This window comes from Pseudomonas sp. PH1b (assembly GCF_000633395.1).
In the GTDB taxonomy this organism is placed as follows: domain Bacteria; phylum Pseudomonadota; class Gammaproteobacteria; order Pseudomonadales; family Pseudomonadaceae; genus Aquipseudomonas.
This window is the reverse complement of the sequence record NZ_AYMU01000024.1, coordinates 56,356-107,204: the sequence shown is the minus strand read 5'-3', so window position 1 is coordinate 107,204 and position 50,849 is coordinate 56,356. Positions and strand designations below refer to the sequence as shown.

42 protein-coding genes and 2 pseudogenes (1 of these 44 running past the window's edge) are annotated in these 50,849 nt (G+C 64.5%); 25 read left to right on the top strand and 19 right to left on the bottom strand.

Annotated features, from left to right (window positions below; genetic code table 11):
* The coding region (locus tag U873_RS35535) for a transposase domain-containing protein (RefSeq protein WP_157838130.1) at positions 1-158 on the top strand (158 nt) is incomplete at its 5' end.
* A gap of 28 nt (positions 159-186) precedes the next feature.
* On the opposite strand, the pseudogene U873_RS35530 reads toward U873_RS35535, so the two are convergent.
* A pseudogene (locus U873_RS35530) lies at positions 187-692 on the bottom strand (helix-turn-helix domain-containing protein); the annotation flags it as partial.
* Positions 693-992: 300 nt separating this feature from the next.
* Here U873_RS35530 and U873_RS0129090 point away from each other — a divergent pair.
* Positions 993-9,290, top strand: a complete 8,298-nt coding sequence (locus U873_RS0129090) for an autotransporter-associated beta strand repeat-containing protein (protein WP_025131594.1) — start codon at positions 993-995, stop codon at positions 9,288-9,290.
* 150 nt (positions 9,291-9,440) lie between these two features.
* Positions 9,441-9,839 carry a hypothetical protein gene (locus U873_RS0129085; RefSeq protein WP_256245147.1) on the top strand — a complete coding sequence of 133 codons (399 nt, stop codon included), beginning with the start codon at positions 9,441-9,443 and terminating at the stop codon, positions 9,837-9,839.
* Between the two features lie 560 nt (positions 9,840-10,399).
* On the opposite strand, the gene U873_RS0129080 is transcribed toward U873_RS0129085, so the two are convergent.
* Positions 10,400-10,786: a hypothetical protein gene (locus tag U873_RS0129080; RefSeq protein WP_025131592.1), complete on the bottom strand. Its 387-nt coding sequence runs from the start codon at positions 10,784-10,786 to the stop codon at positions 10,400-10,402.
* A 364-nt stretch (positions 10,787-11,150) separates the two neighbouring features.
* Between U873_RS0129080 and U873_RS0129075 the strand changes: the two genes are divergently transcribed.
* From U873_RS0129075 to U873_RS0129045, 7 genes and pseudogenes are all read left to right on the top strand, one after another.
* Positions 11,151-11,501, top strand: coding sequence for a hypothetical protein (locus U873_RS0129075; RefSeq protein ID WP_029978737.1), 351 nt, complete (start codon positions 11,151-11,153; stop codon positions 11,499-11,501).
* Positions 11,502-11,812: 311 nt separating this feature from the next.
* Positions 11,813-12,133, top strand: coding sequence for a hypothetical protein (locus tag U873_RS0129070; RefSeq protein WP_025131591.1), 321 nt, complete (start codon positions 11,813-11,815; stop codon positions 12,131-12,133).
* 70 nt (positions 12,134-12,203) lie between these two features.
* Positions 12,204-13,106: a LysR family transcriptional regulator gene (locus U873_RS0129065; protein ID WP_025131590.1), complete on the top strand. Its 903-nt coding sequence runs from the start codon at positions 12,204-12,206 to the stop codon at positions 13,104-13,106.
* A 126-nt stretch (positions 13,107-13,232) separates the two neighbouring features.
* Entirely contained in the window at positions 13,233-13,862 is a 630-nt protein-coding gene (locus U873_RS0129060; RefSeq protein WP_043274703.1) for a glutathione S-transferase, read from the top strand.
* A 25-nt stretch (positions 13,863-13,887) separates the two neighbouring features.
* Positions 13,888-15,932, top strand: a pseudogene (locus U873_RS34580) (pyridoxamine 5'-phosphate oxidase family protein).
* Positions 15,933-16,069: 137 nt separating this feature from the next.
* Positions 16,070-17,272, top strand: coding sequence for a DUF3142 domain-containing protein (locus U873_RS0129050; RefSeq protein WP_025131588.1), 1,203 nt, complete (start codon positions 16,070-16,072; stop codon positions 17,270-17,272).
* Positions 17,259-19,397, top strand: coding sequence for a hypothetical protein (locus U873_RS0129045; RefSeq protein WP_025131587.1), 2,139 nt, complete (start codon positions 17,259-17,261; stop codon positions 19,395-19,397). The genes U873_RS0129050 and U873_RS0129045 overlap by 14 nt, the downstream gene beginning before the upstream one ends.
* Before the next feature lie 267 nt (positions 19,398-19,664).
* Here U873_RS0129045 and U873_RS0129040 read toward each other — a convergent pair whose 3' ends face one another.
* A complete protein-coding gene (locus tag U873_RS0129040) occupies positions 19,665-20,279 on the bottom strand; it encodes a LysE family translocator (protein WP_371261362.1) in 615 nt (204 codons plus the stop codon).
* A 159-nt stretch (positions 20,280-20,438) separates the two neighbouring features.
* On the opposite strand from U873_RS0129040, the gene U873_RS0129035 reads away from it, so the two are divergent.
* Entirely contained in the window at positions 20,439-20,912 is a 474-nt protein-coding gene (locus U873_RS0129035) for an Lrp/AsnC family transcriptional regulator (RefSeq protein ID WP_025131585.1), read from the top strand.
* 33 nt (positions 20,913-20,945) lie between these two features.
* Here the strand turns inward: U873_RS0129035 and U873_RS0129030 are convergent, their stop codons facing one another.
* The 6 genes from U873_RS0129030 to U873_RS0129005 are packed head-to-tail and all read right to left on the bottom strand — an operon-like array spanning position 20,946 to position 26,695.
* The gene (locus U873_RS0129030; protein ID WP_025131584.1) at positions 20,946-21,878 is read right to left on the bottom strand and encodes a phosphatidate cytidylyltransferase; all 933 of its coding nucleotides are present in this window, start codon (positions 21,876-21,878) and stop codon (positions 20,946-20,948) included.
* 1 nt (position 21,879) lies between these two features.
* Positions 21,880-22,503: a 1-acyl-sn-glycerol-3-phosphate acyltransferase gene (locus U873_RS0129025; protein WP_025131583.1), complete on the bottom strand. Its 624-nt coding sequence runs from the start codon at positions 22,501-22,503 to the stop codon at positions 21,880-21,882.
* 9 nt (positions 22,504-22,512) lie between these two features.
* Positions 22,513-22,968, bottom strand: coding sequence for a hypothetical protein (locus U873_RS0129020; protein ID WP_025131582.1), 456 nt, complete (start codon positions 22,966-22,968; stop codon positions 22,513-22,515).
* Entirely contained in the window at positions 22,958-24,304 is a 1,347-nt protein-coding gene (locus U873_RS0129015) for a phosphatase PAP2/dual specificity phosphatase family protein (RefSeq protein WP_025131581.1), read from the bottom strand. The genes U873_RS0129020 and U873_RS0129015 overlap by 11 nt, the downstream gene beginning before the upstream one ends.
* Entirely contained in the window at positions 24,304-26,061 is a 1,758-nt protein-coding gene (locus U873_RS0129010) for a bifunctional alpha/beta hydrolase/class I SAM-dependent methyltransferase (protein ID WP_025131580.1), read from the bottom strand. Before U873_RS0129010 ends, U873_RS0129015 begins: the two co-directional genes overlap by 1 nt.
* Positions 26,062-26,071: 10 nt before the next feature.
* Entirely contained in the window at positions 26,072-26,695 is a 624-nt protein-coding gene (locus tag U873_RS0129005) for a CDP-alcohol phosphatidyltransferase family protein (protein WP_025131579.1), read from the bottom strand.
* 244 nt (positions 26,696-26,939) lie between these two features.
* Between U873_RS0129005 and hflK (U873_RS0129000) the strand changes: the two genes are divergently transcribed.
* The 8 genes from hflK (U873_RS0129000) to cfaB all read left to right on the top strand — a co-directional run bounded on the left by hflK (U873_RS0129000) (position 26,940) and on the right by cfaB (position 36,309).
* Positions 26,940-28,898, top strand: a complete 1,959-nt coding sequence (gene hflK, locus U873_RS0129000; RefSeq protein WP_025131578.1) for a protease modulator HflK — start codon at positions 26,940-26,942, stop codon at positions 28,896-28,898.
* Positions 28,895-29,950, top strand: coding sequence for a protease modulator HflC (gene hflC, locus U873_RS0128995; RefSeq protein WP_025131577.1), 1,056 nt, complete (start codon positions 28,895-28,897; stop codon positions 29,948-29,950). Before hflK (U873_RS0129000) ends, hflC begins: the two co-directional genes overlap by 4 nt.
* Positions 29,947-31,005, top strand: coding sequence for a protease modulator HflK (gene hflK / locus U873_RS0128990; protein ID WP_025131576.1), 1,059 nt, complete (start codon positions 29,947-29,949; stop codon positions 31,003-31,005). Before hflC ends, hflK (U873_RS0128990) begins: the two co-directional genes overlap by 4 nt.
* A complete protein-coding gene (locus U873_RS0128985) occupies positions 31,002-32,903 on the top strand; it encodes a heavy metal translocating P-type ATPase (protein WP_025131575.1) in 1,902 nt (633 codons plus the stop codon). The genes hflK (U873_RS0128990) and U873_RS0128985 overlap by 4 nt, the downstream gene beginning before the upstream one ends.
* A 186-nt stretch (positions 32,904-33,089) precedes the next feature.
* Positions 33,090-33,341: a membrane protein gene (locus tag U873_RS0128980; RefSeq protein WP_025131574.1), complete on the top strand. Its 252-nt coding sequence runs from the start codon at positions 33,090-33,092 to the stop codon at positions 33,339-33,341.
* 70 nt (positions 33,342-33,411) lie between these two features.
* The gene (locus U873_RS0128975) at positions 33,412-34,257 is read left to right on the top strand and encodes a DUF692 domain-containing protein (protein ID WP_025131573.1); all 846 of its coding nucleotides are present in this window, start codon (positions 33,412-33,414) and stop codon (positions 34,255-34,257) included.
* Positions 34,248-35,036: a DNA-binding domain-containing protein gene (locus tag U873_RS0128970; protein ID WP_025131572.1), complete on the top strand. Its 789-nt coding sequence runs from the start codon at positions 34,248-34,250 to the stop codon at positions 35,034-35,036. Before U873_RS0128975 ends, U873_RS0128970 begins: the two co-directional genes overlap by 10 nt.
* Positions 35,037-35,121: 85 nt before the next feature.
* Positions 35,122-36,309 (top strand): C17 cyclopropane fatty acid synthase CfaB, encoded by a 1,188-nt coding sequence (gene cfaB / locus U873_RS0128965; RefSeq protein WP_025131571.1) that lies wholly within the window; start codon positions 35,122-35,124, stop codon positions 36,307-36,309.
* Positions 36,310-36,333: 24 nt separating this feature from the next.
* On the opposite strand, the gene cls is transcribed toward cfaB, so the two are convergent.
* Entirely contained in the window at positions 36,334-37,773 is a 1,440-nt protein-coding gene (cls, locus tag U873_RS0128960; protein ID WP_025131570.1) for a cardiolipin synthase, read from the bottom strand.
* Between the two features lie 189 nt (positions 37,774-37,962).
* Here cls and U873_RS0128955 point away from each other — a divergent pair, with 189 nt between their 5' ends.
* Positions 37,963-38,487 carry a DUF3617 domain-containing protein gene (locus U873_RS0128955; protein WP_025131569.1) on the top strand — a complete coding sequence of 175 codons (525 nt, stop codon included), beginning with the start codon at positions 37,963-37,965 and terminating at the stop codon, positions 38,485-38,487.
* Between the two features lie 100 nt (positions 38,488-38,587).
* Here the strand turns inward: U873_RS0128955 and thrS are convergent, their stop codons facing one another.
* The 8 genes from thrS to folE2 are packed head-to-tail and all read right to left on the bottom strand — an operon-like array spanning position 38,588 to position 46,153.
* The gene (gene thrS / locus U873_RS0128950) at positions 38,588-40,477 is read right to left on the bottom strand and encodes a threonine--tRNA ligase (protein WP_025131568.1); all 1,890 of its coding nucleotides are present in this window, start codon (positions 40,475-40,477) and stop codon (positions 38,588-38,590) included.
* Positions 40,478-40,502: 25 nt separating this feature from the next.
* Positions 40,503-41,837, bottom strand: a complete 1,335-nt coding sequence (locus U873_RS0128945; protein WP_025131567.1) for a dihydroorotase — start codon at positions 41,835-41,837, stop codon at positions 40,503-40,505.
* A gap of 2 nt (positions 41,838-41,839) precedes the next feature.
* Positions 41,840-42,400: a carbonate dehydratase gene (locus U873_RS0128940; RefSeq protein ID WP_025131566.1), complete on the bottom strand. Its 561-nt coding sequence runs from the start codon at positions 42,398-42,400 to the stop codon at positions 41,840-41,842.
* A complete protein-coding gene (gene hisI, locus U873_RS0128935; protein WP_025131565.1) occupies positions 42,390-42,833 on the bottom strand; it encodes a phosphoribosyl-AMP cyclohydrolase in 444 nt (147 codons plus the stop codon). Before hisI ends, U873_RS0128940 begins: the two co-directional genes overlap by 11 nt.
* Positions 42,830-43,714 (bottom strand): metal ABC transporter substrate-binding protein, encoded by an 885-nt coding sequence (locus U873_RS0128930; RefSeq protein WP_025131564.1) that lies wholly within the window; start codon positions 43,712-43,714, stop codon positions 42,830-42,832. The genes hisI and U873_RS0128930 overlap by 4 nt, the downstream gene beginning before the upstream one ends.
* An 11-nt stretch (positions 43,715-43,725) precedes the next feature.
* Positions 43,726-44,592 (bottom strand): metal ABC transporter permease, encoded by an 867-nt coding sequence (locus tag U873_RS0128925; RefSeq protein ID WP_025131563.1) that lies wholly within the window; start codon positions 44,590-44,592, stop codon positions 43,726-43,728.
* Positions 44,592-45,260 (bottom strand): metal ABC transporter ATP-binding protein, encoded by a 669-nt coding sequence (locus U873_RS0128920; protein WP_025131562.1) that lies wholly within the window; start codon positions 45,258-45,260, stop codon positions 44,592-44,594. Before U873_RS0128920 ends, U873_RS0128925 begins: the two co-directional genes overlap by 1 nt.
* On the bottom strand, positions 45,260-46,153 hold the full coding sequence (gene folE2, locus U873_RS0128915; RefSeq protein WP_025131561.1) for a GTP cyclohydrolase FolE2: 894 nt from the start codon (positions 46,151-46,153) through the stop codon (positions 45,260-45,262). The genes U873_RS0128920 and folE2 overlap by 1 nt, the downstream gene beginning before the upstream one ends.
* Positions 46,154-46,283: 130 nt before the next feature.
* On the opposite strand from folE2, the gene U873_RS0128910 reads away from it, so the two are divergent.
* Entirely contained in the window at positions 46,284-47,507 is a 1,224-nt protein-coding gene (locus U873_RS0128910; protein ID WP_025131560.1) for an N-acetylmuramoyl-L-alanine amidase, read from the top strand.
* Positions 47,508-47,561: 54 nt separating this feature from the next.
* On the opposite strand, the gene U873_RS0128905 is transcribed toward U873_RS0128910, so the two are convergent.
* Positions 47,562-47,942, bottom strand: coding sequence for a hypothetical protein (locus U873_RS0128905; RefSeq protein WP_025131559.1), 381 nt, complete (start codon positions 47,940-47,942; stop codon positions 47,562-47,564).
* 120 nt (positions 47,943-48,062) lie between these two features.
* Between U873_RS0128905 and dksA the strand changes: the two genes are divergently transcribed.
* From dksA to U873_RS0128885, 4 genes are all read left to right on the top strand, one after another.
* Positions 48,063-48,467, top strand: coding sequence for an RNA polymerase-binding protein DksA (dksA, locus tag U873_RS0128900; protein WP_025131558.1), 405 nt, complete (start codon positions 48,063-48,065; stop codon positions 48,465-48,467).
* 30 nt (positions 48,468-48,497) lie between these two features.
* On the top strand, positions 48,498-49,706 hold the full coding sequence (gene zigA, locus U873_RS0128895) for a zinc metallochaperone GTPase ZigA (RefSeq protein ID WP_025131557.1): 1,209 nt from the start codon (positions 48,498-48,500) through the stop codon (positions 49,704-49,706).
* On the top strand, positions 49,706-50,413 hold the full coding sequence (locus U873_RS0128890; protein WP_043274702.1) for a DUF1826 domain-containing protein: 708 nt from the start codon (positions 49,706-49,708) through the stop codon (positions 50,411-50,413). Before zigA ends, U873_RS0128890 begins: the two co-directional genes overlap by 1 nt.
* A 334-nt stretch (positions 50,414-50,747) precedes the next feature.
* Positions 50,748-50,849 carry the start of a GTP-binding protein gene (locus U873_RS0128885; RefSeq protein ID WP_025131555.1) on the top strand. It continues 861 nt past the right edge of the window, so only the first 102 of its 963 coding nucleotides appear in the window; it begins with the start codon at positions 50,748-50,750; its stop codon lies off the right edge, out of view.

Sequence of the window (50,849 nt, the reverse complement as noted above, 5' to 3'; positions counted from 1 at the left end):
AGGAAACCCGGGGCGATTCAATCATGAGTTTCATCCAGTCGGCGCGGCTCAACGGGCATGATCCGTATGCTTATTTGAAGGATGTTCTTACTCGCCTGCCGACGCAGCGGGCGAGTGAGATTACCGAGCTGTTGCCGCACAGGTGGGGGGCCGTTTAATCACGCAAGGTGTGTTGGGCGGACGCTTACGGATATAGTCATGGGTTTGTGTGCGGATGTGGCCGATGCCCAATGGCAAGCCTGGTTGTGTGCGTTGCAGAGCTTGAACCTGGCTTTTTTCATCGCCGCAGAGCACCAACGCCTTATCCGGTGGCGCCAGGTGCAGGCCGATAACGCCCAGAATTTTTCTTCGAACTGCGGATCATTGGACAGCTTGAAGGTGCGGGTGAGGTGCGGCTTGATGTCGTTTGCAGCCCAGATCCGCTGAACGCTGGCAGGAGAAATACCAGCGACACGCGCCATGCTACGACAGCTCCAGCGTGGCTGACCGATGCGCGGTTGAGTGACCTGCTCAAGTGTTCGCTGCAAGGCTTCGGCAGGCAATGAAGGCTTGCGGCCTCGCCCCGGCAAATATACCAAACCCTGAAGACGCAGTGCTTGAAACCGCTTGCACCAGCGGGTGACGGAAACTACGGAGAGGCCTGTCAGCTCAACCTGTTCATCGTCACTGAGCACGATGTCTTGAGAATTCATCGCTCCACCCCGCGTCCTGTTTGACCAGGGAAGCGTAGCTCAAATGGAATACTTATTTTTGAGACAGAACACGAGGAAATCCAAGGCGATTCACTGCACTTCTGCCAACAGTACTTCACTTTTTTTGCGCACGAGCCGCTCTAGGACGTGCACTCACAAAAATACATAGGCTGTAGCCTCCCAAAAAGTGGCTAGGTGACATTACAAAATACTCCGTGCTGAATTATCTTGATGCTCTTCGACGCCAGCCCATTCGATTTAGATGTGTAGTCGTTTTTAAATAATAAGGAAGTGCACGCTATGAACCGAGTATTTGCGCTGGTATGGAACGCCTCGATGGGCCGCTGGACAGTGACCCACGAACACAGCAAGCGTTGCCGCAAGAACTCGCGTCACCTCGGCAAACTGGCGCTGCCGGCCCTGCTACTGGGCACCCTGGTCAGCCAATCGGCTCATGCCACCTGTTCAGGCGCCGGTAGCACAATCACATGCAGTGGCGTTCCGACTCTGCCGCTGTTCCTTAATGACTACAGCAGCGCCACCAGCGGCCTGACGGTCAACGTCACCAACGGCGCGCAGATGAACGCCACCCTGGGCGGCAAGGTCATCAACCTGACCGGGGCCAACATCAACCTGAACAACTCCGGCACGCTCGACCCGGCCTTGCTCGGTCTGGTCTCGATCCTCAGTGGCGGCGCGTTCATCGGCACCGGCGCGACCAGCACGGTGAGCATCGTCAACACCACCACCGGGCTCATTCGCGGCACCGGCATGTTGCTCGGCCTCAACCTGACCAGCATCGACGGTCTGGGAATCGCCGTGAACAACTCGGTGTCGGGCACCACGACCATCACCAACGGCGGCACGATTACCTCCACCGGGCTGTCGGTCGGCGGCATCACCCTGGCCGATACCCCGGTGGTCGGGGTGTACGGCGGTTCGCAAGTCAACATGACCAACAGTGCCAGCGGCACGATTAACGGCCGGATCGCGTTCGAAACGTCGGTGGCGGGCAACACCTTCACCAACGCCGGTAACATCACCGGCGGTGTGTCGATGGGGGCGGGCAGCACCAACACCTTCTACGCGATCACCGGTTCTAGCGTTAACGTCGGTGACGGTGTGCAAACGTCCGTCGGCCTCGGAGGCCTGATTGGTGTCAACCTGACCTTCGCCCCGACCGGCACGATCGACGGCGGTGCGGCTGGTACCAACACGCTGATCCTGCAAAACCCGATCGGCCTCGGCGGCGGCACCATCGGCACCGGCACCGCCTCCAGCGCGACCTACGTCAACTTCAACAACCTGACCCTCAACAGCGGCACTTGGACCTTGCAGGGGCCATTGGTCAGCGGTGCAACCACCCTCAATGGCGGTGTCGCGCAGTTCAACGACAACGCGACGTTCGGCAGCGGTGTGTTGACGTCCAACGGCGGGATTGTTCAGGCCAGCAATGCCGGTTTGACGCTGAGCAACCAGATCAACCTGGGCCCCGGCGGCCTGACCCTGCAGGGCATCAACGGCATGACCCTCAACGGGGTGATCTCCGGCACGGGCGGCCTGACCAAGATCGGCAGCGGCCAGATCAACCTCAACGGCATCAACACCTACACCGGGATCACCAGCCTCAGCGCCGGCACCATGCGCGTCGGCAACAACAACGCCCTTGGCACCGGCGTACTCAACACCAGCAACGGTACCAGCCTCGACAGCACCGGCAACGTGACCCTGGCCAACAACGTCGGCATCACCGGTGCGTTGAACGTGCTCGGCAGCAAGGCCCTGACCCTGGCCGGCATCGTCTCCGGAACCGGCGCGATCATCAAAAGCGGCAGCGCCAGCCTGACCCTGACCGGCAACAACACCAACAGCGGCACCACCGCGCTCAACGGCGGCAGCTTGCGCGTCGGCAGCAACACCGCCCTCGGCACCGGCGTGCTCAACGCTGGCAACAACACCACGCTGGACGCCAGCACTGCGACGAGCCTGGCCAACAACGTCAACCTCGGTGGCAACGTGACCATCGGCGGCAGCAACGCGCTGACCCTCGCGGGTGTGGTTTCCGGTGTCGGTGGCTTGACCAAAAGCGGCCCCGCCGACCTGATTCTCACCGGCGCAAACACCTACTTCGGCAACACCGCGCTGAACGTCGGCAAGTTGATTGTCAGCAGCAATACCGCGATTGGCAGCGGTTCATTAAACGCGGCGGCCGGCACCACGCTGGATACCAACACGGCCGTTACGCTGGGCAACCAGGTCAACCTGGCCGGTGCGATGAACATCGGCGGCAGTGCTGATCTGACCCTTACCGGAACCGTCGCTGGTGCCGGCAGCCTGGTGAAAAACGGCGCGGCCAATCTGAACCTCAATGGCACCAACACCTACGCCGGCGGCACCACGCTGAACGCCGGTACAGTGACCGCCGGCAACAGCTCGGCACTCGGCATCGGTGCCTTGACGGTCGGTGGCGCAGCAACCCTCGATAGCAGTTCGCCGCTGGTCGGCGTGGCCAACGCGGTCGTGCTCAATGCAGCGCTGAGCGTCGGCGGCACCCAAAACCTGACCCTCGACGGGGTGATCAGCGGTGCCGGTCAGTTGATCAAGAATGGCGCGGCCAACCTGGCCGTCAACGGCACCAACACCTTCAGCGGCGGCAGCACCCTCAATGCCGGTACGCTGACACTGGGCTCGGCCGTTGCGTTGGGCAGTGGCGGCTTGACGGTCGGCGGTGCGTCGACGCTGGATACCAGCACCGGCATGAGCGTCGGCAACAACATCACCCTCAACGCCGGCCTGACCCTGGCCGGCAGCAACACCCTGAACCTCAGCGGCGTGATCGATGGCGCCGGCAGCCTGACCAAGGACGGCTTCGGCGACCTGACGCTCAGTGGCAACAACACCTTCACCGGCGCGCTGAACATCGCCTCCGGCAGCGTCACCACTGTGAGCAGCGGGGCGCTGGGCAACACCTCCGGCGCCAACATCAGCGCCGGTGCCAATCTCTATCTCAACAGCAGCGCCAGCCTCAACGGCTTGAGCGGCAGCGGCAGTGTGCAGATCGCCGGCGGCAACACCCTGACCGTGGGCGGCGTGAACAGCACCAGCACCTTCGACGGCGACCTCGGCGGCAGCGGCGCCCTGACCAAAGTCGGTACCGGGACCCTGAACTTCACCGGCAGCAACGGCCTTACCGGCAACACCAATGTCAACGCCGGTACGCTGAATTTCACCGGTTCGCTGGCCAGCACCCAGCTCAACGTCAACAACGGCGCCACACTCACAGGTACCGGTTCGGCGCTTGGCGTCATCACCATCAACAATGGTGGTCATCTGGCGTTGTCCTCTGGCAACACCTTGTCCACCTCGTCGCTGATCCTCACCACCAACAGCAACGTCGACGCAAGCCTCGCCACGCCATCGACCACCTCGCTGATGAACGTCGGCGGCAACCTGACCCTCGACGGCAACCTGAATGTCACCGATGCCGGCGGTTTCGGTGTCGGTGTCTACCGACTGTTCAACTACGTCGGCGCGCTGACCGACAACGGCCTGACCGTGGCCGGTGTGCCGGTGGGTTATGGCCTCGGCGATATCCTCGTGCAGACCCTGGGTAACCAGGTGAACCTGGTAGTGTCGGCGCCGAACACCAACCTGCGTTTCTGGGACGGCAGCCAGACAATCCCGAACGGCATGGTGGATGGCGGCACTGGCACCTGGGATGCCGGCGGCACCAACTGGACCAATTCCAACGGCACGCTGAACCAGACCTGGGCCGGCGACTTCGCGGTGTTCCAGGGCACGGCCGGCACGGTGTCGGTCAACGGCACGCAACTGTTCACCGGGATGCAGTTCCTCACCGATGGCTACAACGTGGTCAACGGTACATCGGGTCTGCTGACCGCCGTCAACGGCAGCGGCGGCACCACCGCGATGCGGGTCGATCCGGGCGTGACCGCCACGGTCGGCGTGAACATCGACGGCAGCGGCATTCTCAACAAACTCGACGCGGGCACTCTGGTACTCAACGGCGCCAACAGCTACACCGGCGGTACGCAACTGGACGGCGGCACCCTGGTGGTCGGCAGCAACACCGCGCTGGGCTCTGGCGCGCTGATCGCCAATGCCGGCACGCAACTGGACAGCAACACCGCCGTGACCCTGGCCAACGCTGCCACGCTGAACGGCAACCTCACCGTGCTCGGCAGCAATGCCCTGACGCTCAACGGTGTGATTGGCGGCACCGGTGGACTGATCAAGAACGGTTCGGCCAGCCTGACCCTCGGCGGCAACAACGCCTTCCTCGGGCCGGTGGCACTGAACGCGGGCGGTCTGATTCTGGCGTCTAACGCGGCGCTGGGCTCGGCCACCCTGAACGCGGCCAACGGCACCACGCTCGATGCCAGTGGCGCCTTCAGCGCGAGAAACGCGATCAATCTGGCGGGCAACCTCGCTATCGTCGGCAGCAACGATCTGACCCTCAGCGGTGCCATCAACGGCGCCGGCAGCCTGACCAAGAACGGCGCGGCCAACCTGATCCTGTCCGGGGCCAACAACTTCCTCGGTGGCATCACTCTCAACGCCGGCACTCTGACCGCCGGCAGCAACGGCGCCCTCGGTCTGGGCAACCTGACCGTGGTCGGTGCCTCGGCGCTGGACAGCAACACCTCGGTGTCGCTGGGCAACAACGTGGTGCTCAACGCCAACCTGACCAACACCGGCAACAGCGATGTAGCCATCAGCGGCGTGGTCAGCGGCACCGGCGGTCTGATCAAGAACGGCACCTCGAACCTGACCCTCAACGGCATCAACACCTACAGCGGCGGCACCACGCTGAACGCCGGCACCGTGACCCTCGGCACCTCGGCGGGCCTCGGCTCCGGCGCGGTGACCGTGGCGGGCGCATCGCTCCTCGACACCACGGCGCCGCTGGTGCTGGCCAACAACCTCAACGTCAATGCCAACCTCAGCGTGGTGGGCAACAACAACCTGACCCTCGGTGGCGTGATCGCCGGGGCGGGCACCCTGACCAAGAACGGTCTGGCCGACCTGACGCTGACCGGCAACAACACCTTCAGCGGCACCTTCGACGTGCAGGCCGGCAGCCTGACCACCCTGGGCAACTCGGCACTGGGCAGCAACGCCGGGGTCAATCTCGGCGCTGCGGCGACCCTCAACCTCGGCGGCTCCGGCAGCCTCGCCAGCCTGACCGGCAGCGGTACAGCGCTGATCGGCGGTGGCAACACCCTGAGCATCGGCGGCAACAACGCCAGCAGCATTTTCGACGGTGTGCTCACTGGCACCGGCGAGCTGAGCAAACTCGGCACCGGAACGCTGACCCTGAACGGCCTCAACAGCCTGACCGGCAACACCACGGTCAACGCCGGCACCTTGAACGTCAGTGGTTCGCTGGACAGCGCCAGCGTACTGGTCAACAGCGGCGGCACCCTGACCGGCGGCGGCGGCTCGCTCGGCGGGGCGGTGACCGTGGCGGATGGCGGTCATCTGGCCGGTGCCACCGGCAGCACGCTGTTGGTGAATTCGCTGGTGTTCAACGCCAACTCCAACTTCGACGTCGGCCTTGGCGCACCGGTGTCCGGTGGCGGCAACGCGCTGGTCAACGTCGGCGGCAACCTGACCCTCGACGGCACCCTCAACGTCAGCGACATCGGCGGTTTCGGCAGCGGCGTGTACCGGCTGATCAACTACACCGGCGGCCTCACCGACAACGGCATGCTGATCGGCACCGTGCCGGGCAGCGTCACTCCTGGCGACCTGACCCTGCAAACCGCGCTGGCCAACCAGATCAACCTGCTGGTCACCGCACCGGGCGTCACCATGCAGTTCTGGGACGGCAACCAGCTCGTCGCCAACGGTTCGGTGGATGGCGGCAGCGGCACCTGGGGCACCGGCACCACCAACTGGACCGATGTCAACGGCACCACCAACAAGGCCTGGACCAACAGCTTCGCGGTGTTCCAGGGCGCGGCGGGCACCGTGACCGTCAACGGCGCGCAAACCATTACCGGCATGCAGTTCGTCACCGATGGCTACAGCCTGCAGAACGGCACGGCGGGTTCGCTGAATCTGGTCAACGGTTCGCTGGGCAATGCCACCGTGCGGGTCGATCCGAACGCTACGGCGACCATTGGCGTTGCGCTCAACGGCGCCGGCACACTGGGCAAATACGACACCGGCACTCTGGTGCTCAACGCCGCCAACGGCTACACCGGCGGCACCGCGCTCAACGGCGGCAAGATTGTGGTCGGCAACAACGCGGCCCTCGGCACTGGCGTGTTGACCGCCGCCAACGGCACGGCGCTGGACAGCAACACGGCGGTCAGCCTGGCCAACGATGTGGTGCTCAATGGTGGACTCACCGTTGCCGGCTCCAACGCCTTGACCCTCGGCGGCGCGGTCAGTGGCAGCGGCAGTATGATCAAGACCGGCGCATCCAGCCTGACCCTCAACGGTAGCAACACTTACAGTGGCGGCACCCTGCTCAAGAGTGGCACGCTGGTAGTCGGCAATAGCGCTGCTTTGGGTAGCGGCAGCCTGATTGCCGCGGCCGGCACCACGCTGGACAACAGTACAACGTTGACGCTGGGCAACGCCATCACCCTCAATGGCGAACTGACCCTTGCCGGCAGTCACGAGCTGGGCTTAAGCGGCGTGATCAGCGGTGATGGATCGTTGACCAAACAAGGCGCAAGCAACCTGGCCTTGAGCGGCGACAATACCTTCAGCGGCGCCCTTAACATCGTCGACGGCAGCCTGACCCTGAGTGGTTACAACGCCCTGGGCAACGCCAGTCTGAACGTCAGCGATGCCGCTGCCGTCAGCCTCAGCGGTATCACGGTGCTGGGCGCCTTGAGTGGCGAGGGCGACCTTGCGCTGGCCTCGGGTAGCGAGCTGCAGGTAGGCAACACCAACACCAACAGCGTCTACGCTGGCAGCCTCGACGGCGCCGGCAGTCTGGTCAAGGCAGGCACCGGCAAGATGGTGCTCAACGGCCAGTCCAGTGTCGGTGGCGGCACCCAGGTCAACGCCGGCAGCCTGATCGTCGGCGGCGCGGCCGGCAGCACGGCGAACCTGGCTAGCAACGTGCGGGTTGCCAGCGGCGCCATGCTCGGCGGCCACGGCACCATTGATGGCAACGTCGAAATCATCAGCGGTGCCACGATCAATCCGGGCAACTCCATCGGCACGCTGCACGTCAACGGCAACGTCAACCTGGCTGCGGGCTCGAACTTGGAGATCGAAGCCAAGCCGGACGGCAGCTCGGACCGACTCGTCGCCACCGGCACTGTGAGTGTTGCTGGCGCCAACCTGAAGGTACTCGCCGGTGCGGGCAATTGGGCGCCCAGCACCACCTACAACATCATTCAGGCCGCAGCGCTCAACGGCACCTTCGCCGCTGTCAGCAGCAACCTGGCCTTCCTCACGCCTGAAGTGGCCTACTTCACGACCGGCGTCGATCTGACCCTGGAGCGTAACGGCGTCAGCTTCGTCTCGGTCGGTAGCACCTTCAACCAGCGAGCGGCCGCCGCCGGTGTCGAATCGCTGGCCACGGGCACGCTGTACAACGCCATCAGCGGGCTTACCGCCGAGCAGGCCCAGGCTTCCTACGACAGCCTTTCCGGCGAGCTACATGCCAGCACCCAGGGCGCGCTGTTCGACGACAGCCGTTACGTGCGCGATGCCATCGGCAATCGCCTGCGCGCCGCCCAGGGGCAGGCGTCGACCGACGCCATCCTGCACATCGATGCCGACAGCGGTATTACGTTCTGGCTGCAGGGCTATGGCAGTTGGGGCGACACCGCTGGCAATAGAAACAGTGCGCAACTCGATCACGACAGCCGTGGCACCTTGCTGGGGATCGACATGCCGGTTGGCGACAACTGGCGCGTGGGTGTGGCAGCCGGTTACGGCAGCAGCAATCTGGATATCGATGCGCGCAATTCCTCTGGCGAGATCGACAGCACGTCGCTGAGCCTGTTCACCGCTGCCCAGTGGGATGCCGTCAACTTGCGCCTGGGCGTGTCGCACGCCTGGAGCAACATCGGCAGCAGCCGTCATGTTCAGGTCGGCGACATTGCCGATCATGACAAGGCCCACTACGATGCCAACACCACCCAGGTGTTCGGCGAGATGGGTTACGCCATCTCAGCGGGTGACTTCACTGTGGAGCCGTTCGCGGGTCTTGCCCACGTCAAGGTAGACAGCGACAGCTTCAAGGAGCGCGGCGGCGGCACAGCGCTGCGCGGCAAGGGTGAGAAGGACGAGCTGACCTACGGCACCCTTGGCCTGTACGGCTCGACGGCCCTGACCACGCTGGGTTCGGTACCGGTTGCGCTACAGGGCACGCTGGGCTGGCAGCATGCGTTCGACGACCTCGATCCGAAGCGTCAGCTGTCGTTTGCCGGTGGCGGCTCGTTCACCGTCAAGGGCGCGCCATTGGCGCAAGACACCGGCCTGGTGCAACTGGGTGTCACCGCGCAGGTCGCTACTGGCACCACGGTGGGCCTGGGTTATACCGGACAATTCGGCGATGGCTATAAGGAGAACGGCGTGCGCCTGGGGCTGAGTGTGAACTTTTAAGAGAGATCGTCGGCAAAGTTGGTGGGTGACCTCTGGTGCTCGCCCCCTTGGGCGCTTATGCGCCAGTGCGTAAGTGTTTAAGACTGCGGAGACAGGCAACTGCAGCACATAGGCAAATCGGCGCTGCAGTTGCATGGTACCGGCACCCTCGTGGTTACCGAAATTGGCTGGCAGATTGGTTGGCTCACAACTGGGATGAGCTTCAAGTTCAAACATCCCGTTTACGCGGTACTCAAAGAGGCCAGGGACACAAATCGCGACATTCCCGCCCAAATGAGAAACCACGGCACGGTTCAGTCTTCTCGCTGGACATTCAAACAAGGGAAACCCGGCGAGAAGTGGTTTGTGGTCGTAGTCAAGCAGGATCGTGACTGGAATCCCACGGCTGCAGAGAAGGAACAGTACTCGTTGGTGGTTACGGTGGCCGACCGTGACAACGAGCGGGCTCAGCTCTACACCCAAATCCAGACGCGAATAGATCAGCAGGCCGTGGTCAGGGAACAGCAAAGGGTTAAGATAACTGCTGGTCGACTCAAGAATCGAGGGTAATCAGATTTCGATGTCATTCCCTTTCAGTAGGTATCCTTTACCTGCTTGAGCCCAGAGATTTCTTCGGCACTGGTTTCCGACAGACTTTATTTAGTAGGTCGTACAGCAAAATGTTGAAAAATGGGGTCTCCGACAGACTTTATTTCTGATTAGCCCTCCGGTTAACCCCAGTGTTTGCTGGGTTCGTTCCGACAGACTTTATTTCGTAGGATCAGCTGTGATCGTAAACATTTGAGTCTGTCTCGCTTGGAGCCGCCGTGGGCTCCAAGCGACAACTTACTCTGCCACCTTTGTGCTGATGTGCAGTCCTAGATGCGCCTGGTTGCTGCTGACTATCCAAGCGCACGTCCACCCGGAAAACAGGGGGGGTGGTCCAGATGAGCAGATGGCAGATCGGCCGAATCGCGGGCCCCATCGAGAGCTCCTCCCGCTCCGGAGAGGCTCGAGTCGCTGCGCCTCGGCACGGAAATTTCCTCGGTGCTTGAACAGATCATGCTCTTGCAACAAGGCGCTCCAGATGAGCGCCTTGTTGCATGGGGCGGGTTCACATGGCCGCCGACTTAGTTGGGCGCTAGCAGTGAGCGGAAGCGTGAATCGCTGCGTGTGGGGGCCAGGGTATACAACTGTTCTTTCTTGTCGATCCAGGTGTAGAGCGCGTATTCCTTGTCGTTGTCACCAACGTGTTTGCCCAGGCCATAAACCGAGAGGTGACTGCTCGGGGTATTGCCATACGTGTAGAACATTGAGCAGGTGCGGTTACGTTGTTTATCGCGCCAGGTGTAGTGATGGACGGCTTGATTGCCGATGTACAGCGCCTCGCCATCCACCGTCAGGTTGCCACGTTCAAGGCGCTCGAAGAGGAAATTCATGGCTTCGATCTCGAAACCATCATGGTTGAATTGGTCCAGGTTGCCGACCAGCGTGATTGCAGGATTCAAAGTGGGCATATCAAGCCTCTCTCTACTGTGATGGGTTGCCAAATTGGCAGGCCCATCTCAGCGCCATGCCGCTGCCAGCATCAGCAGGAAACCATTCCGCGACAGCATTCGGGGCGATATTTCCTGCCGATGTTGGCCGCAAGGCGTTCGACCACCTCATGCCCCAGCTGAGGCCGTTCATCATGTTTTTCCGAAGCGCAAAGCCCCTCTGGCGGTGCAGTGAGACGGATTTTAAAACTCAACCTGGCAGGCTACGGAGCCCATGCCACGTGGGCCGGCGAGACAGGAACTTTCACTATCTCCTCTGCCCTGGAACTCAGGTTGCCGTCGTCATGACGACTGACTCCCTATAAAGCTTTTGTGGAGTAGCAAAGTGTTCAATGAATATCTGAATGATAAAGATCGCTACCTCGAGTTGGAGCGGAGTTTTTATGATCATTTCCGATTGAAAGTTCAGGAGAACCCGGTTGGCACTGAGGTATTTAAAGCGCCTTATTACAATACTTTTTTTTCAAATGGCTCGCCGTTCATGGATGGCAATCCAATTTTCTCGGTAAAAAATCAACTAAATGGGCAGATCCTGAGAGTGGTATTAGACGAGGATGCCCATGAACTGTGTTCATATCGCGATAAGGAGGCAGGGTGTGAGCTGGTTGTAATCGGCAACCTAGCCTTACTGGAGGAAATAAAGGAAAAGGTTTCCGCTTGGATCTGCGCTCAATAACTTTTCGAGTGTCGGGTTCACTTGCTGTCGTCCGTTGGCGGACACACTTCGATTTTTAAAACTGCATGAAAGCAAACTAGGCATTTATATGCGGAGCAGCATCAGATCGTGGATAGCGTCGCGGCTTTACCGGGTCGGGTTCGTGATCCAGCAATGTCTTGGCGATCGCAGCAGTCTGGGGTCATGCTCACCCTCTGACCGAAGACCTTGTGACCATCTTTATTGTTTTGCTACGCGAGCAATCGCGAATTGACCCTCACACTTTCGGCCTGTGCACAGGCCGGGATTTTTTATCCTGCGGTGGAAAACCGATGAACCTGCGCCTCATTCATGGATGGACGATCGCTCTGACGCTGGTGGTACTGGCGCTGGGCGGGCTGACCCCGGTGCTCTCCAACAGCTTGTTGCTGCTGATGGAGCGGGACAATTTCATTCCCGCCGAATCGTCGATCTGGAGCTTCGAGCCGACCCTGATCAATCAGGGGGCTTCTTCCTATTGGCTGTATGGAGAAGATCGGCATTACTACTTCTATTTTTCCTACACCAAGGATCAGCCCTATCGGCTGATTGCCAAGAACAACCTGTGCCCGGGGTTCGACAAGCACGATGTACAGACCTGGTGTGCACCCTGAAATCCCGGCGCTGGATTATGCTGCGAGCCTTTGGCGCCCATCGGGCAGGCGCCGCTGGTTGAGGTAGGACATGGACAGGTTTCAGGAAATGCAGGTGTTTACCTGTGTCGCCCAGGAGCAAGGTTTCGCCGCTGCCGCGCGACGCCTGAACCTGTCGGCGGCCAGCGTTACCCGGGCTGTCGCGGCCCTGGAGCAGCGCATCGGCACGCAGTTGCTGATTCGTACCACCCGCAGCGTGCACCTGAGCGAAGCCGGGCAACGCTACCTGGAAGACTGCCGGCGCATTCTTGCCGAGATCCAGGACGCCGAGGCTTCGGCCGCGGGGGTTCACGCCCAGCCCCGGGGACAGCTGACCCTGACTGCGCCGGTGCTGTTCGGCGAACTCTTCGTCACGCCGGTCCTGGTACGCTACCTGCAACGTTATCCACAGGTGAGGGTCAACGCGCTGTTGGTGGACCGGGTGGCAAGCATGGTGGAGGAGGGCATCGATGTGGCGGTGCGCACTGGCGAGCTGCCCGACAGCGGCCAGCACAGCGTCCGCGTCGGCGAGGTGCGGCGGGTGGTATGCGCCGCCCCCGGGTTTCTTGCGGCCAATGGGCGCCCGCAGCATCCCGATGATTTGCGAGAAGCGCCGGTCATTGCTCCTTCGTCCATTGGCCAGACTCGCAGTTGGCAGTTCAATGTCGCCGGCCAGGCCCTGAGCGTCCGTCCCGAGCCACGGCTGCTGGTGAGCGCCAACCAGGCGGCCATCAGCGCGGCCTGCCTGGGGCTGGGGTTGACCCGGGTGCTGTCCTACCAGGTGGCCGACAAAGTCGCGGCGGGCCAGCTGGAGCTGGTCCTCGAAGACTTTGAACTGCCGCCCCTGCCGATCCATGTGGTGTACCAGGGCGGACGCAAGGCCCCGGCGCGGGTGCGCAGCTTTGTCGATTTTGCGGTGCAGGCCCTGCGGGAACATCCGGCACTCAACCCTTGAAGGGGTTTATTGCGCTGGATGAAATGATGGATTGTGATTTCTGGTGATTCTGTTGTTTTTCCCCGGGGACGAAGATAGGCCTCCTGGCGCGGCACCTGGACCGCGCCCCAGCCTGTGGAGTCGACCATGTCCCTGCTTGCGATCAAGTTCTACAACTTTCCCCGTTCCGGGCATGCCCATCGCGTCGAACTGATGCTGTCCCTGCTCGACCTGCCCACCGAAACCATCTTCGTCGACCTGGCCAAGGGCGAGCACAAGCAGGCCGACTTCCTCGCCCTCAACAGCTTTGGCCAGGTGCCGGTGATCGATGACCAGGGCGTGGTCCTGGCGGATTCCAATGCGATCCTGGTGTACCTGGCGCAGCGCTACGGCCGTGGCCGCTGGCTGCCGACCGACCCGGTCGGTGCTGCCCAGGTGCAGCGCTGGCTGTCGGTGGCGGCGGGGCAGATCGCCTTCGGTCCGGCCGCTGCACGGTTGGTCACGGTGTTTGGAGCGCCGTTCAATGCCGAGGAGGTCATTGCCCGTTCCCATGCCCTGCTCAAGGTCATGGAGCAGGAGTTGGCGAGCCGTCCTTTCCTGGTGGGGCAGGAGCCGACCATCGCCGATGTTGCGGGTTACAGCTACATCGCCCACGCACCCGAGGGCAACGTATCGCTGGCCGATTACCCGCATGTGCGGGCCTGGCTGGCGCGGATCGAAGCCTTGCCCGGTTTTGTCGCCATGCCGTCCACCGCGGCCGGGCTGAAAAGCGCCTGAGACGGGACTGAACGGAGACCGCAGCATGACCACGCATTCACCCTGGCATGCCGGCGAGCGGCAGTTGCAGGCCCAGGCCGGGGTGGCCGAGCGCATGGCGAGCGTGGGTGCCAAGGTCATCCGCAAGGAAATGCCGGACCAGCACCGGCAGTTCTACGGGCAGCTGCCGTTCATCCTGGTGGCGGCGGTGGATGCCGACGGCAATCCCTGGGCCAGCGTTCTCGAGGGCCCTCCCGGGTTTGCCCAGGCGCCGAGCCCGAGCCTGCTGCACCTCGCCAGCCTGCCGGCCGCTGATGACCCGGTGCAATTGCACCCAGGCGCGGCCCTGGGTTTGCTGGGCATCGAATTGCACACCCGGCGGCGCAATCGCCTCAATGGCCGGATCAGTACCCTGGATGCCGCAGGCTTCAGCGTGGTGGTGCAGCAGTCGTTCGGCAATTGCCCGCAATACATCCAGTTGCGCCACTTGCAACAGGTGCCTCTGAGCGATCCCGCCAGCCGTCCGGCCGAACATCGCCAGGGCCTGGATCAGGCGGCGCAGGCGTTGATCCGCGCCGCCGACACCTTCTTTGCCGCCAGTTACGTGGACCTTGAAGGCCAGCGCTCGGTGGACGTTTCCCATCGGGGCGGGCAGGCCGGTTTTGTCCGGGTCGAGGGCGATTGCCTGACCATTCCGGATTTTGCCGGCAACCTGTTCTTCAACACCCTGGGCAACCTGCTGCTCAACCCGCGGGCGGGCTTGCTGTTCATCGATTTTCACAGTGTGGCGAGCTGCTGCACCTGTGCGGGCGCACCGAGATCATCCTCGACGGGCCGCTGGTGAGTGCCTTCCAGGGCGCCGAGCGGTTGTGGCGTTTTACCGTGGAACGGCTGGTACGGCGCCCGGCCGCCCTGTCCTTGCGCTGGCAGTTGCAGGCCTATTCGCCCAACAGCCTGCTGACCGGCAATTGGCCGCAAGCCGAGGCGCGCCTGCGGGCGTCAGCCCTGGGCCAGCAATGGCGGCCATTGCGGGTCACCCGGATCGAGGACGAAAGCCGCAGCATCCGTTCCTTCTACCTGGAGCCGGCGGACACGGCGGGTGTCCCGGCCTTCCTGCCGGGCCAGCACCTGCCGCTGCGGGTGCAGCTCGAAGGCCGCACGCTGATTCGTACCTACAGCCTGTCGTCCGCGCCCTCCGACGCTTTGCTGCGGATCAGCGTCAAGCGCGACGGCGTGGTTTCCAGCTATCTGCACCAGCACATCAGGGTCGGCGATCTGCTGCAGGCCCGGGCGCCCCAGGGCCGCTTCACGGCCGATCCCCGGGCAGAGCGGCCGTTGGTGCTGCTGGCGGCCGGGGTCGGCATCACGCCCTTGCTGTCGATGCTGCGGGAAGTGGTCTACCAGGGCCTGCGTACCCGCCGTACCCGCCCCACCTGGTTGATCCAGAGCTCGCGCAGCCTGGCCGAACAACCTTTTGCGGCAGAGCTGCAGGCGTTGCAGAGCCTGGCCGGGGAGTCGTTGCGCACGCTGCGGCTGCTCAGCCAGCCGGAGGCGGACGTTCATCCAGGCCGTGCCTTCGATCACGTGGGCCGGATCGATACGCCGCTGTTGCTTGCACAGCTTGAGCTGGATGACTACGACAGCGCGGATTTTGTCCTCTGCGGACCGGGCGGCTTTACCCAGGGCCTGTACGATAGCCTGCGGGCCCTGGACATCAGCGATGGGCAGATCCACGCCGAAACCTTCGGCCCCTCGACCCTGCAGCGCCAGCTCGACCCGCAAGTCGCGCCCTTTGTGCAACCGCCTGCGGCCACCGGTGAGGTGGTGGTGAGGTTCCAGGTATCGGATCTGGCGTTGCACTGGCAACCCGCCAGCGGCAGCTTGCTGCAACTGGCGGAAAGTGCCGGTCTGCATCCGCAATTCAGCTGCCGGGGCGGTTCCTGCGGCACCTGCCAGACCCGGCTGCTGAGTGGCCAGGTCAGTTATCCACAGGTGCCTGCGCAGATGCCTGAAGACGGGCTGGTGCTGATCTGCTGCGCCGTTCCGGGCGCTGTGGATAAAGATTCGCAGCCCTTGATCCTGGAGCTGTAGCGGGCTGAAAAAAGTCCCCGCCGGCGATTGCCGCCAGGCCTTGCGCTGCGTAGTCTGGCGCGATCTTCAGCACCGCTGGCATACCCTCCTGCTGGGCCGGCCCGGGGCTTCATTGCGTCAAAGGAAATCAACGGTCCATGCTTCCCCAGGTTGTTCTGCGTCTTTGCACCTTGCTGCTCTGCGGGCTGTTGCTCAGCGCTTGTCGCCACGAAGACGCTGCGCCCCTGGATCAGCAACTCTATGTCTGGCAGCGCCAGTGGACCCCGGCCCATGTCGATGCGCTGTCCGGCTCGCGAGCGGACTTTTCCACACTCCGTGTGCTGGCCCTGCAAGCTTATCCACAGGCCGGCTGGCGCCGTGCACGAATCGACGCCGCCTTGCTCAAGCAGGATGCCCGCCCGCTGATTGCCGTGGTCCGCCTCGATGGCCAGCTCCACGCTCTGGATCAGGCCGAGATTATCCACCAGGTGCAGCAAGTGCTCGCCGACTGGCAAGGGCAGGGCCTGACCCTGGCGGGGATCGAGATCGACCACGACGCTGGCAGTGCCCGGTTGCCGGCCTATGCCAGGCTGCTGCAGCGATTGCGCGCAGAGCTGGGGCCACAGCTGGCCCTGAGCATCACCGCCTTGCCGTCCTGGCTCGACAGCCGCGAACTGCCCGGGTTGTTGGCCCAGGTCGACAGCAGCGTGCTCCAGGTGCACGCGGTCAGCGACCCGCGACACGGCCTGTTCGACCCTCGGCTGGCCGAACAATGGGCCAGGCGCTGGGCCAGGATCAGTGACAAACCCTTCTATCTGGCCCTGCCTGCCTATGGCGTGGCCTTGCTCGAGGATGGCGAGGGGGCGCCGCAGGTGGAAAGCGAAGTCGCCCTCGGGCAAGGCGGTCGGCGCCGGGAACTGATGGCCGACCCCCGGCAATTGAGCGAGCTGGCCAAGGCCCTGCGCAATGATCCGCCGGCCCACCTGGCCGGGCTGATCTGGTTTCGCCTGCCGCTCAAGGGCGACCTGCGCGCCTGGAGCCTGGAGACCCTGCGGGCGGTGGCCCGCGGCGATGTTCTCGACAGTCGGCTGGGTATCGAGTTGCAGGAGCAGGGCGGCCTGTTCGACATCCGCTTGAGCAACCCGGGCAATCTCGATCAGCCCCTGCCTGAACAACTGACCCTGGCCGTTGCCCAATGCGACGGATTCGACGGGCTGGGCGGTTATTCCGCACAGCTGCGTGACGGCCAGTTGCTGCTGACTCGTCACCAGAGTGGCCGCCTGCTGGCGGGTGGCACCCGGGCCGTGGGCTGGGCCCGTTGTACAAGCATTGACCAAGGAGCTGCACATGTTCGTCCCTAGATCCCGCTACCTGTTGTGCCTGAGCCTGTGCCTGCCTTTGGCCCCGGCCCTGGCCTGCGGGCCGAATTTCCCCCTGCGCCTGCTGGCGGACCGCCCGGCGACGCTGGCCGAGTTGCCGGAAGGCAGCTTCCAGTTCGAGGTCAGCCGCCTGGGCCAGGGCATCGCCGGGCTCAAGCCGGCCACGGACGTTTCGCTGGCTCCCGGATGGGGGGACGATGACAGCGAATATGTGAAGCAGCGCCTGCAGGCCGAGCAGGATGGCCTGAACCAAGCGCAACGGGCCCTGGTCACCCAGTTGCGCACCCTTGAGGATGCGCGCCAGGCCCAGCAACAGGGCGCCAGTCTGCCGGCCGAGATCAATCTGTACACCGCTGGCGCGGTGGCCTTCCGGGCCGGCGACTCTGGCTTGGCCGCGGAGTACTTCCGCCAGGTACTGGCACTGCCGGCCGAGCAACGGCGCCTGCGCAGCACCTGGGCGGCCTATTCCCTGGGTCGGGCCCTGGTGGCGCTCAGCGAAGAAGCCAGTGAGCTGGACGAACAGGGCCGTCAGGCCACTTTGCAGGCGGCGCGCGAGGCTTTTGCACAGAGCCGCCAACTGAGCGCCGACGGCTTCAGCGACCCCTTGGAACTGGGCATCGCCAGCCTTGGTGAAGAGGCGCGGATCCTCAAGAACCTGGGTCAGTGGAACCAGGCCATCGACCTGTATGCGGCCCAGAGCCGGCTGGGTTCGAGCATTGGCTACAGTTCGCTGAAGCAGGTGGCTGGCGAGCTCGGCGCCTTGCCGGACGAGCAATTGCTCGAGCAGATCAAGGGCCCTTCCGTGTCGCGGTTGCTGACCGCCGCGCTGATCACCCACCTGGGCTGGTCCCTGGGCGAAAAGCCTGCGGCTGAACAAAGAATGATCAAGCTGTTGACCCAAGGCACCGTGGGCAGCTTCGACAACGCCGACCGCCTGGCGGCGCTGAATTATCAGAACGGCGATTTCGTCACCACCAGGCAGTTGCTCGAACACGCCGGCGATGGTGGCCTGGCCTGGTGGCTGCGGGCCAAGATCGCCCTGCGTGACGGCGACAAGGTTGCGGCGGCGGCGGCCTACGCCAAGGCGTCCGAAGCCTTCCCGCGTGACGAGAGCTGGGGGTTGCGCGACGACTACGAGGGCAATTACGAAACCGTGAGGCCCGGCTGCCGGGTCGAAGGCGAAAGCGCCCTGCTGGCCCTGGACCGTGGCGACTACCTGCAGGCGTTCGAACTGCTCTACCGCAGCGGCGATATCTATTGGCAGGATGCTGCCACCGTGGCGGAACGGGTGCTGACCCTGGACGAGCTCAAGCACTTCGTCGACACCCAGGTCCCGGCACCGCCGCCCACACCGAAACAGGAAGATGCCTACTACGAGACCTTGCCGGTTGCTGCGCAATTGCGTGAGTTGCTGGGCCGCCGGCTGCTGCGCGAGGGCCGCTACGAAGAAGGCTGGGGTTACTTCGACAGCCCCGAGCGCCAGGCGATCGCCAAGGCCTACGGCGAATACCGGCGCACTGCCGAGTCGGCCTGGCTGCCCACTCGCCGGGCCGAGGCCTATTACCAGGCGGGCACGCTGGCACGGGCTTCGGGGATGGAGATCCTGGGCTACGAAATGGGCCCGGACTACCACAGCCTCTGGGGCAGCTACAGCCTGGACATTCCGTCGGTCCAGGCCGGGCCCTTCATCAATGCCGAGGAAGTCCAGCGCCAGCAAGCCACCACGGCCGAGCCCGATGTGCGCTACCACTACCGCTATGTGGCCGGAGAGCTGGGCAATCGCGCCGCGGACTTCCTGCCCCACACCAGCCAGGCCTACGCCGCAGTGCTGTGCAAGGCGGCGCGCTGGACCCGGGGCAGCGATGCCGAGATCGACTACTACCAGCGCTATGTGGAAAACGGGCCGTTCGTGGAGTGGGCTGGCAATTTCGGCATGAACTGCGAGGAACCGGATTTCGGCAGCGCCAACAAGCGCTACCTGACCCAGTGGCTGGATGCTTCACGCGAGGCATTGCAGCCGCACAAGGTGGCCCTGTACAGCGCTGCCGGGGTGATCCTGCTGGGGGCTGCCGGGCTGTTCTGGACGCGTCGCCGTCGTTTGTCCTGATCGCCGCAGGTTGCCAGGCTCAAGCCACCTCGCGGCTTGCCAGGGGCAATATCCGTAGCCCAGGGCATTTTGTGGCGCGGGCGGAGGGCGGAACGCCTGGTGTGGCGAGGCAGCTTGCTCCCGCTCGAGCGGCTGGCGCCCCGACGCGCAGCGGTCGCAGATCCGGCCGCTGCGATCTATCAGGCAATGGCTGATGGCAGGTTTCGGGCCTGCTGTGCAGGCCCGCGCGAGCCAGTTCGCGGGCCACAGGGGGGCATCGCGAGGTGATCAGGCCTGCTGGATGAAGGTCAGGCGCAGCGCAAACCCGATCAGCAGGCTGCCAAACAGCCACTGCTGCAAGCGTTGCGCCGAAGGGCTGCGCTGCATCCAGCGGCCAAGTCCCGCACCGGTCAGGGCGTAGCAGCAGTCGAACATCCCGCCCACCGCCACCAGCAGCACCCCCAGGGTGATGAATTGCGACGCCACGGCACCTGCCTGGGGGTCGATGAACTGTGGCAGCAGCACCGAGCAGAACAGCAGCGCCTTGGGGTTCAGCAGGTTGGTCAGCAAGCCGCGCTGGATCGCCTGGCGCCAGCGCAGGGGCGTGGCCGCCGTGCCGGGTTGGTCGAGGTTGGGCAGCAGGTTCGCCCGCAGGCACTGAATGCCGATCCACAGCAGGTAGGCGGCGCCGGCCAGGCGCACCAGGTCGAAGGTCCAGGGCGCGGTCTTGAACAGCGCGGCCAGGCCCAGGGCGGCCAGGGCCACGTGGCAGCCCCGGGAGAGCGCCAGGCCCAGGGCGGTAGCCAGCGCCTGGGCCTTGCCCTGGCGGGCACCGGTCTGCAGCAGCAGGATCATGTCGGGGCCGGGCAGCAGGTAGACCACCGCCAGGGCCAGGAAATACATCCACAGTTGCGCCACCTTGCACCCCCTTCGTTGTCGAGTCGGTGCGCCCAGTTTAGGGCCGAAGGGCCAGGCAGGTGCTTGCGTAATCAGCCAGCAATAGTGGAAAAATTGGCATAACCTTCGATGATCAAGCCCTTAAACCATCCGGATATGCCAACCATGAAACTCGATGCCTACGACCGCAAGATCCTTGCCGCCCTGCAGCGCGACGGTCGCCTGAGCAATGTGCAACTGGCGCAGGAGATCGGCCTGTCGCCGTCACCCTGCCTGCGTCGGGTGCGGATGCTGGAAGAGGCCGGGGTGATCCGTGGCTACCAGGCCACCCTGGATCGCGATGAAGTGGGGCTGGGGCTGACGGTGTTCGTCGGGGTCAGGGTGGAGCGGCACAACGACGCCGAAGCCGAGGCCTTCCGTCTGGCGGTGCTGCAGTTGCCGGAGGTGATCTCGGCGTTCCTGGTCTCTGGCGAATCGGACTTCCTCCTGCAGGTGGTGGTCCCCGACCTGCGCGGCTATGACCGCTTCCTGACCGGCTGCCTGCTGAAGATCCCCGGGGTCAGCGACATTCGCAGCAACTTCGCCATTCACACGGTGAAAACTCCTGGCCCCCTGCCATTGGGGCATTTGCCGGCTTGAGGGGGCGTGCTGGGCCTGGCCAGGCGGTCTGCATCAGGTCCACCAATAGCGCACCAGGTGGAAGAAGATCGGAGCGGCAAAACATACCGAGTCCAGGCGGTCGAGCATGCCGCCGTGGCCTTCGATCATGTGGCCCCAGTCCTTGACCCCGCGATCGCGCTTGATCGCCGACATCACGATGCCGCCGGCAAACCCCAGCAGGTTGATCAGCAAGGCGATCAGGAACGACTGCCACAGGTTGAACGGGGTGATCCACCACAGCGCGCCACCGATCAACGAGGCCAGGAGGATACCGCCGACAAAGCCCTCGACGGTCTTGGACGGCGACAGGTTGGGAGCGATCTTGCGCTTGCCGAAGAGTTTTCCACAGACGTACTGCAGCACATCCGACAACTGCACGACGATCACCAGGTAGGCGATCAGCAGCAGGTTGCGGCCTTCATAGCCGGCGATGTCGAGGGTCAGCAGGGCCGGCACGAAGGATACGCAGAACACCGCGATCATCAGGCCCCACTGGACCTTGGAGGCCCGCTCCAGGAAGTGCGTGCTGTCACCGCCCAGGGAGGCGAGGATCGGCAGCAGCAGGAACACATAGACCGGGATGAAGATCGAGAACAGCCCGTACCAGTCGGAGTAGATCAGCAGGTACTGCAGCGGCAGGGCCAGGTAGAAGGCCGCGACCAGAGCCGGGTAGTCGCTGCGCCGGGTTGGGGTCAGGGTCAGGAACTCGCGCAGGGCGTAGAACGACACCGCGTAGAACAGCAGGATCACCGCCGCGGTGCCGAGCCAGAAGGCGATGCCGATCACCAGCACCATCACCCACCAGGCGTTGATCCGCGCGTTGAGGTTGTCGATCACCGGGTTGGGCGCGCCGCGGGTGCGCAGCTTGAGGATGAATCCAATCAGCGAGGCCAGCACCAGAATGGCGCCGATGCCGCCGAACAACATCAGGGTCTGCTTATCCATTTCAGGCGTGCTCCGGGGCCAGGTCCAGCAGCGCGGCGCGGCTGCGTTCGAGGAAGTGTTCCTTGCTTTCACCCTCTTCCAGGGTCAACGCGGCGCCGAAGCTGGTGGTGCACAGCAGTGGCAGGGGCAGGAAGCGCCCCTTGGGCATGACCCGGTTGAGGTTGGCGATCCATACCGGAATCAGCTCCACCTGTGGATAACTCCTGGCCAGGTGATAGATGCCGCTCTTGAACGGCAGCAGGCCGTCTTCCAGGTTGCGCGTGCCTTCCGGGAAGATGATCAGCGAATCGCCGTTCTCCAGGGCGTCGAGCATCGGTTGCAGGGGATTGCCGTCTGCCGGTTCCTTGCGCTCGCGGTCGATCAGCACGCCGTTGAACACCCGGTCGATGATGTAGCGACGCAGGCCGCTTTTGTGCCAGTAGTCGGAGCCGGCGACGGGCCGGGTCAGGCGGCGCAGGGCGGGGGGCAGCGAAGCCCAGAGCAGCACGAAGTCGCCGTGGCTGCTGTGGTTGGCGAAATAGATCCGCTGCACCGCCTGCGGCGCCGAGCCGAGCCACAGGCTGCGGGCGCCGGTGATGCTGCGGGCGGCGGAGGTGATGAGGTTGGCGACCAGGGGTTCGAACATGGGCATTCCTTATCCGGCGAAGGTCAGCCAGGGGCTGGCCAGGATCAAGCTCAGTAGTACCAGCACCTGTGCCGCCAGCAGCAACGCCTGGCGGCGCAGCAGGCCGAGGGCACCGCGGCTGCGTTCATTCCAGGGCCGGCCGGCACGTTCCAGGGGTAGCAGGCCGAGGGCGCCCAGGGCCTGATCCAGGGCCTGGGTGCTGTGTTCCAGCGCTGCAGGTGCATCGGCGACCCGTTGGAACAGGTCGGCGTCGAAGGCCACCCGCAGCGCCAGGTATTTTTCCACCAGCCCCAGCAGCACCAGGGCCAGGCTGACCAGCATCCCGCCCAGCGTGACGCTGGCCAGCAGGTACTGGCCCAGGCCGTACAGGGCACCGAGCAGGGTCAGGCCTGTGGATAACTGGTCCAGGGCCCGGCCCTGGCGCAGCAGGCTGGCGACACTGTGCAACTGCATCTCAGTGGACATGGGCCGCTCTCCCGACGCTGAGCAATGTTGCAAGGGCCTGGCGATGGGCAGGTTGCAGGACGATCTGGGGGCGCGCCCGCTGCAACAGCACGATTGCCCCATCCACCGTGGCCGCACGCCCGCTGTGCAGCAGCCAGGCGGCAATCGCCGTGGCGCTGCGCGAGTAGCCCAGGGCGCAGCACACCAGCAGCGGTCCCTGGGAGTGCAGGCGTTCAATGGCCTGCGCGGCCGCCAGGCACTGCTCCGGGCTGGGGGCGCAGAGGTCGAGCACCGGCAGGCTCTGGTAGGCCGGCAGCGGGCGGCTGTCCAGGGACAGCTCGGCGCACAGATCGAGCACCGCGACAAACGGGCTGTCCCTGAGCTCCAGCGGCGTCGGCAAGCGTCCGAGCCAGACGTTATCCACAACCAGGTCCGGCTGTGGATGGTTTTTTGTCCACAGCCGCGAGTTGATCCAGGCCGCGGCGAGATAAGGCGCCAGCAGCCAGCGTGCGGCCGGGCTCAGGCGCCCGTCCTGGCGTTTCTGGAAGCCTTCTGCACCTAGCAGGGCGTAGTTCAGGGCCACCAGCAGCAGCGCCACGGCGGGCCAGTTCAGCCACAGCCCGGTGCCGCCCCAGGTAAAGGCCACGGCGCTCAGCAGGACCGCCCCCAAGGCGTAGCGCAGGGCCAGCTGGCGCCGTCGCGGGTCCTGCGCCAGACGGGCGCTGAACAGTGGGCTGGGGCGATCCAGGGGCCACAGCCAGACACACAGCCAGCCGGCCAGGGCGCCAGTGGGCACGTCGACAAAGTGGTGTTGATAAGTGCTCAGCACCGACACCCCGATTAGCCCGAACCAACCGTGTACCAGCCAGCGCCAGATTCCCTGGGTATGCCGGGCGTAGCAGACCCAGAGCACCACCAGCAGGGCGATGTGCAGCGAGGGCGCTTGGTTGAAGGGTTTGTCAAAGCCCGCCAGTACCTCGAACAGCCAGCCGAATACCCCGTCCAGCGCTGGTCGAGGGAAGGTGAAGCGCAGCGGCCAGAGCAGAAAGCAACTGACCGCGATGACCTGGGCGGTGAGCAAGCGCAGGGCGTGGCGCTTGAGTTCGTCGCGGGTGCGCGGCAGCAGCAGGGACAGGCCGTAGAGCAGGTCGATGGACCAATAGGGCACGATGGTCCAGGCCCAGAACGGCATGTGCCGTTCCCAGTCGAAGACCAGGCTGGCGACGTCGTCGCGTTGCGCGGTGACCCAGGTGGCGAAGCCGTAGGTGCTGAAAAACAGCGGTGCCAGCAACAGCAGCCAGAGCACCGCGGGTTTCAGCAATCCCGGCTCGCGCTTAGGCAGTCCGGCATCGGCCATCATTGCACCCGTACGGCCAGGGACACGCTGAAGATGCCCCACTCGTCGACGCGCATGGTGATCTTGCGAAAGCCTGCGGCCTCCACCAGCTGGTCCATCTCGGCCTGGGTGCGGCGGCGCATGACCCAGGCCTGGCCTTCGCGGTGGCTGGTCAGGGCCCGGGCGATCAGTTCCAGCTGCGGGTGCCAGGGCTGGCCGGTGTACACCAGGAAGCCACCGGGCTCCACGGCGCTGGCCAGGCCGGCCAGGGAACCACCGACCATCTGGTTGTCGGCGAACAGTTCATAGAGCCCGGACACCACTGCCAGAGTCGGCTTCGGCTCAAGGGCGGCGAGGTCTTCGCGATCGAAGGCGTTGCCTTTGACGAAGCGGGCAATCTCGCTCAGGCCCTTCTCCACGATCAGGGCACTGCCGTCGCGCACGTTGATGTCGCTGTAGTCGCGCAGCAGGATCGATTCCGGCAGCGGGCTGACCCCTTGCAAGGCTTCGAGGATATAGCGGCCGTGGCCGGCGGCGATGTCGACAATGCGCACTTCGCTGTGCTGTTCACGGAGTTTCTCCATGGCCAGGCGCAGCAGTTCCTCCACGTGCAGCTTGCGCTGGCGGATGCCACGCCAGCCGATGGAGTTCAGGTAGTTCTGGTCGATCATCCGGCCCAGCGGCGAATGCCCGGTGGGCCGGTTGCGGTAGACGTAGTCCAGGGTGCTGCCGGAGTCGAAACCGGTGTCGAACCCCAGCTTGACCCCCGCCGACAGCTGGCTGCCCAGGCGCATGCTGGCGCGGGTCGCGCGCCAGTACAGGTCGCGCAGGGAGTTGTGCGGCAGCGGTGCGGCCAGGGCTTCGGACTCGGCGCAGGTCACGCCCAGGCGGTCGGCGTCCAGCAGGGCAGGGCGGCTCAGCGGGCGCTCGAAGTTTTGCAGGATGAACCGGCGGGCACTGGCGATCGCCGGGGCGCGGGCTTTTTCCCCCAGGGTGTCGTGGAAGAACCCGGGAAGAATGTGTTTTTCCTTCTGCAGGCTGCCCAGGCGGTCGAAGAACTGCTCCTGGGGCTTGCGGTGCACCACGAAGTCGGCGCCGGAGATCAGCAGCTGGGTCGGCACCTGGATCGCCTGGGCGTCGGCCACTACCCGGTCCGCCGCTTCGTACAGGCCCAGCAGCACATTGACCGAGATCGCCTTGGTGATCAGCGGATCGCTGTCGTAGCTGCGTACTCGTTCCGGGTCGTGGCTGAGAAAACGCGCCTTGACGTAGCTGTTGACGAAGAAGTTGCCGCGAAAGCGCCGCATCAGGGCCAGGCCCGGGCGGGCGAAGGGCACATACAGCTTGACCTTGAAGGCCGGGGACGCGAGCACCAGGGAGCGGATCCGCGGCGCGTAGTCATGGACCCAGGTGGCGGCGATCACGGCGCCGACGCTCTGGGCGATCACCGCGATGTTTTCCTCGGCGATCTGGTGAGTGCTGCCCAGGTGATCGCAGAAGGTCTGCACGTCGCGCACGCTGGTGGCGAAGCTCGGGCTGTCGCCCCGGGCCCCCGGCGACTGGCCATGGCCACGGGCGTCCCAGGCGAAGAAGTCGACCTGGGGCAGGTTCAGTTCATCCACCAGGTGGGCAATGCGCCCCGAGTGTTCGTGGCCGCGATGGAACAGCATCACCGCCTGCCGGGGTTCGCCGGGGACGACCTCGGTGGCTGGCCAGTGGCGGTAAAACAGTTCGACACCGTCATGGGTCCGGAACGTCTGGTGTTGAGCGTCGCGCATAGCCATTTCCTTATGCAGAGGGAGCGTTGTGCTGAACTTCTTCAAGGCCCTGGCGGACCCGGTTGAACAGCGTGTACACCAGCAGTGCGGCGACCAGCGCCAGTACGCTGTTTATCCACAGGGCGCCAAGCCAGCCCAGGGCGATGCCGGTGGCCAGCACGCCGAGGATGAAGGCGCGGTCGCTCTTGCCCATGGGCCCGTCGTAACGGCGCGAGGCACCCACCATGGGGCCCAGTACCCCGGCGTATTCGCTGAACAGCGCCAGCAGGGTCACCGCCAGTACCAGCAGCAGGCTGACACCGGGCAGCAGGGCGAAGGGCAGGATCAGGGCGCAGTCGGCGACCACGTCGCAGAGTTCGTTGAGGTAGGCACCGAGGCGCGATTGCTGGCCGAACTCCCGGGCCAGCATGCCGTCGATGGCGTTCAGCGCCATGCGCAGGATCATCCACACAGGGATCAGGGCGAAGAGCCAGGCATGGCTGGCGAACAGGGCGATCAGCGCGCCCACCAGCAGGGAGATGACGGCGGCCAGGACAGTGATCTGATTGGCCGTGGTGCCGTTGTCGTACAAGCGCTGCACCAACGGCCGCAGCAGGTTCTGAAAGCGCGGTTTGAGCTGGTAAATCGAGAGCATGATGGGACGGTTCCTTGTCGCACGCGGTGAGCAGGGCTGGATTATTGCCTTAAATGCCAGGGGGCTGACATCAGAAGTTTTTGCAGGATCAAACAGCAGTCTCTGTGACTACGACGCACTGAATAGATGAAAAGGCATGGCGAGCGACAAAAATTTCACCCGGATCGTTATATAGTAACGAATTGTGTCAAGTATCTTCGGCCTGAAATTTATCCACAGGGCCGGACCAGAGCGGCGGGGTGGTATGCAAGTCGATCTTGAAACACAGGGGGCCGAAGTGGCCGCCCTGCCACGCTTCCAGCAGGCAGGGGTTCATGCCGGGCGCCTGCAGCGTTGGGGTGCATTGCTGCTTGGCCTGGCGGTGCTGGGGCTGGTGACGGCGGTGTTCGTCGATCTGTTTGCCGCGCTGACGATCTGGCCGGTGGTGCTGGTGAATCTGTCCTGTGCCTTGCTGGTGGTGGTGGCGGGGCTGCAATCGGCCTGTTGGGTCAGCCGCTGGCGGGAAGAGGCGATCAATCCTCCGTCCGCAGCGCTGCCACAGGTTGTGGAGGAGCCGGCCGGCGCGGCCCTCGGAGGGCTCTGGGCCGCACTGGCGATGCGCTGGCGGCGATTGCTGCAGCAGATCGGCGCGCCGACCCTGTGGCTCGCTGGCTGGTCGGTGCTGATCCTTTATTGCACGGTGCAGGTCTTCAACCTGTCGTTGCCCGCCACCGCCCTTGGCCTGAGCGCCAGCGTTGCCGCAGTGCTGGCACTGCTGCTGGCGTTTGCCCTGCTGGTGCTGGAGCGCCAACTGGCCCAGGAGCCGGTGGCGCAATGGCCGGAGGCCGGGCCCCTGGCCCAGCTGTTGCGAGTGGCCATCGTGAGCTTGCTGCTCAGTGCTCTGTGCCTGCTGTTCAGCAGCGACACTGCCCTGTGGCCGGTACGCTTGGCAGTGTTGCTGGGCTTGCTGCCGGCGCTGGTGGCCGGCGAGTTGCTGCTGCGGGCACTGCTGTCGTTGTTCAGCCCACAACGCGAAAAATTGGAACCCCGCTTGCTGGCCCACAGTTTTATCGCCGAGCTGTTGCGTTGGCCGCCACAGCCGCTGCTGAGCCTGCAGCACGAATTGCACAACCGGTTTGGCATCGACCTGAGGCAGATCTGGGCCTTCGCCTACATGCGCAGGGCGTTCCTGCCGGTACTGGCGCTGGTGCTGCTGGTGGGCTGGCTGTTGACCGGCGTTCATGAACTTTCCATTAGCAATCGCGGTATTTACGAACGTTTCGGCAAACCGGTCGCGGTGTTCGGCCCCGGCTTGCACCTTGGCCTGCCCTGGCCTCTGGGACGGGTATTGACCGTGGAAAACGGCGTGGTCCACGAGTTGGCCACCAGCGTCGGCGACACCCCGCAACCCCCCCTTGAACTCGCGCCGGCCGAAGGTCCGGCGCCGCTGATTGCCAATCGCCTGTGGGACGCCAGCCACGTCAATGACAAATCCCAGGTGATCGCCAGCGGCAATGCCCGGCAGCAGAGCTTCCAGATCGTCAACATGGACGTACGCTTCGTCTACCGTATCGGCCTGGATGACGCAGCCGCCCTGGCGGCGACCTATAACAGCAGCGATGTCCCGACCTTGATTCGCAGCACGGCGAGCCGGGTGCTGGTACACGATTTTGCTTCGCGCACCCTCGACGGCCTGCTCGGGGAAGACCGTACCCGCCTGGCAGATGATATCGGCAGGGCGGTACAGGCCGATCTGGGCAAGCTCGACAGCGGCGTGGAAATCCTCGCCACGGTGGTCGAGGCGATTCATCCGCCGGCCGGCGCGGCCAATGCCTATCACGGTGTGCAAGCGGCGCAGATCGGCGCCCAGGCCCTGATCTCCCGGGAGCGTGGCGCGGCTGCCGAGCAGACCAACCAGGCGCTGCTGCAGGCCAGCGTCGCCAATGACCAGGCCCGTGCCGATGCTCGCGAAGTGCAGGCTGTGGCCCAGGCCGCCGACCTGCGTTTTGCTGCCGAGCAGAAAGCCTATGCCAGTGCAGGCCAGGCCTTTGTCCTGGAGCAGTACCTGGGCCAACTGAGCCAGGGCCTGAGCCAGGCCAAGCTGTTGATTCTTGATCATCGTCTGGGGGGCGCCAGTTCGCCGACCCTCGATCTGCGTACGTTCACCTTGCCGGCCGACCCGTTGGCGCCGCGTAAAGCCGCTCAGCCAGGAGCCGTCCATTGAGCCAGTCCTCCCACTCCCACGATCACGCCGCCCACGATCACGCCGCCCACGATCACGACCATGGCCATCATCACCATCACGGTCACCACCACCACCATCACGGCGCGCCGGCCGAGGCGGGGCCTTTCCCCTGGCGGCGCATGGGCTGGGCGCTGCTGCTGGTGCTGTTTGCCGTAGCTGCCGCTTGCCTGGTGCAGGTGCGCTCCGGCGAAGCCACGGTGATCACGCGCTTCGGCAATCCGGCGCGGGTGCTGCTGGAGCCGGGGCTGAACTGGCGCTGGCCGGCGCCTTTCGAAGCAGCGATTCCAGTGGACCTGCGCTTGCGCACCACCTCCAGCGGTTTGCAGGATGTCGGCACCCGTGACGGTTTGCGCATCATCGTCCAGGCCTATGTGGCCTGGCGGGTGGAGGGCGATCCGGACAACGTGCAGCGCTTCATGCGGGCGGTGCAGAACCAGCCGGATGAAGCCGCGCGGCAGATCCGCACCTTTGTCGGCTCGGCCCTGGAAACCACGGCCAGCAGTTTCGACCTGGCCAATCTGGTGAACACCGATGCCAGCCAGGTGCGGATCGCCGACTTCGAAGCACAGCTGCGCAAGCAGATCGACCAGCAGCTGCTCGCCACCTACGGGGTGCGAGTGGTGCAGGTGGGCATCGAACGCCTGACCCTGCCGTCGGTGACCCTGACCGCCACCGTGGATCGCATGCGTGCCGAGCGGGAAACCATCGCCACTGAACGCACGGCTGTCGGCAAGCGCGAGGCGGCGCAGATTCGTTCCGCCGCCGAGCGCGACGCGCGGATTGTCCAGGCCGACGCCACGGTAAAGGCGGCGGATATCGAGGCCCAGTCCCGGGTCGAGGCCGCGCAGATTTATGGCCGCGCCTACGCCAGTTCGCCGCAGCTGTATAACCTGCTGCGCTCCCTGGACACCCTTGGCACCGTGGTGACCCCTGGCACCAAGCTGATCCTGCGCACGGATGCGGCACCGTTCCGGGTGCTGGTGGACGGGCCGCCGAGCCTGCCGGGTAAAGCCGGCGGATCGCAGCCATGAACAAGGTTCCACGTGGAACAAGTGAGTTGAGCAGCCCGTGGATTCAGGCCGGCCGCCTGGCGTTTATCGCCTTGTACGCGGTCACGGTGTTGGCGGCGCTGGCCTGGGCTGGCTCCAATGTGCGGCAGATTGATCCGCAGAATCGTGCCCTGGCCCTGCACTTCGGCGCCCTGCAACGGGTGCAGAACGCCGGGCTGTTGCTGGCCTGGCCCCGTCCATTTGAACAGGTGGTGTTGTTACCGGCCGCCGATCGGGTGCTGGAGCGTCGGGTCGAAGGTTTACTGCGCTCCGACGCAGCCCTGGAAGGGGACCGGGTCGCGAGCCTGGCCACGCCATTGAGCGATGCCCTGGCGGGATCGGGCTACCTGCTCACTGGCGATGCCGGGGTGGTGCAATTGGATGTGCGAGTCTTCTACAAGGTCAGCGAACCCTTTGCCTATGTCTTGCAGGGCGACCATGTGCTGCCGGCTCTCGACAGGCTGGTGACACGCAGCGCCCTGGCGCTGACCGCTGCTCGCGACCTGGACACCATCCTGGTGGCACGCCCGGAATTGATCGGCAACGATCATCAAGCTGCCGAGCGTCGTGAGCGTTTGCGTGGCGACCTGCTGCAAGGCATCAATCAGCGTTTGGCAGAGCTGACTGCCAGCGGGCAGGGAATCGGCCTTGAAGTCACTCGTGTGGACGTGCAATCGAGCCTGCCGGGACCGGCGGTGAGTGCTTTCAACGCGGTACTGACGGCCAGCCAGCAAGCCGACAAGGCGGTGGCCAACGCCCGTACCGAGGCGGAAAAACTGACCCAGGGTGCCAACGAACAGGCCGACCGCAGCCTGCAAGTGGCCCATGCCCAGGCCAGCGAACGCCTGGCTTTGGCCCGTGCCCAGACAGCCACCGTGCAGAGCCTGGCCGAGGCCCAGCGCAATGGCAGTGATCCGGAAATGCTCCTGCGTCTCTACCGTGAACGCTTGCCGAAGATCCTCGGGCAGGCCGGCTCGGTGACTACGGTCAATCCCCAAGACGATTCCCGCCTGATCATTCAGGGAGCCGAACAATGAGTGCTTCTACCCACGCGGCTCCCGTCAGCATGCTGACCTCGGCCGAACAACGCAGCGCCGCACGCCAACTGACGCTGGCCATGCTGGCCTTGGGTCTGTTGGGGCTTGGCCTGGTGTGGCGCTGGCTGGCCCCCGAGCAAATCGGCGTCAGCCAGTTGTTGCTGGGCGTGGCTTCGTTGCTGGTGGCGGTGCCGGTGATGCGCTCGGCCTGGTTCAGCCTGCGCTATCCGAGCCTGCATGGCATCACCGACCAATTGATCGCCCTGGCCATGCTGGGCGCCTGGGCCACCGGTGACCTGCTGACCGCGGCCTTGCTGCCGATCATCATGATTTTCGGCCATGTGCTGGAAGAGCGCAGCGTCATCGGCTCCCAGGAAGCCATCCATGCCCTGGGCCGCCTGACCCGCAGCCAGGCGCGGCGGGTGCAGGCCGATGGCAGCGTGCAGGAAGTGGACAACGCCGAGCTCAAGGCGGGTGACCTGGTGGAAGTTCGCGCGGGAGATCGGGTGCCCGCCGATGGCCTGGTGGTATCCGGCCAAGCGAGCCTGGACACCGCGCCGATCACCGGTGAGTCGGTGCCGTTGGAGGCAACTGTGGGTACGCAAGTGTTCGGCGGGGCAATCAACCTCGATGGCCTGTTGCGCCTGCAAGTGACCCGTACCGGCGAGGAGTCGACCCTGGGCAAGGTGATTGCCCTGATGCAAGGCGCCGAGCGGGCCAAGCCGCCGATCACCCGGTTACTGGAGCGTTATGCCGGCAGTTATCTGGTGCTGGTCTTGCTGTTGGCAGCCGTGACCTGGTTCATCACCAATGATGCCCAGGCCATGCTCGCGGTGCTGGTGGCCGCCTGTCCCTGTGCTTTGGTGCTCTCGGCGCCGGCCACTGCCATCGCCGGGATCGCCGTGGCGGCGCGCCACGGCATCCTGATCCGCAGTTCGGCATTTCTCGAGGAGCTGGCGGACCTGACCTCGCTGGTGGTGGACAAGACCGGCACCCTGACCTACGGCAGCTTGCGCCTGCAGGCCATCGACAGCCTCGGGGAAGATCAACCGGGCATGCTCGATCTGGCAGCCAGCCTGGGTGCTGCCAGCAGCCATCCGGTGAGCCGGGCACTGGCAGGACTGGTGCCCCCGGAGCAGCATTGGCCCTTGAGTGAGATTCATGAGCGCCAGGGCCTGGGTGTAGTAGCGCGGACCGAGGAGGGCGAGGCGGCTCTTGGGCGTCCGGAATTGTTCCAGCAGTTGGGCATCAGCACTCGCCCGGTGCCGGCCCATGACGGACCGATCGCCGGTCTGGCACTCGATGGCCAGTTCCTGGGGTGGTTGCTGCTGGCGGACAGCGTCAAACCCGAAGCCCGGCAGGCCCTGGGTGAACTGCGCGAACTGGGGCTGGGGCGCCAGTTGCTGCTGACGGGGGATCGGCAGAGCGTGGCGGACAGCCTGGCCCTGGACGTGGGCATCAGTGATGTCGAGGCCCAAGCCCTGCCGGAAGACAAGCTCAAGCGTGTGCTCGGGGAAATCGCCAAGGGTTTCCGGCCGATGGTGGTAGGGGACGGCATCAACGATTCCCTGGCGCTCAAGGCCGGGGTGGTGGGCGTCGCCATGGGCGCCGGTGGCGCGGACATTGCCCTGGCCTCGGCGGACGTGGTGCTGATCGGCAGCGACCTGCGGCGCCTGGGTACCTGCGTGCGCCTGAGCCGCGAGTGCCGGCAGACCTTGCAGGTCAACGTGATCATCGGCCTGGGCTGGACCCTGGCCATCGTCGCCTTTGCCGCATTCGGCTGGCTGGGGGCGGCGGGGGCGATGATCGCCGCGATACTGCACAACCTCAGCACCTTGCTGGTGCTGGGCAATGCCGGGCGCCTGCTGCGGTTTCAGGAGCCGTTGTTGAAGCTCTGAAGAGGGTTTTGCTGCTCGCGCAACGCCATCGCCCGGGGAAGAACCCAGCTGCCGGCGAGGCCTTTCTGCACTTTTCACATTTATTTTGATCCCGGCTGTAACGCCGGGATCGCTTCCCTCTCTAGTGCTATGACGGGATTGAACAAGCTTCCCGTCGCTCCCCCTGCGACTCTTGAGGAAATAAAAATGAACATGAAGAAAACCGCTGCCGGCGCTGCCTTGGCTTTTGCTGCCGCCACCATGTTTGCCGGTGTCGTCACTCAAGCATCGGCCGCCGATGCCCAGGTTCACTGTTACGGCGTCAACGCTTGCAAAGGCCAGAACGACTGCAAGACCAAGGACCACGCCTGCAAGGGCATGGGCGCCTGCAAAGGCCAGGGCTTCAAGGCCATGACTCAGTCGGCGTGCGAAAAAGCGGGCGGCAAAGTCGGCGAGTAAGCGGCGATCGAGTGCTGCCGCAGTGGCCTTGGCAACCCCACCACTGCGGCCACTTCGCAAGGAGTTCACGATGTCTGATTTATCTCCAAGCCTGGGCTACGGCCTGGGTTTGCGCAGTGCCTACTACCAGCAGATTCTCGATGAAGCACCGGATGTCGACTGGTTCGAAGTGGTGTCCGAGAACTTCATGGTCGAAGGCGGCAAGGCCCTTTATTACCTGGACGCCATTGCCGAGCGTTACCCGATCGTGATGCACGGGGTGTCGCTGTCGATCGGTGGTCCCCATGCCCTGGACCTGGATTACCTGGCGCAGCTCAAGCAGTTGGCCCGGCGAGTCGAGCCGGCCTGGGTGTCCGATCACCTGTGCTGGAGCCGTGGCAACGCCCATCAACTGCACGACCTGCTGCCGTTGCCCTACACCGAAGAAAGCCTGGACTACGTGGCGGGTCGGGTGCGTCAGGTGCAGGAGATTCTTGAGCGTCCGCTGGTGCTGGAGAATGTCTCCAGCTATGTGCGCGCAGCGGCGGACTCGTTCAGCGAGTGGGAGTTTCTCGCCGCCCTGAGCCAGCTCAGCGGCTGTGAACTGTTGCTGGACGTGAACAATGTCTACGTCAGTTCACGCAACCATGGATTCGACCCCTGGCACTTCATCCAGGGGCTGCCGGCCGAGCGCGTGCGCCAACTGCACCTGGCCGGGCACCAGGACTATGGCGACTACGTGATCGACACCCACGACCATCCGGTGTGCGATCCGGTCTGGGCGCTGTACCAAAGCACCCTCGAACACTTGGGCCCGGTGGCCACCTTGCTGGAGCGCGACGACCATTTCCCGCCCCTGGGCGAGCTGCTCAGGGAGTTGCACAAGGCCCGTGACCTGGGGCGGCAAACCTTGGCCGGGAGGCAGCAATGCGCCTGAACGACTGGCAACTGGCCTTTGAAGCCTACCTGCTTGCCGGGCAGCCCCGGGCAGCGAATGAGCTGGGCGACAGCCTGATCGGCGGCCCGACCCTGGATGTCGACACCGGCCTGGCGATTTACCACAACGCTTACCTGGCCCGCCTGCAAGAGGTCATGGGCACCGACTTCCCGACAATCTGGCACTGGTTGGGGGATGAGGAGTTTGAACAACTGGCGGCGGCCTATATTCGTCAAACGCCGTCCCGGCATTTCAGCTTGCGCTGGCTGGGGCAGGGATTCGCCGAGTTCATTCAGGGGCACCTGATAGCGGAGCAGGGCGAGCCCCTGGCGGAACTGGCGCGTCTGGAATGGGCCTTTACCCTGGCGTTCGATGCTGCCGAAGCCCAGGTGCTGACGGTGCCGGCCATGGCGGTTCTGAGCGCTGAAGAGTGGCCACTTCTGCAATTGCGCCTGGCGCCTTGCGTGCAATGGCTGGTCTGTCGCTACAACAGCGTCGCCCAGTGGCGCGCAGTCAAGGACCAGGCGGATTTCCCCGACACCGGGTTACTCGACCAGGAGCAGGTGTGCCTGGTCTGGCGCGCGGACCGGGTCTGCCGTTATCGCAGCCTGTCGGCGCAAGAAGCCTGGGCATTGCGGGGCATGATCGAGGAACAGTGGATTTTTGCGGAACTCTGTGCCGAGCTGGCCGTCACTTATGCCGAGGGGGCTGCGCTGCAGGCGGTTACCTGGCTGAAACAGTGGGTCGAGGAAGGCCTGGTGGTACGCAGCGAATCATAGAAAAGCGCTATCAGATCGATAGCCCTGCTAATTTCTAGGATGGTCTACCCTCATTTCAGACGTCTGAAACAAGGGGGGATTTTTCATGCTCACGCAACTTCCACCGGCCTTACAGAATCTGCAATTGCCCTTACGCCTGCGGCTCTGGGACGGCCACGAGTTCAATCTTGGGCCCGAGCCCAACGTCACCATTGTGGTCAAGGACCCGCAGTTGGTCGCGCAATTCACCCATCCCAGCCTGGACGCCCTGGGGGGGGCCTTCGTCGAGGGCAAGCTGGAGCTCGAAGGCTCCATCAGCGAAGTCATCCGGGTATGCGACGAACTCAGCCAGGCCCTGCTGGACGAGAATGACGACAACCAGCCTGTGCGTACATTGCACGACAAGGCCACCGACGCCGCGGCCATTTCCTATCACTACGACCTGTCCAACGCCTTCTATCAGCTCTGGCTCGACAGTGACATGGCCTATTCCTGTGCCTACTTCGAGACTGGCAGCGAATCCCTGGAGCAGGCCCAGCAGGCCAAGTTCCGTCACCTGTGCCGCAAGCTGCGCCTGCAACCCGGGGATTACCTGCTGGACGTCGGCTGCGGTTGGGGCGGCCTGGCCCGTTACGCGGCCCGGGAGTTCGGCGCCAAGGTGTTCGGCATCACCCTGAGCAAGGAACAGCTGGCCCTGGCCCGGGAGCGGGTGAGTGCCGAAGGCCTGGACGACCTGGTGGAGCTGCAACTGCTGGACTATCGCGACCTGCCCCAGGATGGCCGTTTCGACAAGGTGGTCAGCGTCGGCATGTTCGAACACGTGGGCCACGCCAACCTGCCGGAGTATTGCCAGACCCTGTTCAATGCGGTGCGCGAAGGCGGCCTGGTGATGAACCACGGGATCACCGCCAAGCATACCGACGGGCGCCCGGTGGGCCGCGGCGCGGGAGATTTCATCGAGCGTTATGTCTTTCCCAACGGCGAGCTGCCGCACCTGGCGATGATCTCGGCGCAGATCAGTGAGGTCGGCCTGGAAATCGTCGATGTGGAAAGCCTGCGCATGCATTACGCCCGCACCCTGGACCACTGGAGCGAACGCCTGGAAGACAATCTGGCCGCCGCTGCCCAGCAGGTTCCGGAGCAGGCGTTGCGAATCTGGCGACTCTACCTGGCGGGCTGTGCCTATGCGTTCGCCAAGGGCTGGATCAACCTGCACCAGATCCTCGCGGTCAAACCCCATGCCGATGGCAGCCATGAACTGCCCTGGACCCGCGACGACCTGTACCACCCTTGAGGTCGGGGCTGGGCCCCGACGAGTTCACAGGATAGGAGAAATCAGCCGCGCGACCCGCATGCCCAGTTGTTGCAGGCGGTGGATCTGGCGGCTTTCTTCCTTGGCGACTTCCCGGGCCTTGGCGAAGTCGGCCTCGAGCATGAGCTCCACCTCGGTGGCGAAGTCGTCGTCCACGGTCAGCAGCATCACCTCGAAATTCAGGCGGAACGAACGGTTGTCCAGGTTGGCGCTGCCAATGGCGCTGATCTCGTTGTCGATCAGCACCACCTTCTGATGCAGGAACCCCGGCTGATAGCGGAACACCCTGACGCCCGCGCGCACTGCCTCGAAGGCGAACAGGCTGGAGGCGGCATAGACGATGCGGTGATCCGCCCGCGCCGGCAGGAGGATGCGCACGTCCACATCCCGCAGCACCGCCAGGCGCAGGGCAGCGAATACCGCCTCGTCGGGAATGAAGTACGGGCTGGTGATCCACACCCGTTCGGTGGCCGCGTGGATCGCCTCGACAAAGAACAGCGAGCAGGTTTCGTAGGCATCGGCCGGGCCGCTGGCCAGAAACTGACAGAGCACGCCGCCATCCGGGTAGGTATCCGGGAGGATCAGCGGCGGCAGCTCCCGCGAGGCCCAGAACCAGTCCTCGGCGAACGATTCCTGCATGCAGGCCACCACCGGGCCGCTGACCTGGACATGGGTGTCGCGCCAGGGCGCCAGGGGCGGCTTCTTGCCCAGGTATTCATCGCCGACGTTGTGCCCGCCGACAAACCCCAGCATGCCGTCCACCACCACGATCTTGCGGTGATTGCGAAAGTTCACCTGGAACCGGTTGAGCCAGCCACTACGGGTGGCAAAGGCGTGCACCTGGACCCCGGCGTCGCGCAGGGTCTGCACATAGCTGGCGGGCAGGGAATGGCTGCCGATGCGGTCGTAGAGCAGGTGGATCGACACACCCTCGGCGGCTTTCTCCAGCAGCAGGCGCTGCAGGCGTCGGCCCAGGTCGTCGTCGTGAATGATGAAGAACTGGATCAGCACCGCTTTGTGGGAACGGCGAATGGCGTTGAAGATCGCCTCGAAGGTGGCGTCGCCGTTCACCAGCAGGCGAACCTGGTTGTTGGCCAGGCACGGCATGCGCCCGAGCTTGGGCATGGCCCGCAGCGAGGCATAGGCCTTGGAGGCTCGGGCGGTGAGTGCCTCTTCGACCCAAGGGCGCCAGTTCAGCTCGTTGATGGCCTTGTGCATTTCCACGTTGGCCTGGCGACGGGCCTGGATATAGGCGTCGAAGGTACTGCGGCCGAACACCAGGTAGGGGATCAGGGTCAGGTAGGGCATGAACATCAGGGACAGGGCCCAGGCGATGGCGCCCTGGGCGGTCCTGACGGTAAGCACCGCGTGGATCGCGGCAATCAGCCCGAGAAAGTGCAGCAGTGCGATGAGATAGCCGAAGATGTGCGGGCCAAAATAATCCATGGGGCAACCTTGCTCCTGAAGATTCAATGCCTGGGGCCTGTACCTGTCGGATGACGAGTCAGGTGGCTGGGCCGGGCGGCAACAATCCCTAACAGACCATGTTCCACAGCGAATGTCGCTATTTTATTCTGCATGCAACGCCGCGCTTCGGCCGAAGTCTAACGGCCACTACTGTCTAGGAGTCATTCGATGAAACTTCGTTTACTGGGTTGGTCCCTGGCTGCGGCACTGGTGTTTCCAGTGGCTGCGCAGGCGCAGATGCTGCAGCCGGGGTTGTGGGAGCTGACCAGCAGCAACATGAAGGTCGATGACCAGAACCTGCCGGACCTGTCGCTGATTCTGGGGCAATTGCAACAGCAGATGACCCCGGAGCAGCGGGCCATGCTGGAGAAGCAAGGCGTGACCATGGGCGGCAAGGGCATCCGTGCCTGCCTGACCCCGGCCCAGGTGCAATCAGACACCATTCCGCTGCAGGACCCGCAATCGGGCTGCCAGCAGCAGGTCACCGAGCGTAACGGCAACCAGTGGAAATTCCGTTTCAGTTGCCCGAAAGCCCAGGGCAGCGGAGTGGCGCAATTCATCAGCGACCGCGAGTTCACCACCCATGTGATCGGCACCTTCAATGCCACCGGCCTGCAGCAGAAGGGCAGCATGGACACCCGCGCGGTGTGGCTGGGGCAGGACTGTGGGACGGTGAAGCCGCGAGCGTCCTGAGGCGGATCCAGCGTGCTGCTGGCTCTGGTATCCCGGCGCACATCTTCGACAACGGATCACCGCAGCCTGCGGGCGTCCGCGGCCTGGCCTGAACCTGCGGCTAGCAGATGCAGGCCAGGGCCTGTTCCACGCTGAGGCGCCCCAGGTCATCGCCGTTGCGGCTGCGCAGGCTGACGTAGCCGCCGGCCTTTTCTTTGTCACCAATCACCAGCAGGTAGGGCACTTTCTGCAGGCTGTGTTCGCGGATCTTGTAGCCGATCTTTTCATTGCGCAGGTCGGTGCCGGCGCGCAACCCATGTCGGCGCAGGCGTTCGCAGACGTCGCGGGCATAGTCCTCCTGGGCCTCGCTGATGTTGAGCACCACGACCTGTTGCGGAGCCAGCCACAGGGGCAGGGCGCCGCCGTGGTGTTCCAGGAGGATGCCGATAAAACGCTCCAGGGAACCGAACAGCGCCCGGTGCAGCATCACCGGCTGGCGCCGCTCGCCGGTGTCGCTGATGTAACTGATGGCAAAGCGCTCGGGCAGGTTGAGGTCCGCTTGCAGGGTGCCGCACTGCCAGTCGCGGCCGATGGCATCGCGCAGCACGAACTCCAGCTTGGGGCCGTAGAAGGCGCCTTCTCCCGGGTTGATCTGATAGTCGATCTGCAGGCTCTGCAAGGCCCCGATCAGGGCATTTTCCAACTGGTCCCAGACCTCGTCGCTGCCGATGCGCTGGGCCGGGCGGGTGGAAAGCTTGACGGTCACGTCTTCGAAGCCGAACTCCTGATAGATGTCGAACACCAGGGCGATGGTGCGGGCGCATTCGTCCTGCATCTGTTCCGGGGTGCAGAAGATGTGGGCGTCGTCCTGGGTGAAGTGACGCACCCGCAACAGGCCGTGCAGCGCGCCTGAAGGTTCGTAGCGATGCACCTTGCCGAATTCGGCGATGCGCAGCGGCAGGTCGCGGTAGCTCTTCAGGCCATGGCCGAAGATCGCCACGGCGCCCGGGCAGTTCATTGGCTTGAGGGCAAAGGTGCGCTGGTCCTCGGTGCTGGTGGTGAACATGTGATCGCGATAGTTCTGCCAGTGCCCGGAGGTTTCCCAGAGGCCGCGGTCCATCACGTCCGGGGTGTTCACTTCCTGGTAGCCGGCCTGCTCCTGGCGCTTGCGCATATAGCCGATCAATTGCTGGAACAGGGTCCAGCCCCGGGCGTGCCAGAACACCGAGCCCGGCGCGCACTCGTCGAAATGGAACAGGTCCAGTTGCTGGCCCAGCTTGCGATGGTCGCGCTTGGCGGCCTGTTCCAGGCGCAGCAGGTAAGCGTCGAGGTCCTGGCGAGTGGCCCAGCAGGTGCCGTAGATCCGTTGCAAGGGCGCATTGCTGGCATTGCCGCGCCAGTAGGCACCGGCCACCTTGGTCAGCTTGAAGGCTCGCAACAGTCCAGTCGAACGCACATGTGGGCCGCGGCACAGGTCCTCGAACTGTCCCTGACGGTACAGCGACAGCACCGCGTCGGCCGGCAGGTCGCGGATCAGCTCGACCTTGTAGTGCTCGCCCCGGGCCTGGAAATATTCCACTGCCTGTTCCCGAGGCAGCTCGCGACGGTGCAGCCTGTGGTTGGTCGCGGCCAGGCTGTTCATGCGCGCTTCTATCAGGCCCAGGTCTTTGGGGGTGAAGGGACGCTCGTAGGCGAAGTCATAGAAGAAGCCGTCCTCGGTTACCGGGCCGATGGCCATCTGGGCCGAGGGATACAGCTGCTTTACCGCCATCGCCAGCAGGTGCGCGCAGGAGTGGCGCAGCACTTCCAGGCCCTCGGGATCGCGGGGGGTAACGATGCTCAGGTGAGCATCGGCCTGCAGTTGGTAGTCGCAGTCCACCAGGCGGCCATCGACCCGCCCGGCCACGGCGGCCTTGGCCAGGCCATTGCCAATGCTGGCGGCGACCTCGAATACCGACAACGGCTGGTCGTACTCACGGCACGCGCCATCAGGCAGGGTGATGCGGATCATCTTCTGGGGTCCTTGTCAGGGCGAATTAGCGGTTGAAGCGCAGGGGCAGGCCCCGGCACTGGTCGTACAGGCGCCCCTGGTGCCAGGCGAGCTGGCCCGAGACCAGGGTGGTGCTGACGCTGTGGCGAAAGCGTTGGCCGGCGAAAGGGGTCCAGCCGCACTGGGCGAGGATCGGCTGGCTGTCCACCGCCTTGCCTTCGGGCTCGGCGCGAACCAGCACCAGGTCGGCCCAGTAGCCTTCGCGCAGGTAGCCGCGGTCCGTGATGGCGAACAGGTCGGCCACTCGATGGCTGGTCTTGGCCACCAGGGTGGTCAGGGGCAGCAGTTGGTCCGCTACCAGCTCCAGCAGCGCCGGCAAGGCGTGCTGCACCAGGGGCAGGCCGGAAGGGGCGCGGGCGTAGGGTTGTTGCTTCTGCTCCCAGGTGTGGGGCGCGTGGTCGGTGCCGATGACGTCCAGCCGGTTGCTGTTCAGGGCCTGGCGCAGGGCATCGCGGTCAGCCTGGGTCTTGATCGCCGGGTTGCATTTGATCAGGTGGCCGAGGCGCGAATAGTCACGGTCATCGAACAGCAGATGATGCACGCAGACTTCGGCGGTGATGGTTTTTTCCGCCAGGGGCCGGTCCTCGAACAGTGCCAGTTCCCGGGCGCTGGTCAGATGCAGGACGTGCAGGCGGGTGCCGTGTTTCTTCGCCAGTGCCACCGCCAGGGACGAGGAGCGGTAGCAGGCCTCGGCGTCGCGGATGCGCGGGTGGGCGGCAGCGGGGATCTGCTCGCCATAGAGTTGCTGCCAGCGCTGCTGCCTGACCTGGATGCTCGGGGTGTGTTCGCAATGGGCCAGGAGCAGGGTCGGCACTTCGCGAAACAGCCGGTCGAGGACCTGCGGATCGTCCACCAGCATATTGCCGGTGGAGGCGCCCATGAACACTTTGACCCCGGCCACCTCCTTGGGGTCGAGGGCGGCGACGATGTCCAGGTTGTCGTTGCTGACGCCAAAGTGAAAGCCGTAGTTGGCCGCCGAGGTGATCGCCGCACGGCGCTTCTTGTCGTTCAGCGCAGCCAGGCTCAGGGTCGGTGGCGAGGTGTTGGGCATGTCCATGAAGCTGGTGATGCCACCCGCCACGGCGGCCCGGGATTCGGAATAGAGGCTGCCTTTGTCGGGGGCACCAGGATCGCGAAAGTGCACCTGGTCGTCGATCATTCCCGGCAGCAGCCATTGGCCCTGGGCGTCGATTTCCTGTTCGGCGCTGAGGTGGTCAAGGTTGCCGATGGTTTCGATGCGGCCTTGTTTCACCAGCAGGTCGGCTTCGAACTCACGGCCTTCGTTCACCAGGCGGGCATTGCGAATGAGGATTCGGCTCATGCTTAAAACTCGTTCTGCAGGGCCTTGTAGCCACGGATCAGGTCGACGTTGGTGCGTGCCACATCTTCGGAAAATTCCGAGGCGCTGATACTCACGGGAGGGAACTGCGCCAGGTCGGTCTTGGGCCCGATGCGGGTGGTGGAGGGCACATAGAAGCCCTGGGGCAAGTCGCGGCCGTCGACCACCGAGTTGTGCCGGACCACGCTGCCGTCACCCACCACGCAGTTGAACAACACGCTGTTGAAGCCGATGAACACTCGGTCGCCGACCACGCAGGGACCATGGACGATGGAGCGGTGGGCGATGGAGGTGTGCTGGCCGATGGTCACCGCCGCGCCGGATTTGGAATGGATCACCACACCGTCCTGGATGTTCGAGTTGGCGCCGATGGTGATGGCTTCCATCTGGCCCGAGGCATCGACCTCGTCGGCGCGGATCACCGCGTAAGGGCCGACAAACACGTTGTCGCCGATCACCACCTTGCCGCAGATGATTGCGGTCTTGTCCACATAGGCGGATTCGGCGATCACTGGCAGGTCGCCGGAAGGGTTTTTACGAATCATGGCGCGAGTCCTTCATAGGGGAACTGATGACTTCCACCGCGCCATCGCGAATGGCGTTGTAGAAACAGTTGGGGCGCCCGGTGTGGCAGGCCGGTCCTTGCTGATCGACCAGCAACAGCACGGCGTCGCCGTCGCAATCCAGGCGTGCCTCGACCAGCCGCTGTCGATGCCCGGAGCTTTCGCCCTTGCGCCACAGGCACTGGCGCGAGCGTGACCAGTAGCAGACCTGGCCGCTGATCAGGGTTTCGGCCAGGGCCCGGCGGTTCATCCAGGCCAGCATCAGCACCGCGCCGCTGTCGTGCTGCTGGGCGATGGCGGCAATCAGGCCAGCGCTGTTCCAGGGCAGGGCGTCGAGCACTGCGGTCAGCGGCCAGCGGCTGCCCAGGGCGGCTTGTTCCAGATCCAGCATCGACAGCGGCGGGCGCGGGATCATGGTTGGCTCAAGGCGTCGTACAAGGTGTTGAGGTTGTATTCGAACAGCCCGGTGAAGGTGCTTGCCGGGCCGCTGGCCGCGAGGGCGTCGGAGTACAGGGTGCCGCCGATGCGGGCGCCGCTTTCCTCGGCGATCTGTTTGAGCAGGCGCGAGTCCTTGATGTTCTCCATGAACACCGCCTTGACCTTGGCCTTGCGGATCTGGGTGATCAGCGCCGCGACTTCGGCCGCTGAGGGTTCACGGTCGGTGGACAATCCCTGGGGCGCCATGAAGTCGATGCCATAGGCCTGGCCCAGGTAACCGAAGGCGTCGTGGGAGGTGACAATCCTGCGGTTGCCCGGGGGCAGGGCGCCGAGCTTGGCCTTGGCTTCGGCCAGCAGCCGGTAGATCTGTTGTAGGTAGGCCTGGCTGTTGCGCTGGTAGTCGGCCTGATGGGCCGGGTCGGCGGCGATCAGCGCCTTGGTAATGGTGTTCACATAGAGTTCGCTGTTGGCCAGGTTGTGCCAGGCGTGAGGGTCGGGAATGCTTTCGCCGTCCTCCTCCAGGGTTCGCGGGATCACCCCGCGGCTGGCGCTGATCACCGTGGCCCGGGTGCCGGTGCTAGCCACCAGGCGATCCAGCCAGGGCTCGAAACCCAGGCCGTTCTTGATGATCATCCGCGCCTTGAGCAGGGCCTTGGCATCGTCCGGGGTTGGCTCATAGGTGTGGGCATCTTCGTCGGCTCCCACCAGGTTGGTGATCTGCACATGGTCGCCGCCGACCTGTCGGGTCATGTCGGCGAGGATGCTGAAGCTGGTGACCACGGCAAGCTTGTCCGCGGCCTGGGCCGTCGACCACGACAGGGGCAGCAGCAGGCTGAACAGCACGAGTAGGGCGCGCATCGGGAAACACCTCATGGGGATGTGAGCAACGGTGGGCGATGCAGCAGGCCGTGCACCGGCCCGAACACCACGGACAGCAGGTACAGGCTGCCCGCTACCAGCACGATGGCCGGCCCGCTGGGCAGCGAGTAGTGGAAAGACAACAGCAGGCCGAGCCACACCGAAAGGCAGCCCAGCAGGGCGGCGATGCCGATCAGCAGCGGCAGGCGGCGGCTCCAGAAACGCGAGGCGGCGGCCGGCAGCATCATCAAGCCGACCACCATCAGTGCGCCGATGGCCTGGAAACCGATCACCAGATTGAGCACCACCAGGGTCAGGAACAGACCGTGGGCCAGCGGCCCGAGGCGGCTGACGCTGTGCAGGAACAACGGGTCGAGGGTGTCCAGCAGCAGGGGTTTGTAGATCAGCACCATGGCCAGCAGGCTGAAGACCGAGACCCAAAGCATGCCGCTCAGGGTTGGGCCGTCCACTGCCAGGGCCGAGCCGAACAGCAGGTGCAGGAGGTCCAGGCGTTTGCCGGCGAGCCCCAGGATCAGCACCCCGCTGGCCAGGGAGATGGGGTAGATGGCAGCGATGCTGGCGTCTTCCCGCAGGCCGGTGCGGCGGGTAATCCAGGCTGCCAGGCCGGCCATGCCCAGGCCGGCACCGAGGCCACCGAGGGTCAGGGCCGGCAGGCTGAGGCCGGCGAACCAGAAGCCCAGGGCCGCGCCAGGGAGGATGCCGTGGGCCACGGCGTCGCCGATCAGGCTCATGCGCCGCAGGATCAGGAACACCCCCAGCGGCGCGGTACTGCAGGCCAGGACCAGGCCGCCGAGCAAGGCCCGGCGCATGAAGACAAACTCGCTGAACGGTTGCCAGAGGTGCATGGCCAACTGCATCAAGCCACCTGCGTCTGGGGTTGTTGGGCGATCAGTTCGCGGCTGGGACCGAAGAGGCAACCGCTGCTCTTGATCAGCAGGCTCTGGGGGATGTGTTGGCGCACGGCAGCCAGGTCATGGCAGACCACTACCAGGGTCCGGCCCTGGGCGTGCCAGTTGTGCAGGTGCTGCCAAAACAGGGCCTGGCCGGCGTCGTCGAGGGCGGCGTGGGGCTCGTCGAGCAACAGCAGCGGTGCTTCGGTCAGGCTCAAGCGGGCCAGCAAGGCACGCTGCAATTCGCCGCCGGAGAGGGCCATCAGCGGACGCTTCTGCAACCCGTCCAGGTGCCAGTCTTCGAGTACGGCCAGGAGTTTTGCCCGGCGTATGGCGGCGGACTCGCGCTTGCCCCAGAAACCGGCAGCCACCAGCTCTTCGAGGCTGATGGGGAACTGCCGGTCCAGGTGTTGCTGCTGGGGCAGGAACGCCAGGCCGCCCCGCTGTGGGGTTGCCAGTGAGAGGCTGCCGGACAAGGGTTTCTGCAGCCCGGCCAGGACCTTCAACAAGCTGCTCTTGCCGCAACCGTTGGCGCCGATGATGGCGCTCAGGCTGCCGGCGGACAGGTGCAGATCCAGAGGTGGAGTCAGTGGCTGTCCGGGCGCGCCCCAGCGCAAGGCTTGGCAACGGATCATCAGGCCTCCCAGTTCCAGCGGCTCTGCGCCACGGCGTCATGGGCGTGGAGGCTTTCCGCATGCACGACGCGCAGGCTAAAGGCGTTGACCCCGGGGGAGCGGCGCAAGGCTTGGTTCAACCGGCGAGCGGCGTCTTCACAGAACATCAGGTTCTGCCCGTTGGCCAGGGCGAAGGCTTGCTCGTCGGCGCGCTTGACCGCGGTTTGCACGGCGGTGCCCAGGGCAGTCTCGGCATCGTTGATCAGGGCGATCAGGGGCAGCTCATCAAGGAAGTCATCCAGGCGCAGTTGCAATTCGGCCTGGCTGCGCTGGCTGTGGGGGGTGGCGACAATGCCCTGGGATGATCCCAGCCAGGCCAGGACGTCGGCATGCTGCAAGGGTCGATTGGCAAAATCGTCGATGAATTGCTGTTGAATCAACTGCCGGGACAGGGCGGCAGAGCAGGGGCAGGTAGAGGAATAAGGCACATCGATTTTTAGTTCCACGTGGAACATCCCATCTTGCAGCCGTGCGTCGATGGACAACGGATAGCTCTTCCAGCCCGCCAAAGGGCTGACCAGGGCTGGGCGCTTGAGCAGCAAGTCCAGGTGAATACGCAGGTACGCAGTGCGGGCCAGGCCTTGGTGGCTGTCAAGAAAACGCTGCAACACCTGGCGCAGCAGCGCGGGAGTGAGGTTCTCCTGTTCAAGCAGTTCCAGGGCCAGATACAGGCGCGACATATGAATGCCGCGGGCTTCGCCATCGTCGAGGCTGACGCCGGCATCGGCCTTGGCGCTGGTTCGCTGGCCGTCCATCACTACAGGTAAGGCAATGCCGCACATGCCCACCCATTCCAGGGGCAAGGCTTGGCGTGAGGACTGCGCGGCGATATCCGGCAGAGTCAGCGCGTTCATGAGCAGGTCCGTCGTAGGAAAAGATTCGACATGTTATATTATAACAATACGTTCGATGAAATCTTTTTCCTCGGCGGCTCTTCACCCTGCCTTTGCGAGTACGGACGCTCCCTTATCTGCGGTATTTGTCATGCACAGACGTCAATTGCTCAACCTGCTATTGGCCGGTACGGCCCTGATGTTTCCCTGGAGTGTTTCGGCCGCGCAGATCCGCAACGCGCGGTTGTGGAACTCCGCCGACAAGCTGCGCCTGGTGCTCGATCTGAGCGGCCCGGTGCAGTACAAGACCTTCACCCTGAGCGCGCCGGAGCGCCTGATCATCGACTTGAACGGTGCGCGCCTGAGTGGTGATTTCAGCCAGCTGGCCCTGGCCAATACGGTGATTCGCTCGATCCGTTCCGGGCACTTCGGCCAGGGTGATACGCGGATCGTCCTCGACCTCAGCGAGCCGGTGCAGCTCAAGAGTTTTCTCCTGCCGCCCCAGGATGGCCAGGGGCATCGGCTGGTGCTCGACCTGGCTCATGCCGGCAACACGCCGCTGCAAGTCGCTGCAGTTGCGGCCCCCCTGGCCAAGCCCGAGACGCCGGTGGCCAGGTCCCATCCCAAGCGCGACATCATCGTGGTGGTCGATCCGGGGCACGGCGGCAAGGACCCGGGCGCGGTGGGGGCCAAGGGCGAGCGGGAGAAGGACGTGGTGCTGTCCATCGCCCAACTGCTGGCCAAGCGGCTCAAGCGCGAGAAGGGCTTTGCCGTGAAGCTGGTGCGTAACGACGACTTCTTCGTGCCGCTGCGCAAACGGGTGGAGATCGCCCGCAAGCACAAGGCCGACTTGTTCATCTCGGTGCATGCTGATGCCGCGCCGCGCCTCACGGCGTCCGGGGCTTCGGTGTACGCCCTGTCCGAAGGCGGCGCGACCTCGGCGACCGCGCGCTTCATGGCCCAGCGGGAAAATGGCGTCGACCTGTTGGGAGCCACCAGCCTGCTCAACCTCAAGGACAAGGACCCGATGCTGGCGGGGGTGATCCTCGACATGTCGATGAACGCCACCATCGCCGCCAGCCTGCAGCTGGGCAGCACGGTGCTGGACAGCCTGTCGGGGATCACCACCCTGCATCAGAAGCGTGTGGAACAGGCCGGCTTCGCGGTGCTCAAGTCGCCGGATGTACCTTCGATCCTGGTGGAGACCGGCTTCATCTCCAACAGCCGCGACAGCCAGCGCCTGGTGACCACGCGCCACCAGCAGGCGATTGCCGACGGCCTGTTCAAGGGGCTGCAGCGCTACTTCGAGAAAAACCCGCCAGCCAACAGTTACCTGGCCTGGCTCCAGGAATCGCAGGCCGGCGCTTCGGTGTAGGTGGCGGCGAGCATCAAGCGCCGTTTGGGCCTGCCCGGCAGCGCTGGGACGAACCTAGCAGCCGCTGATTCGGCTGCAGGTGAACGTGGCGCTGCTGCCGCCGGAACTGGAGAAGCGGTTGCGCGTGGTCCAGCCCACGCGCTGGCTGTAGCCCACCCAGGCCTCGCCGTCGGAGGTCAGGCCGGTGAAGAAAGTCAGTTGCCCGTAGCGACTGTTGGTTTGCGCCCAGTAGCGTTTGCCGATCACCTCGAACCCCCGCAGGTAGGTGGTGCTGCCAGCGGTCGCGACACTGTAGGCATTGCCCAGGGGATCGACGCAGGCCAGCAGGGTGGCGCTGCGGGTGCAGGTGGCCAGGGAACCGGGAGCGGCCGCCGCAGCAGGCCCGGCCAGCAGCAGTGAAAGGCTCGAAAGCAGGAGGGGCAGGGCAAGGCGCATGGCGATTCTCGTGGCGACAGAGGCGCAGCATCGCGCCCTTCGTCGTGGGCGGCAAGGGAGTGTTGGCTAATTCGCATTGTTATAATATAACATTAAATAAAGCCTGATCCGTGACTCGCCATGACTGAACACGACCTCCTCGGCCAACCCGAGGCGCATTACATGAATGACGCCCAGCAGGGCTTTTTCCGCGATTTGCTGCTGAGCCAGCGCAACGACCTGCAGCAGCGCATTGCCGGCGAGTTTGACCAGCTGCGCGAGCAGGAGCCCCACAGCGACCCCGCCGATATCGGCAGCGCCGAGGAGCAGCGGCAGTGGCAACTGCGCCTGCTGGAGCGGGAAAAGAAGCTCCTCGACAAGATCGACGAAGCCCTGGAGCGCCTGGCCCGTGGCGAATACGGCTGGTGCCGCGAAACCGGCGAGCCCATCGGCCTCAAGCGCCTGCTGCTACGGCCCACCGCCACCCTGTGCATCGAAGCCAAAGAACGCCAAGAGCTGCGCGAACGCCACCACCGAGCGTTTTGACCCAGCCGCGACCCTGATGAGGAACCCCCCATGACCGACCGCCTTCCCGTTACCGTGCTCTCCGGCTTTCTCGGCGCCGGCAAAAGCACCCTGCTCAATCATGTACTGCGCAACCGCGACAACCTGCGGGTGGCGGTGATCGTCAACGACATGAGCGAAATCAACATCGATGGCAGCGAAGTGCAGCGCGATGTCAGCCTCAACCGCGCCGAAGAAAAGCTCGTGGAAATGAGCAACGGCTGCATCTGCTGCACCCTGCGCGAGGACCTGCTGGAAGAGGTGGGCAAGCTGGCCCGGGACGGGCGCTTCGACTATCTGCTGATCGAGTCCACCGGGATTTCCGAGCCACTGCCGGTGGCAGAAACCTTCACCTTCCGCGATGAGTCGGGCCAGAGCCTGGCGGACATCGCCCGGCTCGACACCATGGTCACCGTGGTCGACGGCATGAACTTTCTGCAGGATTACCAGGCTGCGCAAAGCCTGGCGTCCCGGGGGGAAACCCTGGGCGAAGAGGATGAGCGCTCGATCACCGACCTGCTGATCGAGCAGGTGGAGTTCGCCGACGTGATCCTCATCAGCAAGATCGACCTGATCAGCAGCGATCAGCGCCAGGAACTGATGGCGATTCTTGCGCGACTCAATGCCCAGGCAGAAATCATTCCCATGGTCATGGGTCAGGTGCCGTTGGCCAAGATCCTCAACACCGGCCGTTTCGATTTCGAGCGTGCGGCGCAGGCGCCGGGCTGGCTGCAGGAGCTGCGTGGCGAGCACGTGCCGGAAACCGAGGAATACGGCATTGCCTCCACCGCCTACCGAGCGCGCCGGCCCTTTCATCCGCAGCGCTTCTTCGCCTTCATCAACCGCCCCTGGGTCAATGGCAAGCTGCTGCGCTCCAAGGGGTTCTTCTGGCTGGCCAGCAAGCACCAGGAAGCCGGCAGCTGGTCCCAGGCCGGTGGCCTGATGCGCCATGGCTTCGCCGGGCGCTGGTGGCGCTTCGTGCCCAAGCAGCACTGGCCCCAGGATGAGGAGAGCACCGCGGCGATCATGCACAACTGGCACGCGGCTACCGGCGATTGCCGCCAGGAGCTGGTGTTCATCGGCCAGGACATCGACTTTACCCGGCTGAGCGCCGAGCTGGACCTGTGCCTGCTGGACGATGACGAAATGGCCCTTGGGGTCGAGGGCTGGAGCCTGATGAACGATCCCTTCGGTGCCTGGCATGAAGGGGAGGTGGCCTGATGCTGACCCCAAGTGCCCCGCTGCAACCGCTGGCTGATCCGCCCCCGGCCAACGGCTTGCTGCTGGTGGCTGGCCGGCCGCGGCGCCTGCGCCGCCAGGTGTTCGGCGAGATCCCGGCGGTGCTGGCGCAGGTGCTGGAGGACGAGGTCAACCTCAGCCTCTGGCAGCGCCGGCTGCCGGCCCATATCGCGGATTTCGACGAACTGCTGCTGTCCCTGAACGAACCGTTGGCCGAGTCCCTGTGCCTGGAGCTGGCGGACGAAGAGGCCGTGCCGAACCTCCAGGGCCTGGCATCCGGCTTCAGTGATCTTGAGGTGTATGACGGCTTTATCGCCGACGTTTCCTGGCTGGTCAGCGCTTTTGCCTGCCTGTTGGGCGCACGGCGGGTGGGCCTGCGCCTGCGGGTGCTGGACAAGGCCATGTGCCCGCGCTTTCACGTGGACCATGTGCCGGTGCGGCTGATCACCACCTATGCCGGCATCGGCAGCCAGTGGCTGCGTGAAGGCGTGATGGACCGCCAACAACTGGGGCAGGCCGGGGCCGAGCCCCGGGACCCGGCACTGATCCAGCAGATGGGCAGCGGTGCAGTGGCGCTGTTCAAGGGCGAGAAGTGGCACGGCAACGAAGGCTTTGGCCTGATCCACCGTTCGCCGCAGCCGGCCCCGGGTGAACGCAGGCTGATCCTCACCCTGGACTGGCTGGGTTGAGCGCCTCGATAGCGTATGGCGTGCGCAACGCCGCTGCTGCCGCTTGCAACAGAGGCACTCGGGAGGCCAATGCCGATCCGTTAAGCGCGACATAACCTGTGGCGTGGGAGCTCGTTCCCGCTAGGCCAGGCCGGCGAACCGCCGTTCAGGAGCCCCGAAATGAGCGCTGCTGTGCAGCCCCGCGGGGGCCAGAGGCCTTTCCACGAACAGCAATCGGCCGGCTTTGCTTCGGCAGGCTCCGGCATAGCCTGCCAGCGTGCCTGACAGGCTCTGTATTTTCGCCCTGCCAGGGAATGGCGTAGCATCGGCACACACGCTTTCGGAAACCCTTCCCATGCTGCAGAACATCCCCACCCATGTGATCGCCGGGCCATTGGGTGCCGGCAAGACCAGCCTGATCCGCCATTTGCTCAGTCAGCGTCCGACGGATGAACGC

Bases quoted from the DNA above. Each gene is read 5' to 3' on its own strand.
- U873_RS0128905 (WP_025131559.1), bottom strand. From the start codon at position 47,942: ATGCGCCTTGCCCTGCCCCTCCTGCTTTCGAGCCTTTCACTGCTGCTG.
- U873_RS0129060 (WP_043274703.1), top strand. From the start codon at position 13,233: ATGTCCCTGCTTGCGATCAAGTTCTACAACTTTCCCCGTTCCGGGCAT.
- U873_RS0128980 (WP_025131574.1), top strand. From the start codon at position 33,090: ATGAACATGAAGAAAACCGCTGCCGGCGCTGCCTTGGCTTTTGCTGCC.
- U873_RS0129045 (WP_025131587.1), top strand. From the start codon at position 17,259: ATGTTCGTCCCTAGATCCCGCTACCTGTTGTGCCTGAGCCTGTGCCTG.
- U873_RS0128890 (WP_043274702.1), top strand. From the start codon at position 49,706: ATGCTGACCCCAAGTGCCCCGCTGCAACCGCTGGCTGATCCGCCCCCG.
- U873_RS0129040 (WP_371261362.1), bottom strand. From the start codon at position 20,279: ATGTATTTCCTGGCCCTGGCGGTGGTCTACCTGCTGCCCGGCCCCGAC.
- hflK (WP_025131576.1), top strand. From the start codon at position 29,947: ATGAACAAGGTTCCACGTGGAACAAGTGAGTTGAGCAGCCCGTGGATT.
- U873_RS0129030 (WP_025131584.1), bottom strand. From the start codon at position 21,878: ATGGATAAGCAGACCCTGATGTTGTTCGGCGGCATCGGCGCCATTCTG.
- cls (WP_025131570.1), bottom strand. From the start codon at position 37,773: ATGGATTATTTTGGCCCGCACATCTTCGGCTATCTCATCGCACTGCTG.
- U873_RS0129035 (WP_025131585.1), top strand. From the start codon at position 20,439: ATGAAACTCGATGCCTACGACCGCAAGATCCTTGCCGCCCTGCAGCGC.
- U873_RS0128925 (WP_025131563.1), bottom strand. From the start codon at position 44,592: ATGCAGTTGGCCATGCACCTCTGGCAACCGTTCAGCGAGTTTGTCTTC.
- U873_RS0129080 (WP_025131592.1), bottom strand. From the start codon at position 10,786: ATGCCCACTTTGAATCCTGCAATCACGCTGGTCGGCAACCTGGACCAA.
- U873_RS0129010 (WP_025131580.1), bottom strand. From the start codon at position 26,061: ATGCGCGACGCTCAACACCAGACGTTCCGGACCCATGACGGTGTCGAA.
- U873_RS0128920 (WP_025131562.1), bottom strand. From the start codon at position 45,260: ATGATCCGTTGCCAAGCCTTGCGCTGGGGCGCGCCCGGACAGCCACTG.
- U873_RS0129050 (WP_025131588.1), top strand. From the start codon at position 16,070: ATGCTTCCCCAGGTTGTTCTGCGTCTTTGCACCTTGCTGCTCTGCGGG.
- U873_RS0128930 (WP_025131564.1), bottom strand. From the start codon at position 43,714: ATGCGCGCCCTACTCGTGCTGTTCAGCCTGCTGCTGCCCCTGTCGTGG.
- U873_RS0128985 (WP_025131575.1), top strand. From the start codon at position 31,002: ATGAGTGCTTCTACCCACGCGGCTCCCGTCAGCATGCTGACCTCGGCC.
- cfaB (WP_025131571.1), top strand. From the start codon at position 35,122: ATGCTCACGCAACTTCCACCGGCCTTACAGAATCTGCAATTGCCCTTA.
- dksA (WP_025131558.1), top strand. From the start codon at position 48,063: ATGACTGAACACGACCTCCTCGGCCAACCCGAGGCGCATTACATGAAT.
- U873_RS0129025 (WP_025131583.1), bottom strand. From the start codon at position 22,503: ATGTTCGAACCCCTGGTCGCCAACCTCATCACCTCCGCCGCCCGCAGC.
- folE2 (WP_025131561.1), bottom strand. From the start codon at position 46,153: ATGAACGCGCTGACTCTGCCGGATATCGCCGCGCAGTCCTCACGCCAA.
- hisI (WP_025131565.1), bottom strand. From the start codon at position 42,833: ATGATCCCGCGCCCGCCGCTGTCGATGCTGGATCTGGAACAAGCCGCC.
- U873_RS0129090 (WP_025131594.1), top strand. From the start codon at position 993: ATGAACCGAGTATTTGCGCTGGTATGGAACGCCTCGATGGGCCGCTGG.
- U873_RS0128970 (WP_025131572.1), top strand. From the start codon at position 34,248: ATGCGCCTGAACGACTGGCAACTGGCCTTTGAAGCCTACCTGCTTGCC.
- U873_RS0128975 (WP_025131573.1), top strand. From the start codon at position 33,412: ATGTCTGATTTATCTCCAAGCCTGGGCTACGGCCTGGGTTTGCGCAGT.
- hflK (WP_025131578.1), top strand. From the start codon at position 26,940: ATGCAAGTCGATCTTGAAACACAGGGGGCCGAAGTGGCCGCCCTGCCA.
- U873_RS0129020 (WP_025131582.1), bottom strand. From the start codon at position 22,968: ATGTCCACTGAGATGCAGTTGCACAGTGTCGCCAGCCTGCTGCGCCAG.
- U873_RS0128955 (WP_025131569.1), top strand. From the start codon at position 37,963: ATGAAACTTCGTTTACTGGGTTGGTCCCTGGCTGCGGCACTGGTGTTT.
- U873_RS0128940 (WP_025131566.1), bottom strand. From the start codon at position 42,400: ATGATTCGTAAAAACCCTTCCGGCGACCTGCCAGTGATCGCCGAATCC.
- U873_RS0129070 (WP_025131591.1), top strand. From the start codon at position 11,813: ATGAACCTGCGCCTCATTCATGGATGGACGATCGCTCTGACGCTGGTG.
- U873_RS0129005 (WP_025131579.1), bottom strand. From the start codon at position 26,695: ATGCTCTCGATTTACCAGCTCAAACCGCGCTTTCAGAACCTGCTGCGG.
- U873_RS0129065 (WP_025131590.1), top strand. From the start codon at position 12,204: ATGGACAGGTTTCAGGAAATGCAGGTGTTTACCTGTGTCGCCCAGGAG.
- U873_RS0128945 (WP_025131567.1), bottom strand. From the start codon at position 41,837: ATGAGCCGAATCCTCATTCGCAATGCCCGCCTGGTGAACGAAGGCCGT.
- zigA (WP_025131557.1), top strand. From the start codon at position 48,498: ATGACCGACCGCCTTCCCGTTACCGTGCTCTCCGGCTTTCTCGGCGCC.
- thrS (WP_025131568.1), bottom strand. From the start codon at position 40,477: ATGATCCGCATCACCCTGCCTGATGGCGCGTGCCGTGAGTACGACCAG.
- U873_RS0129015 (WP_025131581.1), bottom strand. From the start codon at position 24,304: ATGGCCGATGCCGGACTGCCTAAGCGCGAGCCGGGATTGCTGAAACCC.
- U873_RS0128910 (WP_025131560.1), top strand. From the start codon at position 46,284: ATGCACAGACGTCAATTGCTCAACCTGCTATTGGCCGGTACGGCCCTG.